Annotated in this window: 51 protein-coding genes (1 of these 51 running past the window's edge); 23 read left to right on the plus strand and 28 right to left on the minus strand. The window is 67.5% G+C overall.

What is annotated here, in order from left to right; all coding sequences use genetic code 11:
• Positions 1 to 123: 123 nt before the first annotated feature.
• On the minus strand, positions 124 to 729 hold the full coding sequence (locus GBZ48_RS24150; protein WP_174473350.1) for a uracil-DNA glycosylase: 606 nt from the start codon (positions 727 to 729) through the stop codon (positions 124 to 126).
• 141 nt (positions 730 to 870) lie between these two features.
• Between GBZ48_RS24150 and GBZ48_RS24155 the strand changes: the two genes are divergently transcribed.
• Positions 871 to 1281 (plus strand): 4a-hydroxytetrahydrobiopterin dehydratase, encoded by a 411-nt coding sequence (locus GBZ48_RS24155; RefSeq protein WP_109050537.1) that lies wholly within the window; start codon positions 871 to 873, stop codon positions 1279 to 1281.
• A gap of 28 nt (positions 1282 to 1309) precedes the next feature.
• On the opposite strand, the gene dgcA is transcribed toward GBZ48_RS24155, so the two are convergent.
• From dgcA to minC, 8 genes are all read right to left on the minus strand, one after another.
• The gene (dgcA, locus tag GBZ48_RS24160) at positions 1310 to 2302 is read right to left on the minus strand and encodes an N-acetyl-D-Glu racemase DgcA (RefSeq protein ID WP_174473351.1); all 993 of its coding nucleotides are present in this window, start codon (positions 2300 to 2302) and stop codon (positions 1310 to 1312) included.
• A 90-nt stretch (positions 2303 to 2392) separates the two neighbouring features.
• Positions 2393 to 3439 (minus strand): methyl-accepting chemotaxis protein, encoded by a 1047-nt coding sequence (locus GBZ48_RS24165; RefSeq protein WP_246307426.1) that lies wholly within the window; start codon positions 3437 to 3439, stop codon positions 2393 to 2395.
• A 377-nt stretch (positions 3440 to 3816) separates the two neighbouring features.
• Entirely contained in the window at positions 3817 to 5172 is a 1356-nt protein-coding gene (locus tag GBZ48_RS24170) for a methyl-accepting chemotaxis protein (RefSeq protein ID WP_174473352.1), read from the minus strand.
• Positions 5147 to 5671, minus strand: coding sequence for a PAS domain-containing protein (locus GBZ48_RS24175; RefSeq protein WP_174473353.1), 525 nt, complete (start codon positions 5669 to 5671; stop codon positions 5147 to 5149). Before GBZ48_RS24175 ends, GBZ48_RS24170 begins: the two co-directional genes overlap by 26 nt.
• A gap of 230 nt (positions 5672 to 5901) precedes the next feature.
• On the minus strand, positions 5902 to 7287 hold the full coding sequence (locus GBZ48_RS24180) for a CRTAC1 family protein (RefSeq protein WP_174473354.1): 1386 nt from the start codon (positions 7285 to 7287) through the stop codon (positions 5902 to 5904).
• Between the two features lie 279 nt (positions 7288 to 7566).
• Positions 7567 to 7938 carry a cell division topological specificity factor MinE gene (gene minE / locus GBZ48_RS24185; RefSeq protein WP_174473355.1) on the minus strand — a complete coding sequence of 124 codons (372 nt, stop codon included), beginning with the start codon at positions 7936 to 7938 and terminating at the stop codon, positions 7567 to 7569.
• Entirely contained in the window at positions 7935 to 8750 is an 816-nt protein-coding gene (gene minD, locus GBZ48_RS24190; RefSeq protein WP_014247062.1) for a septum site-determining protein MinD, read from the minus strand. Before minD ends, minE begins: the two co-directional genes overlap by 4 nt.
• 94 nt (positions 8751 to 8844) lie before the next feature.
• Entirely contained in the window at positions 8845 to 9612 is a 768-nt protein-coding gene (gene minC / locus GBZ48_RS24195) for a septum site-determining protein MinC (protein WP_174473356.1), read from the minus strand.
• Positions 9613 to 10445: 833 nt separating this feature from the next.
• Here minC and GBZ48_RS24200 point away from each other — a divergent pair.
• The 10 genes from GBZ48_RS24200 to GBZ48_RS24245 all read left to right on the plus strand — a co-directional run bounded on the left by GBZ48_RS24200 (position 10446) and on the right by GBZ48_RS24245 (position 20435).
• A complete protein-coding gene (locus GBZ48_RS24200) occupies positions 10446 to 11201 on the plus strand; it encodes a PhoH family protein (RefSeq protein ID WP_109154068.1) in 756 nt (251 codons plus the stop codon).
• Between the two features lie 228 nt (positions 11202 to 11429).
• On the plus strand, positions 11430 to 13640 hold the full coding sequence (locus tag GBZ48_RS24205) for a bacteriohemerythrin (protein ID WP_174473357.1): 2211 nt from the start codon (positions 11430 to 11432) through the stop codon (positions 13638 to 13640).
• A gap of 86 nt (positions 13641 to 13726) precedes the next feature.
• Positions 13727 to 14341, plus strand: coding sequence for an SCO family protein (locus GBZ48_RS24210; protein ID WP_098740364.1), 615 nt, complete (start codon positions 13727 to 13729; stop codon positions 14339 to 14341).
• Positions 14342 to 14594: 253 nt separating this feature from the next.
• Positions 14595 to 14963, plus strand: coding sequence for an AtpZ/AtpI family protein (locus GBZ48_RS24215; RefSeq protein WP_149230592.1), 369 nt, complete (start codon positions 14595 to 14597; stop codon positions 14961 to 14963).
• 12 nt (positions 14964 to 14975) lie between these two features.
• Positions 14976 to 15719 (plus strand): F0F1 ATP synthase subunit A, encoded by a 744-nt coding sequence (locus tag GBZ48_RS24220; protein ID WP_098740366.1) that lies wholly within the window; start codon positions 14976 to 14978, stop codon positions 15717 to 15719.
• A gap of 78 nt (positions 15720 to 15797) precedes the next feature.
• The gene (locus GBZ48_RS24225) at positions 15798 to 16022 is read left to right on the plus strand and encodes an ATP synthase subunit C family protein (RefSeq protein ID WP_012973363.1); all 225 of its coding nucleotides are present in this window, start codon (positions 15798 to 15800) and stop codon (positions 16020 to 16022) included.
• A gap of 94 nt (positions 16023 to 16116) precedes the next feature.
• The gene (locus tag GBZ48_RS24230; protein ID WP_174473358.1) at positions 16117 to 16767 is read left to right on the plus strand and encodes a F0F1 ATP synthase subunit B family protein; all 651 of its coding nucleotides are present in this window, start codon (positions 16117 to 16119) and stop codon (positions 16765 to 16767) included.
• The gene (locus tag GBZ48_RS24235) at positions 16764 to 17243 is read left to right on the plus strand and encodes a F0F1 ATP synthase subunit B family protein (RefSeq protein WP_174473359.1); all 480 of its coding nucleotides are present in this window, start codon (positions 16764 to 16766) and stop codon (positions 17241 to 17243) included. Before GBZ48_RS24230 ends, GBZ48_RS24235 begins: the two co-directional genes overlap by 4 nt.
• 162 nt (positions 17244 to 17405) lie before the next feature.
• Positions 17406 to 18206 carry a DODA-type extradiol aromatic ring-opening family dioxygenase gene (locus GBZ48_RS24240; RefSeq protein ID WP_174473360.1) on the plus strand — a complete coding sequence of 267 codons (801 nt, stop codon included), beginning with the start codon at positions 17406 to 17408 and terminating at the stop codon, positions 18204 to 18206.
• A 225-nt stretch (positions 18207 to 18431) separates the two neighbouring features.
• The gene (locus GBZ48_RS24245) at positions 18432 to 20435 is read left to right on the plus strand and encodes a sensor histidine kinase (protein ID WP_246307427.1); all 2004 of its coding nucleotides are present in this window, start codon (positions 18432 to 18434) and stop codon (positions 20433 to 20435) included.
• A gap of 24 nt (positions 20436 to 20459) precedes the next feature.
• On the opposite strand, the gene GBZ48_RS24250 is transcribed toward GBZ48_RS24245, so the two are convergent.
• From GBZ48_RS24250 to fdhD, 11 genes are all read right to left on the minus strand, one after another.
• The gene (locus tag GBZ48_RS24250; RefSeq protein ID WP_174473362.1) at positions 20460 to 21149 is read right to left on the minus strand and encodes a class II aldolase/adducin family protein; all 690 of its coding nucleotides are present in this window, start codon (positions 21147 to 21149) and stop codon (positions 20460 to 20462) included.
• Positions 21150 to 21249: 100 nt separating this feature from the next.
• Positions 21250 to 22293, minus strand: coding sequence for a formate dehydrogenase subunit gamma (locus tag GBZ48_RS24255; protein ID WP_246307428.1), 1044 nt, complete (start codon positions 22291 to 22293; stop codon positions 21250 to 21252).
• A gap of 25 nt (positions 22294 to 22318) precedes the next feature.
• Entirely contained in the window at positions 22319 to 22507 is a 189-nt protein-coding gene (locus GBZ48_RS24260) for a hypothetical protein (protein WP_174473364.1), read from the minus strand.
• A gap of 2 nt (positions 22508 to 22509) precedes the next feature.
• Positions 22510 to 23187 carry a formate dehydrogenase FDH3 subunit beta gene (gene fdh3B, locus GBZ48_RS24265; RefSeq protein ID WP_174473365.1) on the minus strand — a complete coding sequence of 226 codons (678 nt, stop codon included), beginning with the start codon at positions 23185 to 23187 and terminating at the stop codon, positions 22510 to 22512.
• Positions 23188 to 23205: 18 nt separating this feature from the next.
• Complete coding sequence (locus GBZ48_RS24270; RefSeq protein ID WP_174473366.1) at positions 23206 to 26106, minus strand: formate dehydrogenase subunit alpha; 2901 nt, start codon at positions 26104 to 26106, stop codon at positions 23206 to 23208.
• 13 nt (positions 26107 to 26119) lie between these two features.
• On the minus strand, positions 26120 to 26371 hold the full coding sequence (locus GBZ48_RS36435; RefSeq protein ID WP_246307429.1) for a formate dehydrogenase: 252 nt from the start codon (positions 26369 to 26371) through the stop codon (positions 26120 to 26122).
• Positions 26372 to 26387: 16 nt separating this feature from the next.
• On the minus strand, positions 26388 to 27014 hold the full coding sequence (locus GBZ48_RS24280; RefSeq protein ID WP_174473367.1) for a molecular chaperone TorD family protein: 627 nt from the start codon (positions 27012 to 27014) through the stop codon (positions 26388 to 26390).
• A 399-nt stretch (positions 27015 to 27413) separates the two neighbouring features.
• Entirely contained in the window at positions 27414 to 27947 is a 534-nt protein-coding gene (locus tag GBZ48_RS24285) for a DUF3306 domain-containing protein (protein WP_174473368.1), read from the minus strand.
• Positions 27944 to 28462 (minus strand): DUF3305 domain-containing protein, encoded by a 519-nt coding sequence (locus GBZ48_RS24290; protein WP_174473369.1) that lies wholly within the window; start codon positions 28460 to 28462, stop codon positions 27944 to 27946. Before GBZ48_RS24290 ends, GBZ48_RS24285 begins: the two co-directional genes overlap by 4 nt.
• On the minus strand, positions 28459 to 29106 hold the full coding sequence (mobA, locus tag GBZ48_RS24295) for a molybdenum cofactor guanylyltransferase MobA (RefSeq protein WP_174473370.1): 648 nt from the start codon (positions 29104 to 29106) through the stop codon (positions 28459 to 28461). The genes GBZ48_RS24290 and mobA overlap by 4 nt, the downstream gene beginning before the upstream one ends.
• The gene (gene fdhD / locus GBZ48_RS24300; RefSeq protein ID WP_109050513.1) at positions 29096 to 29977 is read right to left on the minus strand and encodes a formate dehydrogenase accessory sulfurtransferase FdhD; all 882 of its coding nucleotides are present in this window, start codon (positions 29975 to 29977) and stop codon (positions 29096 to 29098) included. Before fdhD ends, mobA begins: the two co-directional genes overlap by 11 nt.
• 86 nt (positions 29978 to 30063) lie before the next feature.
• On the opposite strand from fdhD, the gene GBZ48_RS24305 reads away from it, so the two are divergent.
• The 5 genes from GBZ48_RS24305 (at position 30064) to GBZ48_RS24325 (ending at position 36306) form a co-directional block, all read left to right on the plus strand.
• Entirely contained in the window at positions 30064 to 30765 is a 702-nt protein-coding gene (locus GBZ48_RS24305; RefSeq protein ID WP_174473371.1) for an ABC transporter permease, read from the plus strand.
• Between the two features lie 126 nt (positions 30766 to 30891).
• On the plus strand, positions 30892 to 31743 hold the full coding sequence (locus GBZ48_RS24310; protein WP_174473372.1) for an ABC transporter substrate-binding protein: 852 nt from the start codon (positions 30892 to 30894) through the stop codon (positions 31741 to 31743).
• Between the two features lie 172 nt (positions 31744 to 31915).
• A complete protein-coding gene (locus GBZ48_RS24315; protein ID WP_174473373.1) occupies positions 31916 to 33970 on the plus strand; it encodes a 4Fe-4S dicluster domain-containing protein in 2055 nt (684 codons plus the stop codon).
• Positions 33971 to 34103: 133 nt separating this feature from the next.
• On the plus strand, positions 34104 to 35144 hold the full coding sequence (gene moaA, locus GBZ48_RS24320) for a GTP 3',8-cyclase MoaA (RefSeq protein WP_174473374.1): 1041 nt from the start codon (positions 34104 to 34106) through the stop codon (positions 35142 to 35144).
• A 49-nt stretch (positions 35145 to 35193) separates the two neighbouring features.
• Positions 35194 to 36306 (plus strand): CaiB/BaiF CoA transferase family protein, encoded by a 1113-nt coding sequence (locus tag GBZ48_RS24325; protein WP_174473375.1) that lies wholly within the window; start codon positions 35194 to 35196, stop codon positions 36304 to 36306.
• Between the two features lie 3 nt (positions 36307 to 36309).
• On the opposite strand, the gene GBZ48_RS24330 is transcribed toward GBZ48_RS24325, so the two are convergent.
• Entirely contained in the window at positions 36310 to 37473 is a 1164-nt protein-coding gene (locus tag GBZ48_RS24330) for a GNAT family N-acetyltransferase (RefSeq protein WP_174473376.1), read from the minus strand.
• Between the two features lie 95 nt (positions 37474 to 37568).
• Entirely contained in the window at positions 37569 to 38036 is a 468-nt protein-coding gene (locus GBZ48_RS24335) for a RidA family protein (protein ID WP_098740384.1), read from the minus strand.
• Positions 38037 to 38403: 367 nt separating this feature from the next.
• Between GBZ48_RS24335 and GBZ48_RS24340 the strand changes: the two genes are divergently transcribed.
• Positions 38404 to 40266, plus strand: coding sequence for a flagellin N-terminal helical domain-containing protein (locus tag GBZ48_RS24340; RefSeq protein ID WP_174473377.1), 1863 nt, complete (start codon positions 38404 to 38406; stop codon positions 40264 to 40266).
• A gap of 90 nt (positions 40267 to 40356) precedes the next feature.
• Here the strand turns inward: GBZ48_RS24340 and GBZ48_RS24345 are convergent, their stop codons facing one another.
• Positions 40357 to 41739, minus strand: a complete 1383-nt coding sequence (locus GBZ48_RS24345) for a S10 family peptidase (protein ID WP_343049647.1) — start codon at positions 41737 to 41739, stop codon at positions 40357 to 40359.
• A gap of 493 nt (positions 41740 to 42232) precedes the next feature.
• On the opposite strand from GBZ48_RS24345, the gene GBZ48_RS24350 reads away from it, so the two are divergent.
• From GBZ48_RS24350 to GBZ48_RS24360, 3 genes are all read left to right on the plus strand, one after another.
• On the plus strand, positions 42233 to 43939 hold the full coding sequence (locus GBZ48_RS24350) for a methyl-accepting chemotaxis protein (RefSeq protein ID WP_174473378.1): 1707 nt from the start codon (positions 42233 to 42235) through the stop codon (positions 43937 to 43939).
• A gap of 130 nt (positions 43940 to 44069) precedes the next feature.
• Entirely contained in the window at positions 44070 to 45746 is a 1677-nt protein-coding gene (locus GBZ48_RS24355) for a methyl-accepting chemotaxis protein (protein ID WP_174473379.1), read from the plus strand.
• A 125-nt stretch (positions 45747 to 45871) separates the two neighbouring features.
• Positions 45872 to 46555 carry an orotate phosphoribosyltransferase gene (locus GBZ48_RS24360; RefSeq protein WP_014247028.1) on the plus strand — a complete coding sequence of 228 codons (684 nt, stop codon included), beginning with the start codon at positions 45872 to 45874 and terminating at the stop codon, positions 46553 to 46555.
• Positions 46556 to 46612: 57 nt separating this feature from the next.
• On the opposite strand, the gene GBZ48_RS24365 is transcribed toward GBZ48_RS24360, so the two are convergent.
• From GBZ48_RS24365 to GBZ48_RS24385, 5 genes are all read right to left on the minus strand, one after another.
• Complete coding sequence (locus GBZ48_RS24365; protein WP_174473380.1) at positions 46613 to 47410, minus strand: galactosyltransferase-related protein; 798 nt, start codon at positions 47408 to 47410, stop codon at positions 46613 to 46615.
• Positions 47407 to 50037, minus strand: a complete 2631-nt coding sequence (locus GBZ48_RS24370; protein ID WP_174473381.1) for a tetratricopeptide repeat protein — start codon at positions 50035 to 50037, stop codon at positions 47407 to 47409. Before GBZ48_RS24370 ends, GBZ48_RS24365 begins: the two co-directional genes overlap by 4 nt.
• A gap of 67 nt (positions 50038 to 50104) precedes the next feature.
• Complete coding sequence (locus tag GBZ48_RS24375; RefSeq protein WP_174473382.1) at positions 50105 to 50827, minus strand: hypothetical protein; 723 nt, start codon at positions 50825 to 50827, stop codon at positions 50105 to 50107.
• 31 nt (positions 50828 to 50858) lie between these two features.
• The gene (locus GBZ48_RS24380) at positions 50859 to 51836 is read right to left on the minus strand and encodes a glycosyltransferase family 10 domain-containing protein (protein WP_174473383.1); all 978 of its coding nucleotides are present in this window, start codon (positions 51834 to 51836) and stop codon (positions 50859 to 50861) included.
• A 251-nt stretch (positions 51837 to 52087) separates the two neighbouring features.
• A complete protein-coding gene (locus GBZ48_RS24385) occupies positions 52088 to 52960 on the minus strand; it encodes a hypothetical protein (protein WP_174473384.1) in 873 nt (290 codons plus the stop codon).
• A 244-nt stretch (positions 52961 to 53204) separates the two neighbouring features.
• Here GBZ48_RS24385 and GBZ48_RS24390 point away from each other — a divergent pair, with 244 nt between their 5' ends.
• The 3 genes from GBZ48_RS24390 to lspA form a co-directional block, all read left to right on the plus strand.
• Positions 53205 to 53894, plus strand: a complete 690-nt coding sequence (locus tag GBZ48_RS24390) for a calcium-binding protein (RefSeq protein WP_209798357.1) — start codon at positions 53205 to 53207, stop codon at positions 53892 to 53894.
• Between the two features lie 303 nt (positions 53895 to 54197).
• On the plus strand, positions 54198 to 57041 hold the full coding sequence (gene ileS, locus GBZ48_RS24395; protein ID WP_174473386.1) for an isoleucine--tRNA ligase: 2844 nt from the start codon (positions 54198 to 54200) through the stop codon (positions 57039 to 57041).
• A gap of 148 nt (positions 57042 to 57189) precedes the next feature.
• Positions 57190 to 57671: the 5' portion of a signal peptidase II gene (gene lspA / locus GBZ48_RS24400; RefSeq protein WP_109452580.1), read on the plus strand. The gene runs 22 nt beyond the window's last position; only the first 482 of its 504 coding nucleotides appear in the window; it begins with the start codon at positions 57190 to 57192; its stop codon lies off the right edge, out of view.

The following is a 57671-nucleotide window of genomic DNA, read 5'->3' on the forward strand; positions in this document are numbered from 1 at the left end:
GTTCAAGCCGCCCAAACTGCTCCACCGTCAACCAGAACTGACCGTCGCTCATCGCAAAGCCCCTTTCCAGGGCGTTGAATCACAACGGCTCACTGACGGAAAGGCTCTTTATGGGTCCGTACCCTAACGATTGAGACGCGACACGGCCAGCCGCAGGTCGGCCAGGAAGGTCGGCTGCTCAACCAGCTGGCCGCGCAGCAGGTAGCTGGGGTGGAAGGTCGGCACCACCTCCACCCCGTCCAGCAGACGGCAGGGCAGCACCTTGCCGCGCAGCTGCAGGATGCCGTTCTCCCCGGTCAGCGCCCAGGTGGGCGTCCGGCCGAGCGCCACGATCACCGACGGGCGGTAGTCGGCCAGGGTGGCGCGCAGATGCTCGATCTCGCCGGCGAAGTCGGCCAGCAGCCGGTCCGAGGTGCCGAAGGCGCCCCAGCTCTCGTCGATCTCCCGCCCCTCCTTGCGGGCGCGGGCGCGCGAGGAGAAGAAGTGCCCCACCTTGTTGCCGGGCGGCTGGTAACGGAAGACGTTGGCGACCAGACATTCCGCCCGTTCGATGCCGACGGCGGCCAGCGATTCGTCCAGCAGCTTGCCGCTGCGCCCGACGAAGGGGGTGCCCTGCCGCGCCTCCTCCGCCCCCGGCGCCTCGCCGACGATGGCAAGCCGCGGCCCGTCGACCGGCTTGGTCGGATACTGGTAGTCGGCGAAGGGCATGTCGGTGCGCAGGTCTGTCATCGGATCCGTTCCAAAAGTGCATCGCGAGAACTCAAGGCAGGGCACCGGACTTGCCGAAGCACCGCCCGGAACCCAAGCTTCTAGCCGGTACGCTTCTAGCGCAGACCACCAGCCATGGCCACCAACAGGGGAGAGACCGGGATGACACCACAGGCGCCGACGACGCAGGAACTGGCGGCCAAGACCTGCGAACCCTGCCGCGGCGGGATTCCACCGATGGACCGCGCGATGGCCGAGTCCTATCTGGTGCAGGTGCCGGGCTGGGTCCTGAAGGAGGGTCCCGACCGCATCGAGCGCGACTTCAGGTTCCCCGATTTCGTCCAGGCCCAGGCCTTCGCCAATCAGGTGGGCAACCTGTGCGAGGCGGAAGGCCACCATGCGGAGATCCATTACGGCTGGGGCCACTGCTCCGTCGCCTTCTGGACCCACAAGATCAAGGGCTTGCACGAGAACGACTTCGTCATGGCGGCGAAGGTCAACGGGCTGGCCGACGCGCCCTATGTGCCGGCATCGGTGGGAACCCCGCCGCCGCCCTATGTGCAGGGCGCGTGAGAAGCACAGGTGGGGGCAAGGCCTTGCCCTACCCCCACAGCTCCGCCGACGGCGGCTGCACCACCGCGCCGTCATAGACCAGACCCGGCTCGCGGTCGCGGGCGAGCAGCAGCGGGCCGTCGAGGTCGACATAGCGCGCGCCCTGCCCCACCAGCATGGCCGGCGCCATCGCCAGCGACGTCGCCACCATGCAGCCGACCATCACCTCGAAGCCCATGGCGTGGGCGGCAGCGCTCATCGCCAGCGCCTCGGTCAGGCCGCCGGTCTTGTCCAACTTGACGTTCACCACCCGATACAGCCCGCGCAGCCGCTCCAGCGAGTCCAGCCCGTGGCAGGATTCGTCGGCGCCGAGCGGCACCGGGCAATCGACCCCGCGCAACGCCTCGTCCTGGCCGGCGGGCAGCGGCTGCTCGATCATCTCGACGCCCAGCCCGGCGAGCACCGGGGCGAAGCGGTGCAGCTGGTCCAGTGTCCAACCCTCGTTGGCATCGACCACCAGCCGGGCGGCGGGAGCGGCGGCGCGGACGGCGGCGACACGGTCGAGGTCGCCGTCTCCCGTCAGCTTCATCTTCAGCAGGGGATGACGCGGCGCCCGTTCCCGCGCTGCGGCGGCCATCGCGGCGGGCTCGTCGACGCTCAGCGTGTAGCAGGTGACGAGCGGCCCCGGCGCCCCAGCCAACCCGGCGAGCGTCCAGGCCGGCACGCCGCTGCGCTTGGCCTCCAGGTCCCACAGCGCGCAGTCCAGCGCGTTGCGGGCGGCACCCGGCGGCATCAGCCGGCACAGCGCCACGCGGTCGAGCCCGCCGGCGACGGCATCGGCCATCCCCTCCAGCGCGGCGGCGACCCCGTCGACGCTTTCGCCATAGCGGGCGTAGGGCACGCATTCACCGCGGCCGCGGTGGGGACCGTCGGTCACCTCCGCCACCACCACCGCGGCTTCGGTCTTGGCCCCGCGCGAGATGCGGAAGGCGCCGCGGATGGGAAAACTCTCGCGACGGACGGTCAGCTGTTGGGCGGACATGCTCTGCAACCCCGAAACGGAACAGGGCCGGGAGTGTATCCCGGCCCCGGTCCTCAAGGCGACAGGCTTGCAGCGAAAGGTTTGGAGACGTCAGCGTTCCTGAACGATGACGCCGTACCAGCCCAGCCCCTTGTAGGTCTCGTAACCCGGCGTCAGGGCGTAGCCGACCAGACGGTTCTTGTCGTCGATGTAATGGCCCATGGTGCTGGCGGCGCGGCGGAGCGGCACCGTCTCGGTCAGCATGCCGCGGCCGTCGGAGGACGCGATGACGCGGTGGCGGGCGTCGAGCAGCAGGCACCGCGACTTCTCGCGCTCGCCGGCCTCCAGCCGCACGCCCTCGACCACCGCGGCGGCCTGCGGCTCCCAGTCGAAGAAGATGCCGAGCACGCCGATGGCGTCGCCGTCCGCCTCGCCGTCGCGCCGGATGGCGGTGGCGTAGGTGGCGACGACGCGGTCGTCCAGGCTGCGGTTGCGGGCGACGTCGCCGACGGTGAACTCGCCGCCGTTGCGGGTGGCCAGCGCCTGGCGGAACCACGGCTCGTCCGACACGTTGGCGCCGCGCGCTCCGGGATAGCGGTCGGGCCGGCCGTTGGCGATGACGGTGCCGTTGCGGTCGGCGATCCAGAGGTCGAGATAGACGGTGTAGGATTCCAGGATCACACCCAGCCGGCGCGAGGCATGGCGGCGCGCCTCCTCCGTCGGATCGGCGGCGCAATCGACCACCGCGCTGTCGGTCGCCCACCAGCGCACATCGCAGGACCGCTCATACAGGTTGCGGTCGATGATCTCGATCATGTTGAGCGACAGGTCGGCCAGCCGCTTGCCGTGCATCTCCTGCACCATGGCGCTGCCGGTGGTGGTCAGATGGTCGACGCGGGCGACGATCTCCGACCGCAGTTCCTTGGTGATGCTGTTGACCTGGGTCGAGATCTCCGACACCTCGTTGGCGACGACGGCGAAACCGCGCCCGGCGTCGCCGGCCCGTGCCGCCTCGATCAGGGCGTTCATGGCCAGCATCTTGGTGCGCCGGGTGATGTCCTCGATCAAGGACACCTTCTTCGACGCAACATCCAGCACGCCACGCGACAGCTCGAACAGATCGGTGCCCGCCATGCTCATCGTCTTGTCCCCCGTCATGACCGTCCCTGCAGTCTCCGAATCAAAAGCCGTGCCAACAGTCACCGGCGCTCCGTAAGCGGGCCACCCTCCCGGATTCCGCGGCACTTGGCCGCAGCCGATGGTCAGTCATCCGGTCTATCAGGGTTAGCTTACGGTTAAGCTGCTGAAACAGCAGGCATACTGGCGTCGGGTTGCTCAACAGGTTGCGAACTTGCCATAGGCGCGGCACTCATATTGCGGAGACGTAACACGAATTCGCTACAAATTCGCAATAAAAATTCTTATCCGCCCCGCCAGACGCCAGATCAATTCCGCATTGCAAAAAACCATCTACATTCTGTGCACATTCGCCGGGCAGTTGATGCGGCACGCGCCCTTGCACCGCACCATCCGCATCAGGCGACGCGGTGCATCTCGTCCAGGAAATGCTGGACTTCCCGGGTCAGGCGGTCCGCCTCCGCAGCCATGCGCCCCGATGCCGCAAACACCTCGTGCGCAGTGCCGCTGGTGCGGCCGGCGGCATCGGTGACGTCGCGGATGTCGTCGGACACCGCGCGGGTGCCGGCTGCGGCCTGCTCCATGTTCACGACGATCTCGCGCACGGCGGAGCCCTGCTGCTCGATCCCGGCACTGATGCCGGCGGCGATCCGGTTGATCGACTGGATGGTGTGACCGATGCCGACGATGGAGGTCACCGCCTCGTCGGTGGAGGACTGGATGGCGGAGATCTGCGCGGCGATGTCGCCGGTGGCCTTGGCGGTCTGATCGGCCAGCCGCTTCACCTCCTGTGCGACCACGGCGAAGCCCTTGCCCGCCTCGCCGGCACGTGCCGCCTCGATGGTGGCGTTCAGGGCCAGCAGGTTGGTCTGGCTGGCGATGTCGTTGATCAGGGTGACGACGTCGCCGACCGTGCGCGCCGCACCGGACAGGGTGCCGACCAGCGCGTTGGAGCGTTCGGCCTCGCCGACCGCGGACTCGGCGACACGGGCGACATCGCCGATCTGGCGGGAGATGTCAGCGATGGAGGCGGACAACTCCTCCGTCGCGGCGGCGACGCTGCCGACATTGCTGCCGGTCTGTGCGGCGGAGGCCGCGACCGACGACGCCTTGCCGGTCGCCTGGGTCGCATCCATCTCCATGGTGCGGGCGGAGACCTCCAGCCGGTGGGCGGTATCGGCAACCTCGCTGCACACGCTCTGGATCTGGCCTTCGAAACGCTGGGTCACGCCGGCGAAGCCGGCAACCTTCTGCGAGATGCTCTCCGTCGCCGCATTGATGGTACGGCTGGCGTGCAGGAAGCCGCCCTGCATGCCGCGCAGCACGATGCGGCGGAAATATTTGTGTTCCGACACCGCATACATCGAGGCGGTCGCCTCGCGCACGAAGGCGTCGGTGCGGTCGATGGCGTCGTTGGTGGCGTGCATCAGCTCGCCCAGCGCCCCGCCCTCGCGGATGCCGATCACCCGCGCCTCGAAATCACCGGCGGCGACGGCACGGTTCACCCGCGTCAGCTGATCGACCACCGCGCAGGTATGGCGCAGGAACAGCAGCGCCCCGCCCAGCGCCGCCAGACCGGCCACCGCCAGACCGGCACGCAGAGCCAGCCCGCCCATCCCCAGCAGATCGGCAGCCAGCAGCGCCACCAGAGCCACGCCAGCCAACACGGCCAGTCCGCCGGCCCGCGTCAGCGACGATGACCAGGAAGAGGACGGCTTGGAGGACGGCTTAAAGGGAGAAGACGAATTCGTCATACCCGATCCCCTTCTCCGCCAGCAGGGCGAGGACGGCGGCGAATCCCGCCTCCATCCCCTGCTTGCGGTCGGCGTGGCTGTTCTCGATGTCCAGAAGCTGGCGGTAGAGCGGGATGACCTTGTCCAGAGCCGCCCGTTCCGGCACCCGGCGGGAGGAATGGTAGCCGGTCACCCGCCCTTCGGCGTCGAAACTGGGCGTCACATGGGCGAAGACCCAGTAATGGTCGCCGTTGCGGGCACGGTTGACGACATAGGCGAAGATTTCCTTCCCCGCCGCCAGCGTGTCCCACAGCAGCTTGAAGACGCAGCGCGGCATGTCGGGATGGCGGACGATGGAATGGGGCGCGCCCATCAGGTCGGCCTCGTCATAGCCGGCGACCCGTTGGAACACCAAGTTCGCGTAGGTGATCCGGCCCTTCAGGTCGGTTTTGGAAACGATGACTTCATCCGGGTCGAAGAAGCGTTCCACCCCCGTCAGGGGAACGTCGCGTCGTGCCATGTGCCTTCCGGTCTCCCGCTTCCCAAACCCGCACGGTCTCAAGCGCCTGTTTGCAGCAGGTTTCGGCGGCAGGAACGGAATATGTCCGGATCGGCATGCCGCACGATATCCCGCAATACGGGAGCCGCAACGAAATGCACTCTAATGTGACGGAAGGCGACAGGAAAGACCCTACCCATTGCGAGGCCGAAATATTTGGGTGACCATCATCCGAGTGGATGAAATTCCTCTCATTCCGGTGGGTAGGGCACAGTCAGCAAACGGTCGGCCGGCGGGTTGTCCACCGTCACCACGGTGCCGTCGGGCCAGCGCACCTCGACCTGCTCCACCTCATGCAGCGGCCCCAGCCCGAAATGGGCGACCGGTTCGCCCTGGCACAGATAGCCGGACCCGGCGCAGACCGCCCGGCGCTGGCGCCGGCCGCCGGCGGTCAGGATGACGACCGCACCGCGGGCCGGAGCACCGAAGGGGGTCAGCGGCTGGACGCGCAGCCAGCCGTTGTTGGAGGCCGCCGGGCGGTAGATAGACAGCGGCTGCCCGGCTCCGTCGTGGACACCATGGCTGTTGCAATGCGCCAGCACCAGCTCCAGGCGCCCGTCGCCGTCGATGTCGGCCGCCACCGCACCGGTGCCCAGCCCCTTCGGCTCGGCCGCGTCGCCAAGCTCCAGCTCCTGCCATTGGTCGTTGCGCCAGCCGAACAGGCGGTTGGGCTCGCCATGGGCGTGGAAGAACAGCTCCTCATAACCGTCATTGTCGAAATCGGCGGCGACGACGGTGAAGATGCGGCCGGGCATCGACAGGTCGGCCCCGGCCGATTCGACGAAGGCGCCGCCCATGCGCTGGTGGAAATGGCGCTGCGCCCCATCCCAGGTGCCGACGACCAGATCGAACAGCCCGTCGCCGTCGACATCGAGCGCCGTGACCGCACGGCCGGACGGGCGCGAATCGGCAATGCCGCGCTCCTCGGCGATCTCCTCGAAATTGCCGTCGCCCAGGTTGCGGAACAGCTGGTTGGGGCCGCCGTCGTTGACCGTCACCACGTCCATATGGTCGGACACGATGGGCAGAACCGTGACGCCGCGCGCGGCACCGATGGAGTCCAGCCCCGCCTCCTCCGCGCCATCCTCCAGCCGGCCGCGCCGGGTCAGCTCGTAGAGGCGCAAGGGACCGCCGTCGGTCGCCACCAGGAAGCCGTAGCGGCCATGGCCCCAGCGGTCGATCGCCGCCACCGCGCCCGCGGCGGTGTGGTTGGCCGCCCCGGCATTCTCGGCCTGCGCGAACAGGTCGAGCCAATGCTTGCCGAAGCAGGCGAACAGCCGGTCGGCCATGTCCTTGGTTCCGGTGGCGCGGTCGGAATTGACGATGTACAGCTCCTCCCGCCCGTCCCCGTCGATGTCGGCGGCGGCCAGCCCCAGCGCCGGGCCGGCGGGATCGGCGAGCAGCGGGTTGGCGATGTCGACCAGGCGACCGTCGACCCATTTCAGGACGAGGTTGGCGGAACGGTAGCCGGCCACGACCAACTCAAAGGCGCCGTCGCCGTCGATGTCCGTGACCGCAATCCCGTTCGACGGCCGCGGCGGGTTCTCGGCGATCAGCGACGAGCAATCGAGGAACATCGGCACCCTCTTGTCCCGTGGTCGGTCCACCCCGTCGCCCAACAGTCCGTTCAAGGCAGGCCGCTCAGGACAGACCTTTGGAGCCATTGGGCTTTCGTGCGGTGTATCCCTGTTGATACCCCGTCCCCGCCCGGCCGTAAACCCGGACGGAGGATCAGGGACGGCCTATGTCCGATGCCGCACGCCGAATCCGCGGCGGACGGCGGCTGGCCCGGAACGAAAAACCCCTCCGGCGCAGGGACGCCGGAGGGGTTTGAACCGTTCGAACGACGGGTTGGCTCAGATGCGCTTCTTCGCGCCGCCATTGCCGACGGCGCCGCCGGCCGGGCGCTTGGCCGCGCCGACGTCATTGCCGGCCGGCTTCTCCGTCGCCTTGGCCGCCGCGGCGGCCTTGGCCTGCTCGCGCGCCGGCAGCTCGATGTTGACCTCCAGCGTCGAGCAGTCGCCGCCGCGGTCCAGCTTCACCTCGACCTTGTTCTCGTCGATGTTGACGTATTTGGCGATGACCGCCAGCAGTTCCTGCTGGAGCATCGGCAGATAGTCGGGGCCGCTGCGCCCGGCGCGCTCGTGCGCCATGACGATCTGCAGACGCTCCTTGGCCTGGACGGCAGACGCGCGGGGGGTCGCGCGGAAGAAGTTGAAGATGCTCATGCGCTCCTCCGCAGGAGCCGGCTGAACAGGCCCTTCTTCTGGGGGGTGACGAAGCGGTGCTCGATGTCTTCACCCAGGAAGCGGCCGACCGCATCCGAATAGGCCAGACCGGCGTTGGAAACCTCGTCCAGGATCACCGGCATGCCGACGTTGGAGGCGCGCAGCACAGCCTGGCTTTCCGGAATGACGCCGAGCAGCGGGATCGCAAGGATCTCAAGCACGTCGTCGACCTTCAGCATCTCGCCCTTCTCGACGCGCTCCGGGTCGTAGCGGGTCAGCAGCAGCTGCTGCGTCACCGGCTCCAACCCCTGCTCCGCCCGGCGCGAACGTGAGTTCAGCACGCCCAGGATGCGGTCGCTGTCGCGCACCGACGAGACTTCCGGGTTGGTGACAATGATCGCGTGGTCGGCGAAATAGAGCGACATCAGGGCGCCGCGCTCGATGCCGGCCGGGCTGTCGCAGAGGATGTAGTCGAAGTCCTTCGACAGCTCGTTCAGCACCTTCTCCACGCCCTCGCGGGTCAGCGCGTCCTTGTCGCGCGTCTGCGAGGTCGGGAGGATGTAGAGGTTCTCGATCCGCTTGTCCTTGATCAGCGCCTGGTTCAGCTTCGCTTCGCCGTTGATGACGTTGATGAAGTCGAAGACCACCCGGCGTTCGCAACCCATCACCAGGTCCAGGTTGCGCAGGCCAACGTCGAAATCGATGACGACCGTCTTGAAGCCGCGAAGCGCCAGCCCGGTTGCAAAGGCCGCGGACGAGGTCGTCTTGCCGACACCGCCCTTGCCGGAGGTCATGACGATGATCTTGCTCAACGGAGCCTCTCCCATAATCCCAAAGTTGCCGTCACCGATACCGAACACCGTCCGAAGATTGCCGCCTTCGGACAAGATTCCGCCGCTACACTCCTCAGGCGGTCTTCAGCAGGTCCATGCTGAGGACGCCGTCGCGCAGGAAAACCTGCACGGCTTTCTTATAAAAGTCACTGCCGATGTCTTCGCTGACGCGATAATTGCCTGCGACCGAAAGCACCTCGGCCTCCAGGCTGTGGCAGAAGATGCGGGCGTTGGCATCGCCGGAGAAACCGGCCAGCGCCCGGCCGCGCAGCGCGCCATAGACATGGATGTTGCCGTCGGCCAGCAGCTCCGCCCCCGGAGAGACGGAGCTGGTGACGATCAGGTCGGTCTTCTCGGCATAGACCCGCATGCCGGAGCGCACCGGCTCCGTCACCACCACGGTCGGACGGTGGACGACCTCGATCAGCACCTGCGGCGCCGGGATCGGCGTCTGCTGATCCGGCTGCCGCGGATCGGGGGCCTTCACCACCTCTTCCAGCTTGGCGGCGCGGCCCGACGGCATCGGCGTCAGCCCGACGGCCATCGCCGCCTCGCGCACCGGTTGCGGCCCGCCCTGGAAGCCGACCGGCAGCAGATGCAGCGCCTGCACCTGCGCCACGAAGGCGCCCAGATCGAAGACGATGCTCTCCGGCAGATCGTCGAAATCCAGCACGACCGGCGCGTTGTGGAAGAAGTTGGGCGCCTGGCGCACCTTGACGTTCAGCTGGGTGAAGAAATTCGGCGATGTTGGGGCGAAAACCTTCAGCACCATCATGGTGAAGGAGTTGCCACGCAACTGGAACGGCACATCCCGTTCGGCGACCTGACTGGCGCTGCTCACCGTAGCCTTCCCGTTCGTTCCTGCCGCCCCGTGCCGTGCATCGGGTTCACCGCATCCGGGTCACCCGAGTGCCCGGTTCCGCTCCGGAACCGCCGTTGCGCAGTCCCGGCATCGAGCCAGCCAATCAGCGCCTTCTAGCCGTCCACACCGGTCGGATTCAAGAGTTTCCCCGCCGGCATGGGTGACAATCCGAAGCCGTGCCGCCGCCTGCCCTTCGGCAAACACCCGCCGTCTCCGGCCATCGGCGGCCACGACGTCCGGAGACGCCAGGCACGACGACCTGAGATCGCAGCCCGCTCCGGAAAGAGACAGGCCAGGGTTGCAACATGTCTTTCGATTTCCCCCGTGGCCGACCATAGTAATGAAAGCCCGCGGCAGCGGCAAAGCCTTTCGGCCGCCTCAGTCGGAAGGCTAAGCCACCGGCCGGACCGGCTCGGCGGAAAGGGTTACCAAACCCGCTCTGGCGGCTTTCCTGCGGCACCCACACCACATCTGGTATGAATATTTTGCGTCGGCCGCAATTTTGCCTGACGCGCCGCGTTATGACCGGTACAGTCAGATTGCGTGGCTTCCAACGACGACGAGGTTCTCTTGCACCTTGCTTCGCCCACCGAGCACCCTCCCAGTCGGCCCGCAGCCGTATGTCCGGATCGGGCATGTCCGCATCCGGCATGTTGGGATCCGGCACGGCGCCCGGCAGCAGCCCCCGGCGAAGCACTCATCAGCACGCATCCATGCGACCGGTCGAGCCTCCCCCCTGCGGGAGGCTTTTTTGTGTCCAGACGTCTTGCTTGCGTAATCGGCTCCACCCCCACCATTCGAGGAGATGCGACATGGCCAAGCGTTCGAGCAAAGGCATCGCTGCGGCGGGCGACTCCACCGTTCACCCGCTCTTCCCCGGTATGAACGCCCCCGCCGCCTTCGGCTGGGACCCGCTCGGTGGGAGCGAGGATCGCCGCGACCAGAGCTATCTCCGCAAGGTGAAGCCGCAGAACCCGAACCAGAAGCTCCTGATGGACGCCATCAAGACGCACAATCTGGTGGTGGCGCTGGGCCCGGCGGGGACCGGCAAGACCTACATCGCCATCTCGTCGGCGGTGGAGGCCCTGGAGTCGGGCAGCGTCGACCGCATCGTCCTGTCCCGCCCGGCCATCGAGGCGGGGGAGAGCATCGGCTACCTGCCCGGCGACATGCATGAGAAGATGGCACCCTTCCTGCGCCCGCTCTATGACGCGCTGACCGACCGGCTGGGCTCCAAGCGGCTGCGCACCATGATGGCTGACGGCACCATCGAGATCGCCCCGGTCGGCTTCATGCGCGGCCGCACCCTGAACAACGCCTTCGTGGTGATCGACGAGGCGCAGAACTGCACCTATGCCCAGATCAAGATGCTGCTGACCCGGCTGGGCTGGCATTCCACCATGGTTCTGACCGGCGACCCCGACCAGACCGACCTGCTGGACAATCTGTCCGGGCTGGCCGACATCGCCCGCCGGCTGGAGGCGGTGGAAGGCATCGCGGTCGCCCGACTGACCGAAAAGGACATCGTCCGCCATCCGCTGGTCGCCAGCATGCTGACCGTGCTCTGAGCAGAAGCGTTCACCGGCAGGTTGCGCGGGAGGGGCAGTTGCTGCGCTTCCCGCGGGCCGTGACGGTTCCGTTCGCCAGACACACCCTGCTATGGTTGCAATTATGACATTTCGTTGAACCGAACATAGGATATACGAACAATAAGCCTTGACCTTCGGCCGCACCACGGCAAAAGTCCCGAAAAATTTGGGGATATCGCCGTTTCGTTGCCGGAAGGGACCGCAGCCGTGACCGTTGCCTTGTTCGAACGCATCAGCATCAAGGGCAAGATCGCCCTGATCCTGGCCGCAGCCGGCCTTGGACTGGCCCTGGTCGCCGCGGTCAGCCTGATGAGCCTGCGGGCCGAGATGATGGCCGACCGCCAGGACAAGACCCGCAACGTCGTCGAGGTCGCCCACAGCCTGATCGCCCATTTCGAGGCGCAGGAGCGCGCCGGCGCCCTGCCCCGCGTCCAGGCCCAGGCGCAGGCCAAGGCGGCGCTGAAGTCCCTGCGGCACGACGGCGAGGAGTATTTCTTCGTCACCGACCTCGCCCCGCGCATGATCATGCACCCGATCAAGCCGGAGCTGGACGGCACCGACGTGTCGCGCAACGCCGATCCCAACGGCAAGCTGCTGTTCCAGGAGTTCGTGCGGGTGGTGAAGGCCGACGGCGCCGGATTCGTCGATTATCTCTGGCCGAAGCCGGGGTCGGCGCAGCCGGTGGCGAAGCTGTCCTACGTCAAGGGCTTCTCCCCCTGGGGCTGGCTGATCGGCTCCGGCATCTACATCGACGATGTCGACGTTGCGTTCCGCGAGGCCGCGTTGCGGCTGGCCGGAACCGGGCTGCTGATCGGGCTGGCCGCCGTGCTGCTGGCCCTGCTGGTCAGCCGGGCCATCGTCCGGCCGCTGGACGGGCTGGGCCGCGTCATGCAGGATCTGGCCGGCGGCGACAGCGCGGTCGCGGTTCCCGGGCTGGGCCGCGGCGACGAGATCGGCGCCATGGCCCGCACCGTCGAGATCTTCCGCGTCCAGCAGATCGACCTCGCCCGTCATTGGGAAAGGCAGAAGATCGAGCACCGGGTTACCGAGCAGCGCGCCGGTGCCCTGAAACGGCTGACCGACCGCTTCGACGCCACCATCGCCGAGACGATCCGCACCGTCGGCGCCGCCGTCGCCACGCTGGAAACCACCGCCCGCGCCCTGTCCGCCACCGCCGACCGCAACCGGCGCGAGGCGACCTCCGTCGCCAGCGCATCGCAGCAGGCGTCCAGCAGCGTGCAGACCGTCGCCTCGGCGGCGGAGCAGCTGACCGGCTCGATCGCGGTGATCGGCGAGCAGGTGGTGACCTCCTCGACCATCTCCACCCAGGCGGTGGAGGCGTCGCACAAGGCAGGCGAGCGGATCGACGGGCTCGGTCAAGCCGCCCAGAAGATCGGTGAGGTGGCCGACCTGATCGCCGGCATCGCCGGGCAGACCAACCTGCTGGCCCTCAACGCCACCATCGAGGCCGCCCGCGCCGGCGAGATGGGCAAGGGATTCGCCGTGGTGGCGGGCGAGGTGAAGACCCTGGCCAACCAGACCGCCAAGGCGACCGAAGAGATCGCCCGCCACATCGCCGACGTGCAGGAGGCGACGCGCGCCGCGGTGACGGCGATCCGCGAGATCGGCGCCATCGTCGCCCGCAGCGACGAGATCGGCACCTCCATCGCCGCTGCCGTCCAGCAGCAGGGTGCGGCCACCGGCGAGATCGCCCGCAGCGCCGGCGAGGCGGCGGAGGGGACCCGTCAGGTCTCCACCAGCATCGACGCCGTGTCCGACGCCGCCCGCGAGACCGAACGGTCGGCCGACGCCCTGCTCGACGCCGCGGGTGGGCTGTCGCGGCAGGCGCAGGGGCTGCGCGGCATGGTCGATTCCTTCCTGGTCAATGTCGGGGCGATCAACGCCGCCCCGCTCGCCGATCTGCACAACGCGCCGGCCGGCAGAGATTCGGAAGGGTCCACGATTTTCATGCCCTGGACCGATGCCCTGGCGGTGGGCGAGGAGGGCATCGACACCGATCACATGATCCTGATCGCCTTGATGAACGAGGCGGCATCGCTGGCCGGACAGACCGGCCGGAGCGGCGGCGACCGCCGGGCGTCGGCCCAGGCGCTGGGCGATGCCGTTGGTCGGCTGCTCACCTACACCGCCCTGCATTTCGAGCAGGAGGAGCGGCTGATGGACCGGTGCGGCTATCCCGATGCCAGGGCCCACAAGGCGCAGCATGAGGCGCTGCGCGCCCGTGCCGATGAGTTGCGCCGCCGCCTGGACGCCGGCGACTCCGTGGCGGACGAGCTGCTGGCTCTGGTACGCGAATGGCTGTTCGAGCACATCCAGCGCGCCGACAAACGCATCGGCGAACATCTGGCAGCGCAGAGCGGGGCACGGAGCGGGACTGTCGCGGCACGTGCGGCCTGACCGGCACGGAACGCTGCGCGACGATGCCTCACCCTTTGACCTCACCTCTTGACCTGGGCGGCGGGCAGCCCCATTCCTGACGGACCATGAAGACACGTCTCCTGCGCATCGCCGCCGCCTCCGTCCTCGCCATCGCCGTGTCCGCCGGAATCGCCTGGTGGCAGGTGCGCAGCGCCACCACCACGGTGGAAAGCGGCACGAAGTCCGCCGTTCCCATCGGCGGTCCCTTCACCCTGACCGACCATCAGGGCAAGACGGTCACGGACGCGGACTTCCGCGGCAAGTATATGCTGATCTATTTCGGCTATACCTACTGCCCCGACGTCTGCCCGACCGAACTGGGGGTGATGACCCAGGCTCTGGACCAGCTGGGGCCGAAAGCGGAGCAGGTCCGGCCGGTTTTCATCACAATCGACCCGGACCGCGACACTGTGGCGCACATGAAGGACTATGTGGCGCTGTTCCACCCGCGGATGGTCGGGCTGACCGGCACGCCGGAGCAGGTCCGGGACGCCGCGCGCGCCTACCGCGTCTATTATGCCAAGGCGCCGCAAAAGGACGGAAAACCGGACGAGTACCTGATGGATCACTCCAGCTTTATTTACCTGATGGGCCCAGACGGGAAATTCGTCGGGGTGTATCCGGGCGGCACCGGTGCCGACAAGATCGTGCAGGATCTGTCCGGGCGCATCGCGGGCTGATAGGGGGCGGACCGGCCGCGGACCGGGTGAAAAGCAGCGAAAAAACCCTGAAAAGCGGTCATACCACCGGGTTTTTTCGCATGCTGGAGCGGGACAACGCGCCGCAGCGCGGCAAAAACGATGACTTTTCCGCTCTTTTCTATTCTTTTCAATGACTTACACCACAGGTTTTGCGACTTGACAGGGTAACGCCCCGCCCGTATGGTCTCGCCGCTTTCGCATGGCTGCGAGCCAAGCGTGATTGAGAGGCGGAATGAACAACAAATCGCCCCCCGATCCCTTGGATGACCTCGAAGCCCGGTTGCGGAAGGCGCGTGAGGGACAACGCGGCTGGTCGGGCGGACCCGGTAGTAAATACCACCGTCCGCCGCAGGGCGCTCTCGGCACCGCCTGGCGCATCGGGACGGAGTTGGTTGCCGCCATGATCGTCGGCGTCGGCGGCGGGCTTCTGCTCGATCGCTGGCTCGGCACCGCGCCCTGGGGACTGATCGTCATGTTCTTCCTGGGGGCTGCGGCGGGAGTGCTGAACGTCTACCGGGCCGTCACCGGCTTCGGCATCGCCGCCGGCTACCGCCGGCCCCCTGGGGACGACAACGAGCGCCAAGACGGCGACGCACACTGAGCGAGGACGACCTTGGATCCGCTGCACCAGTTCCAAATCAACCCGTTGTTCCAGATCGTGCTCGGCGGCTACGACGTGTCCTTCACGAACTCGGCCTTCTTCATGGTCGTGGCCGTGGCGGCGATCTACGCCCTGCTGGTCATGGGCGTGGCGAACAAGTCGATGGTTCCGGGCCGCCTGCAGTCGCTGGCCGAGATGTTCTACGAGTTCGTCGCGAACCTGGTGCGCGACAACGCCGGCCACGACGCCAAGCCCTATTTCCCGTTCGTGTTCTCGATCTTCATGTTCGTGCTGATCGGCAACATGATCGGCATGATCCCGTACACCTTCACCTTCACCAGCCACATCATCGTGACGTTCGCGCTGGCGGCAACGGTGTTCGTGTTCGTGACCATCCTGGCCCTGCTGAAGCACGGCCTGCACTTCTTCTCGTTCTTCATGCCGCATGGCGCTCCGATCGCGCTCGCCCCGATCCTCATCCCGATCGAGGTGATCTCCTACGTGATGCGCCCCGTCAGCCTCTCGATCCGACTGTTCGCCAACATGATGGCCGGTCACACGATGCTGAAGGTCTTTGCCGGCTTCACGGTCATGATGATCAGCGGTCTCGGCGCGCTGGGCTTCGTCACCGGCCTCATCCCGCTGGCGATCAACGTCGCCCTGACCGGTTTCGAGTTCCTGGTGGCTTTCCTGCAAGCCTACGTCTTTTCGATCCTGACCTGCCTGTACATCCGCGACGCCCTGGAACTGCACTGAGCAGCGCCTGACAGTCGTCGGACCTAAGTCCACCAACAGTTCCAACAAGTTCACCCTTACCTAGAGGAAGAGAGTACTATGGATCCTCAAGCCGCCAAGTTCATCGGTGCCGGTCTTGCCGTTATCGCCCTCGCCGGTGTCGGCCTGGGTATCGGCAACATCTTCTCGACGCTGATCGGCTCGATCGCCCGCAACCCGGCCGTCCAGCCGAAGGTCTTCCCGATCGGCATTCTGGGCTTCGCGCTGACGGAAGCCGTCGCGCTGTTCGCCCTGCTGATCGCCTTCCTGATCCTGTTCGCCTAAGGCCAGAGCGGCTTTCAAAAAAAACAGCTCTGACGCGGCGCCGGGCTTCTTCATCGAAGTTTCGGCGCCGCTCCTTTGCCTAGGGGGACCGATCATGCCGAACCTGTTGGCCAAAGGCCGGCTGGCCCGCTGGTCGGGCGTGGCGGGCGCTTCGCTCGCTACCCTCACCACGATGGCCGGCACCGTCCTGGCGGCCGCGGCGGAGCACGCTCCGAACGCGGCGCACGGCGGCGAGCACGCTTCCGGCGGCCTGCCGCAGCTCAATCCCGCCAATTTCCCGACCCAGATCTTCTGGCTGGCTCTGACCTTCGGCGTTCTCTACTACCTCATGTCCAAGAAGGCGCTCCCGCGCGTGGCCGAGGTTCTGGAAGCGCGTCAGGAGCGCATCTCGCGCGATCTGGCGAAGGCCGCCCAGCTGAAGGAAGAGGCCGAGGCCATCATGGCCCAGGTCGAGAAGTCCCTCGCCGGCGCCCGCGCCGAGGCCCAGGGCGTCATCGCCCAGGCCGCCGCCGGGATCGAGGCGAACAACCAGGCCCGTCAGGCCCAGTTGAACGCCGACATTGCCGAACGCCTGCGCACCGCCGAGTCCTCCATCGCCACGGCGAAGGAACAGGCCCTGGCCAACATCCGCGCCGAGTCGGCCGGCATCGTCCGCGACATCACCGGCCGTCTGGCCGGCGTCGACGTCGATCAGGCCCAGGCGGACGCCGCCGTCGCGGCCGTGCTTGAGGAGCGCCGGGGATGAACGCACCTGAATTTTGGGTCTTCGTCGCCTTCGTCATCTTCATGGCCCTGGTCTGGAAGAAGGCGTCTGCCGCCATCGGTACCGCTTTGGACGGCCGCGCCGAGCGCATCCGCTCCGAACTGGACGAGGCCGAGCGTCTTCACAAGGACGCCCAGGCCCTGCTGAACGGCTACCAGAGCCGTCTGGCCGATGCCAAGAAGGAAGCGGAGGCCGTTCTGGCCCACGCTCGTGAGGAAGCCGCCCGTCTGCAGGCCCAGGCCGGTTCCGACCTGGAAGCGTCGCTGAAGCGTCGCGAGGCCCAGGCCATGGACCGCATCGCCCAGGCGGAAGCCGCGGCGCTGGCCGAGGTCCGCAACCTGACAGTCGACGTCGCCATCGGCGCCAGCCGGCGCGTCCTGGCCGGCGGCCTGCCCCCGGCCCAGGCCGACAAGCTGATCGAGCAGTCGATCGGCGAGCTGCCGAAGCACCTGCACTGATCGGTACGCTTGGCCCAGGTCCCTCGCGACGATTGTTGCGGTTTGGACAACGGACTTTAGAAAACCCCGGCCTTGGCGCCGGGGTTTTTCTTTGGTCGAATGGAACGGTCCCGTCCTTCTCCACCGCCCTCCCCCATCGCCCGGCCGGAGTTCCGTTCACCGATGTCCGACACCGCCCCCTTCCCTTCCGTCTTCGTTTCCCATGGCGCCCCCACGCTGATCCTGGAAACCAGCGCCGGCCGCGATTTCCTCGCCGGGTTGGGTCGCAAGCTCGGCCGGCCGAGCGCCATTCTGGCGGTGTCCGCCCACTGGACCACCCGGGTGCCGGCGGTCAGCGGGGCGACGGCGCCCGAAACGGTTCACGATTTCTACGGATTCCCGGACGAACTCTACCGCATGCGCTACGCCGCTCCCGGCGCTCCGGCGCTGGCCGGCCGGGTGGCGGAGATGACCGGTGCCGTTGTCGATCCGTCGCAGGGGCTCGACCATGGTGCCTGGGTGCCGCTGATGCTGATGTATCCAGAGGCCGACATCCCGGTGGCGCAGCTGTCGGTGATGCCCTACCGCAGCGCCGCCGACCACATCGCGCTCGGTCGCCTGCTGGAGCCGCTGCGGCGCGACGGCGTCCTGATCCTCGCCAGCGGCGGCGCCGTCCATAACCTGCGGGAGTTCCGCTTCGGCGGCAACAGCGCCGCCCCCTGGGCCACCGGCTTCGCCGGCTGGCTGGACAGGACGCTGGAGGCCGGCGACGCCGATGCCGTTGGCAATTGGCTGGACGCCAGCCCGGACGCCCGCCGCGCCCACCCGACCGACGAGCATTTCCTGCCGCTGCCGGTGGCGCTGGGGGCCGCCGGTCCGCGGCCGAAGACCGAACGCCTGCATGCCGGCTTCGAACATGGCAGCCTGGGCATGCACGCCTACGCCTTCACCAGCGCGCAAACCGACGCCCAAGCTGACGCCTAAGCCGACGCAGAGGCCGATGCCGCCTGACCTTTGGCGGTACTCCGTCGCACACTTGTCTGTTTGCCTGGGGGGATAGCCAAGCTACAATCCGCGCGCGCGGCGACCGGCCGCTCAATGGTTGTGGCCGGTCGGATGCGGGAATCGTCAGGCACAGCGCGAGCGGGAGTCGGTGTGAAGCGGAACGGCATTCTGTCCCGGAGCGGCCGCCGGACCCGATTCCGCGACATGACCGTGTCGGCGCGGGTGGGCGCGGGCTTCGGCATCGCCCTTGGGCTGGTCGTCCTGCTGGCCTTGATCGGGCTCGGCTGGTTCTACGCGGTGTCGCGCGACATCGGCGCCTTCTCCGGCCGCGCCGACCTGTCGCAGGTGGCGGCCGACGCCGACGTCAGTCTGCGCGACATGGAAGTCGCCGTGCGCGACCATCTGACCTACGGCGACGACCAGAGCCTCCTCGACGCCTCCTGGCGGCACGACACGCTGCGCGACCGGCTCGACGCGCTGTCCAAGACCGTGGTCGAAACCGCGGATCGCCAGGGCGTCGACAAGGCCCGCACCGCGCTGGAGGATTACTGGGCGGCGGTGCAGAAGCTGATCGCGCTGCGCAGCGACCGCAACGGCCAGATGACCGGCGTTCTGGAACCGCTGGTCGCTGAAACGCGCCGCAAGCTCGACCAGCTCAAGAATGCCGGCGGCGTCGATTCGACCGCACTCGCCAGCGATGCCGCCATCGCCACCCTGCTGATGCAGGAGCATCTGACCCGCTACGTCGACCGCCGCGATCCGCAGGATGCGGAGGCGATGCGCACCCAGCTTGCCGCCGCCCGCGACCGGCTGGCGGAGATGAACCGTTATCTGTGGGTTCCCGGCACCAAGCAGTCGATCGACGAGGTCACCGCCCTGCTGGCGAAGGCGGGCGGCGTTCTGTCCGCCATCGAAGGCTCGGTGGTCGAGGAGGACAATCTGCGCGCCGAGGCGATGGCCGCCAACGCCGCCGGCATCGCCGCCAATCTGGGCGAGATCCGCCGCCGGGCGGAGGCCGGAACCCAGGCGCTGCGCGGCACGCTGACCAGCGGCCTGTCGGGCTACACCAGCGTCGCGCTGTGGATCGGCGGGCTGGTCCTGCTGATTGGGCTCGTGGCGCTGTGGCTTGTCCAGCGCAGCATCGCCGTCCCGGTGAAGACGATGGCGACCGCTGTGACGGCCCTGGCCGCCGGCCGCACCGACCTGACACTGCCGGCGCTGACCGGACAGGACGAGATCGCCACCATGGCCCGCGCTGTGGAAGCCCTGCGCGGCACCGCCGAGGACACCGAACGCGAGCGCCGCGAGGCGGAGGTCGAGCACACCCGCCTGCTGCGCGAGAAGGCGATGGCCGACGCCGCCAGCCGGGCCAAGAGCGATTTCCTCGTCAACATGGGCCATGAACTGCACGGTCCGCTGACCGAGATCGTCAATGCCAGCCAGACGCTGATGACCGACCTGCACCGGCTGGGCGTCGATGAGCTGGCGACCGACGTCGAGCACATCCAGTGGACCGGCGAGCAGTTGACCGGCCTGGTCGACGCCATCCTGGACTATGCCAAGGTCGAGGCCGGGGCGATGGATGTCTGCCTGCAGGATTTCGACGTCAACCGGCTGCTGACCGAGGCGCGTGAGCGGTCGATGCCGGCAGCCGACCTCTACGGTAACGCGCTCGAGCTGTCGGCGCCGTCCGCGCTCGGCCAGATGCATTCGGATTTCACCAAGGTGCGGCAGACGCTGCTGAACCTGCTGGACAACGCCTGCAAATTCACCCAGGACGGCACCGTCACCCTGTCGGCCGAGCGGATGGAGCGCGACGGCGCCCGCTGGTACCGCTTCACCGTCGCCGACACCGGCCGCGGCTTTGCGACCGCACAGACCGGCCGGCTGTTCCAGCCCTTCGTCCAGGGTGCCGGCAACGGGACCGTGGCGACCCGCGGCCAGGGCAAGCCGCGCGGGGCCGGGCTGGGACTGACGCTGGTCGGCCATTACACCGCCATGCTGGGCGGCGACATCGAGGTGGCGAGCGAGCCCGGCCAGGGCACGCGCATCGCCATCGCCCTGCCCGCCGTCTATGAACCGCCGGCCGAAGAACGCCCGCTTCAGGTCGAGGCGGTCGGCAATGCCAAGCCGCTGCTGCGGGTCGCCGCCCTCAAGCCGGCCGGGCATCTGGCCACCACCACCTCGATGACACAGATCGGCCCTTAAAGGCCGAAGGATCGGAGCCGCCGATCAGAAGCGCGGACGCGCCGTGTCCTCGGGCGCGTCGTTGTCGTCGATGGGCTGGCCGTACTTCATCCGCCGCATCTTCTCCGCCACCCGCGTGATCTCGTCGGGCGGCAGGATCACCGGCTCGCCGAACTGCTGGGCGTAGAGATACTGGCGGGCCAGCGTCTCGACCTCGACCGCGAGCGCCAGGGCCCCCGCCACACTGTTCCCCAGCACGATCATGCCGTGATTGGCCAGCAGGCAGACAAGCCGCCCGTCCAGCGCCGTCAGGGCGTGATCCGACAGGTCCTGCGTGCCGAAGGTCGCGTAAGGGGCGCAGCGGATCGAATCGCCGCCGGCCAGCGCCACCATGTAATGGAAGGACGGGATGCCGCGGCCATGCACCGCAAGCGCGGTGGCGAAGGCCGGATGGGCGTGGAGAACGACCGTCACGTCCGGCCGCGCCCGCAGGATGTCGCGATGGATGCGCCATTCCGACGAGGGCCGGCGGTCGCCGAGATAGGTGCCGTCGAAGCCCATCTCGACAATGTCGGCAGGGGTCATCGCCTCATAGGGCATGCTGGTCGGAGTGACCAGGAAGCCGCCGTCGATCCGGTGGGACAGGTTGCCCGACATGCCCTGGTTGATGCCCAGCCGGTTCATGGCGAGGCAGCCGTCGATGACGGCCTGGCGTTCGGAAAGGTTGGTGGTCATGGCGGGCGCGTCCGGAATGGCGGGAGCGCCAAAGGGGCCATGGCATGCGGACAGGGTCAAGGGGAAGCGTGAAGACGGGGGACGCTTCCCCCGCCCTTCCCTACTCCGCCGGCGTGCCGTGGTGATTGCCGTGGCGCACCTTCTCGCCGGTGACTTCCTCGACCCACAGGGAATGGTGCTCGCGCGCCCATTGCAGTTCGACCTGCCCGTCGCCCATGGCGTCGAAAGCACCTTCCATGCCGACGGAGCCGATGTAGATGTGCGCCAGGATGATGGCGATCATGATCACGGCAATCGCCGCATGGGCCAACTGGTAGAGTTGCATCTCCTCCAGCGTGGCGAAGCTGAAGGGGAAGATCAGCTGCACGCCGGTGAAGCCCAGCGCCGCACCGCCGACGACGGTGGACCAGAAGATCACCTTCTGGCCGCCGTTGAACTTGTGCGCCGGCGGATGGACGCCCTTGGCGAACAGGCCGCCCGCCTTCAGGAACCAGGTCAGGTCATGACGCGACGGGATGTTGTGGTGCACCCACATGACGAAGATCAGCGCCACGCCCAGGATGAAGGCGAATCCTAAAAAGTTGTGCGCCAGCTTGCCGTAATGGGTCAGCGCGGCGAAGGGTTCCGGGCCGATCAGCGGCAGCAGCGTGTGCCGGCCGTACAGCACATTCAGGCCCGAAATGGCGAGCACGACGAAGCTGCCGGCGGTCATCCAATGCACGCCGCGCTCGAAGGCGTTGAAGCGCTGGATGGTGCGGCCGGTCTTCTCGCCATCGATGCGGATGCGACCGCGGACCAGGAAGAACAGAGCCAGCAGGGCCAGGATGCCGCCAAGCACCCAGGAGCCGTACTGGCTGAGCGGGCCGTTGCGCACCGCGCGCCACGCCTCGCCCTCCGACTGGATCAGCACGCCGGCCTGTTTGTTCGGGATGGAAACGGTTCCCTGCTCGCCCAGCCGGATGGCGTGCCAGCTGTCGCCGCGGCTCTGGCCCGGGATCTGGGTCGGCACCATCGGCCCGTCGCGGTCGACCGGCTGCTCCGCCGCCGGTCCGCCGATCCGGACGCTGGACTGGGCGGCGGCCGGCAGCGCGAGACCGCCGGCAAGTCCGATCCCGAGCAGCAGAGCGGCGGCAGCCGACTTCATGCGATGACCTTCCATCGGACGCTCCCTATCGCACACCCTGATAGGCGGTGCGCTGTTGCAGCGCCCGCACCTGTTCGGCGCTCAACGGCGTGTCGGCCGCGCCCTGGTAGACGCCCTTGTCCAGATGGACCGGGCGCGGCGTCCCGTCCTCCTGGCAGCCGGCCAGCAGGACGACGGCGCCGAACGCCAGCACAGCGGCCCGGATGACGGCCACCGTCACAGCCCCTGCTTCTGCACGGGCAGACCGCCAGTCGGACTGCCGGTGCCCTGGAACAGCGAACCGCCGGGCTGGCCGCGCTCCTGGCCCGACTTGGTCTGGTAGGCGGCGCTCCACCCCCAGGCGCCGGAGCCGAAGCCGCGGGCGGCGACGCGCTCGCGGTAGATGTCCGACACCTTGTCGGCGTCTCCGGCCAGCAGGGCCTTTGTCGAGCACATCTCGGCGCAGAGCGGCAGCTTGCCCTCGGCCAGACGGTTGCGGCCGTACTTCTTGAACTCGGCTTCCGAATTGTCGGGCTCGGGACCGCCGGAGCAGAAGGTGCACTTGTCCATCTTGCCGCGGGTGCCGAAGTTGCCGGCCTGCGGATATTGCGGTGCGCCGAACGGGCAGGCGTAGAAGCAATAGCCGCAGCCGATGCACAGGTCCTTGTTGTGCAGGACCACGCCTTCGTCGGTCTGGTAGAAGCAGTCGACCGGGCAGACCGCCTTGCAGGGCGCATCGGAGCAATGCATGCAGGCGACCGAGATCGTCCGCTCCCCCGGCTTGCCGTCGTTGATGGTCACGACACGGCGGCGGTTGATGCCCCAGGGGATCTCATGCTCGTTCTTGCAGGCGGTGACGCAGGCGTTGCACTCGATGCAGCGCTCGGCGTCGCACAGGAATTTCATCCGGGCCATGGTTCAAACTCCTGCGCGTCAGGCCGCCTGGATGCGGCAAAGGGTGGTCTTGGTTTCCTGCATCTGGGTCACCGAATCGTAGCCGTAGGTGGTCGCCGTGTTGGCGGCCTCGCCCAGCACGATCGGGTCGGCCCCGGCCGGGTATTTGGAGCGCAGATCCTGGCCCTGATACACGCCGCCGAAATGGAAGGGCATGAAGGCGACGCCGCGGCCGACACGCTCGGTCACCATCGCCTTGACCTTCACCCTGCCCTTCTCGGGGCCTTCGACCCAGACCAGCTGGCCGTCCTTGACGCCGGCATTGTTGGCGTCGAACGGGTTGATCTCGACGAACATGTCCTGCTGCAGCTCGGCCAGCCAGGGGTTGGAGCGTGTCTCGTCGCCGCCGCCCTCATACTCGACCAGACGGCCGGAGGTGAGGATGATCGGATACTCCTTCGACACGTCGCGGTCCTGGATGGACTTGTACAGAGTCGGCACGCGCCAGGACTTGGTGTCCTTGTAGGTCGGATAGCTGGCGACCAGATCGCGGCGCGGGGTGTAGAGCGGCTCGCGGTGGATCGGAACCGGGTCCGGGAAGTTCCAGGCGACGCAGCGGGCCTTGGCGTTGCCCGGCGGGTTCAGCCCGTGCTTGATCGCCACGCGCTGGATGCCGCCGGACAGGTCGGTGGTCCAGGACACCGCGCCGATCTTGTCGCCGCCGATCTTCTGGATGACCGCCAGTTCCTCCGGCGTCAGGTCCGCGTCGAAGCCCAGCTTCTGGAGCATCGCCATGGTGACTTCCGGATAGCCGTCCTTGATCTCCGACCCTTCCGGATAGGAGCCTTCGGCCAGCAGCGTCACGCCGTTGCGCTCGACGCCGAAGCGGGCGCGGAAGGCACCGCCGCCCTGGGCGACCGGCAGCGAGGTGTCGTAGAGGTTGGCGGAGCCCGGATGCTTCATCTCCGGCGTGCCCCAGCACGGCCAGGGCAGGCCGAAGTAATCGCCGTCGCATGGGCCGCCGACGGCGCGCAGCGTCGTCTTGTCGAAGGTGGCCTGATGCTGCATGTGCAGCTTGAGGCGCTCCGGCGACTGGCCGGTATAGCCGACCGACCACATGCCGCGGTTCCACTCGCGGGTGATGTCCTCGATCGACGGCTCGTTGCCGGTGACCTTCACGTTCTTGACCAGATCCTCCGCGAAGCCGAACTTCTTGGCGAAGAGATACATGATCTCGTGGTCGGTCTTCGATTCGAACAGCGGCTCCATGATCTTGTCGCGCCACTGGACCGAGCGGTTGGACGCGGTGGCGGAGCCGGAGGTCTCGAACTGGGTCGCGGCCGGCAGCAGGTAGAAGTTGTCCTTGCGGTCGGGCAGCACCGCTGTCATCGTCGGATAGGGATCGACGACGACCAGCAGCTCCAGCTTCTCCATCGCCTTCTTCATGTCGGGCAGACGGACCTGACTGTTCGGCGCATGGCCCCAGAAGACCATGCCCTTGACCGGGTTCGGCTGGTCCAGGTTCTCCTTGGCTTCCAGCACGCCGTCGAACCAGCGCGACACCGGGATGCCGGTGCTCTCCATCAGCGCCTTGGAGCCGAAGCGCTTCAGGATGCCGTCATAGGGGAGATCCCAGACGCGCGCCCAATGGCGCCACGCGCCCTCGGCCAGGCCGTAATAGCCGGGCAGGCTGTCCGACGTGACGCCGAAATCGGTCGCGCCCTGGACGTTGTCGTGGCCGCGGAAGATGTTGGTGCCGCCGCCCGACACGCCGACATTGCCGAGCGCCAGCTGCAGCACGCAATAGGCGCGGGTGTTGTTGTTGCCGATGTGGTGCTGGGTGCCGCCCATGCACCAGACCAGCGTGCCCGGACGGTTGGAGGCCAGGGTGCGGGCGACGCGGTGCAGCTGCGAGCCGGGAACGCCGGTGACGCGCTCCACCTCTTCCGGCGTCCATTTGGCAACCTCGGCGCGGATGTCGTCGAAGCCGTAGACGCGCTTGGCGATGTAGTCCTTGTCCTCCCAGCCGTTCTGCAGGACGTGCCAGAGGATGCCCCAGACCAGCGCCACGTCGGTGCCGGGACGGAAGCGGATATATTCGTTGGCGTGGGCGGCGGTGCGGGTGAAGCGCGGATCGGCGACGATCAGCGGAGCGGCGTTCTGCTCCTTCGCCTTCAGCACATGCATCATGGCGACGGGGTGCGCCTCGGCGGCGTTGGAGCCGATGAAGAACAGCGCCTTCGACTTCTGGATGTCGTTGTAGCTGTTCGTCATGGCGCCGTAGCCCCAGACGTTCGCCACGCCGGCCACGGTGGTGGAGTGGCAGATGCGCGCCTGATGGTCGACGTTGTTGGTGCCCCACAGCGCCGCGAACTTGCGGAACAGATAGGCCTGCTCGTTGCTGTGCTTGGCAGAACCGAGCCAGAACACCGAATCCGGGCCAGACTGCTCGCGGATCGACAGCAGTTTGGAGCCGACCTCCTCGATGGCCTGGTCCCAGCCGATCCGGGTCCACTTGCCGTCGACCATCTTCATCGGATAGCGCAGGCGGCGCTCGCCATGGGCGTGCTCGCGCACCGAGGCGCCCTTGGCGCAGTGCGAACCGAGGTTGATCGGGCTGTCGAAGCCGGGCTCCTGCCCGATCCAGACGCCGTTCTGCACTTCGGCCACCACGGTGCAGCCGACCGAGCAATGGGTGCAGACCGACTTGACCTGCTTGACCGGAGCCCCGGCGACGGCGGCCGCGGTGGCGGCATCGGCCTTCTTCACCATGCCGAAGGGCATGGCGGAGGCCAGCGCGGCGCCGCCGGCGGCGATGCCGGAGGTGCGCAGGAAGGCGCGGCGGTCGACCGTGACGCCGGTGGCGGTCGCCAGCGTCTGGGTCAGGGTACGGGCGAGGTGGCGGCCGCCGGAGGTGGCCGAGCTTTTCTTGATGAGCATCGGGGCGTTCCTCTTAGAAGCGGCTGACTTCGTAGACCTTCCGGACATGGTCGGTCTCGCGGTAGCCCGTGGAGGTCGTCTCTGCCGGCGCGGCCTCGGCCGTTCCGCTGGTGGCGGTCACGCCGGCCGCAACGGCACCCAGCGCGCCGACGCCGAGGCCGGCGGCGCGGAACAGGTCGCGACGGGCGAGCCCCTTGTCCGTGCCCTGCGTATCCTTGCCCTGTTTGACAGCTTCATCAGTGGCTTTGACCGCGTTCCGCGTCATGGCTTCGCTCCTCACTTCAGGCCGCAAGGTCGAAGGCGCGCGCCTCGACCGCCAGAAAACTCCGTCCGACCGCACCGACCGCCCGATAGAAGCGGGCCGACGGCGAGGTCTCCAAATCCGCAAAGAACCGCCCGGCCCAGGAACCGACGTGGCGGTCGAAAAAGGCCCGCTGCCCGTCGAGACCGACGATGTCGCCATCCTCCGGCGCAAACTCGCCGCCGATCAGGCCGGCCATCATCTCGCACAGGGCGGCGATGTGGTCCTCCGGCTCCGTCACGCCGTCAGCGCGGGCGATGCCCAGCCGCGCCATGGCGACGCGCAGCTCCGCCAACGGCTTCTCGTTCAGGAAACCGGTCAGGTAGAAGGATCCGTAGGGGGTGCGCTCGCTGCCGCCGACGCCGATGAAGAGGGTGGTGAACTCTTCCTCCACCGCCGCCGGGTCACTGTCGCGTGCCGCTTCGGCCAGCCGGTCGAGGGCTGCACCGAACTCGCCGCCCTCCCCCGCGAGATCGCCCAGAGCGGCCAGGAACGCCGCATCGGGCGCCCGCGCGAACAGGCGCGCCAGCAGGGCATAGACCTGCGCACGGAACAGTTCTTCCTCCGCCACCGCGGGGGGGACGATGTGATCGACGGCGCTGGACACGTGCCGCAAACTCCTCCCGGAAACGCAAGACAGGGGCGTCGGCGTCCGCGGTCACGCCGCGCGCCGTTTTTGGAACCGACCCTTGCACCCCTTTTGATGCACCTGCGAAAAGCTGTTGCCTTACAGTGGCTTAGCAATCCGCAGACTGACAATAGAAGGACTGAACCTATCCTTTTGTCAACCAAGGACGCACCCGGAAGTGGGGACAAATGAAACTTTATCGCGGCGCTATGCTCGCGGTAACAGAGCGCCCCTTCGTTTTGAGGGTGTCCAAAACGGCGCGACGATCCGTCGCATTCTGGGAGTGGATTTGCGAGGGCCGAAAGTCCCCTCTCCCGTCCCGGGAGAGGGAAGGGGCCCACCGCAACGCGGCGGGAAGGGTGAGGGGAGTACCAAGGATCAGGTAGGTTCGGGCCTCTTGGACTCCCCCTCACCCTCCCCACTTCGTGGGTCCCCTCCCTCTCCCAGGACGGGAGAGGGCTCTCTACCCTCCGCCACCTCGTCCAGCGTGTCGAGGAAGCCCTTGCCGACGCGGTAGAGGGTCTTCACCGGCACCCCGCCGGTGAACAGGCTGGCATAATCGTCGGCGTAGTCCTTCAGCCCGTCGTCGTTGGCGTAGATCGGGTCCGAAGTCCACAGCTTGCGCAGGGCCTGACGGTGCAAGTCCTCCGGCACCTCGGCGCGCAGGAAGGGGGTGAAGTCGGACTCGCCGGTCAACTCCTCGACCGGTGGCAGGTCCTTCAGCGGATCATCGGCCTCGGCTTCCGGTGAGGCAGCATCGGCCGGGCATTCCTCGACGGCGACTGCGGGAAGCTCCGCAGCCTCCTCGACTGGCGGAACGACGGCCGGCGCCACCTCCACCGGGACTGGCTCCAGCTTGACCGCCGTACGCTTCAGACGCGACCAGCGCGACAGGAAGGCTTCGCCGCTCACCGCCGCCCCTCCTCCTTCTCGAAGTGGCGCTTGCGCTCGCGCTTGTGGAAGGGAACGTCGACATGGTGCTGCTCGACGAAGTCGCGAACCAGCGCGATCACCTCCGCCGGCATCGGCACCGTCTCCACCACATCGGCCCCGATCTGATAGCCCTCCCCTTCATGGGCCGACGCGGTGACCGTGAAGGGCACCAGTTCCTCCCCATCACCGGAGCCCGCACCGGGACGCATCACCACCCACAGCCGCGGCGGGTCCTGCGACAGGTTCAGGCGGTAGCCCTCGGTGTCGGTGCGGAACAGCTCCAGCGTCAGGGTGGCGGCGTGGCTGTGGCTCCAGCCGTCGCCCTCCATCAGCAGGCGGCCGGGCGGCTCGACCGGGCCGGCGCCGGGGATGACCGAGACCGGGCGCCAGCTCCAGTCGGCCCAGGCGGTGACGCCGCGGCGGCGCTCCACCACGATGCCCAACGGTATGGTCTCGATGCGCTCGAGAGCTTGGGTAACGGGCTTGTCCGTCATGACGCATGTCCCGACGCCAGCAGGCGTTCCGCCTCGGCCAGATCCTCCGGCCGGTTGGTGTTGAAGAAGGGATCGACAGGATTGGCCGGATCGAGGGCGAAGTCGGCGACGGCCAGCCGGTAGCGGGCGGTCCAGGCATCGACCTTGCGCATGCCCTCCTCCACCATGGCACGGCGCAGGTCGCCGGCCAGACGGATCGGCCACAGCCCGAAGACCGGATGCTCCTGCCCGCCCGACCGGGCACAGGCGAGGTCGGCGCCCTCATGCTCCAGCGCCGCCACCATGCGGGTGACGAGGTCGCGCGGGATGAAGGGCGCGTCGGTGGCGAAGCTGGCGACCCAGGCGATGCCGGGGGCGGTGCCGCGCATCCACTCCATGCCGGTCAGCACGCCGGCGAGCGGGCCGGCATAGCCCTCCACCACATCGGCGGCGACCGGCAAATGGAGATGGGCGAAACGGCCCGGATCGCCGTTGGCGTTCAACACCAGCGGCCCGACCTGCGGCCGGACGGTGGCGACGATGCGTTCCAGGATACTGCGGTCGCCCAGCGGGCGCAGGCACTTGTCGCCGCCGCCCATCCGGCGCGACAGGCCGCCGGCCAGCAGGACGCCCCCGATATCCGGGTGAATGGAGTTAGTCGTCATCGCGGCTTCCCTTGCGTCCATGCCGGCGATCCTCGTCGTCGGCCCCCGCGGCATCGGTGTCGAAGACCAGACGGTCGGTGCCGGCCAGCGCGATGAAGCGCCTGCCCTTGGCCCGGCCGACCAGCGTCAGGTTGGCCTGCCGCGCCAGCTGCACGCCCCAGGCTGTGAAGCCGGAGCGCGAAACCAGGATCGGAATGCCCATCTGCACCGTCTTGATGACCATCTCAGAGGTCAGGCGGCCGGTGGTGTAGAAAATCTTGTCCGACGCGGAAATGCCGTTCAGGTGCATGTAGCCGGCGACCTTGTCCACCGCATTGTGGCGGCCGACATCCTCCATGTAGACCAGCGGCCTATCCTCCTGGCACAGCACGCTGCCATGGATGGCGCCGGCCTCCAGATAGAGGCTGGGCTGCAGGTTGATCTGCTTCGACAGCGCGTAGATCCACGAGGTGCGCAGCCGCACATCGGCCGGCAGGCTGACGGATTCGAAGGTTTCCATCACATCGCCGAAGGCGGTCCCCTGGGCACAGCCGGAGGTCAGCGTCTTCTTTTTCAGCTTGGCCTCGAAATCGGTCGCGCGCTCGGTGCGGACGACGACGGTATCGGTCTCCTCGTCCACGTCGATGCCGGTGATGCGGTCGTCGCGCCGCAGCATGTTCTGGTTCAGCAGATAGCCGACGGCCAGACAGTCGGGATAGTCGCCGATCGTCATCATGGTGACGATCTCCTGCCCGTTCAGGTACAGGGTCAGCGGCCGTTCCACCGTCACGGCGGTCTCGATCTCGCGGCCGTCCTGGTCCAGGCCGCGGACGCGCTCGGTCAGCTTGGGATTCGCCGGGTCCGGCGCTATGGTGAAGGTCTTCAGGCTCATGGTCGGGCTCATGCGCGCGAGTGTGGGCGAGCGGCGTCCGTCGGACAAGCCCTCGCCGAAGTTATTCGAACAGTGATTTGGACTTCATGCAGGATTTTTCCCAAGCCCTGGCCGTGGCTTTTTCCATGATCCTGTCGATGGACGGCGCGCTGATGCGGATCATCGGCCTGTCGTTGCGGGTCAGCCTGTCCGCCGTCGCCGTTGCCACCCTGATCGGCCTGCCGCTGGGTGCCGCCGTCGCGGCGCTCAGATTTCCCGGCCGCCGGGCTGTCGCCGTCGCGCTGAACACCATGATGGGACTGCCACCGGTGGTGGTCGGGCTGGTGGTCTATCTGCTGCTGTCGCGCTCCGGTCCGTTCGGAGTGCTGGGGCTGCTGTTCACGCCGACGGCGATGATCGTCGCCCAGACGGTGATGATCGTGCCCATCGTCGCGTCGCTCGCCCGCCAGACGGTGGAGGATCTGCTGGTCGAGTATGACGACCTGCTGCGCGTCACCGGAGCGAGTCCCCTGAGGCGTATGACCACCCTGCTGGCGGAGGCGCGCTGGAGCCTCGTCACCACGGTGCTGGCCGGTTTCGGCCGCGCCTCGGCGGAGGTCGGGGCGGTGATGATCGTCGGCGGCAACATCGAGCAGGTCACCCGCGTCATGACCACCGCCATCGCGCTGGAGACCAGCAAGGGCGACCTGCCGATGGCGCTGGGGCTGGGGCTGGTGCTGATGACCCTGTCGCTGGCGGTGAACCTCACGGCATCGCTGCTGAAGGAGACGGCGGCCAGACCGGCCTGAGCCCCTGCCCGGCTGCGACCCCGTTGTGGTCCGGCTGTGGAGTGGAAAAGATCGGGCAGGCCTTTGCACCCACGGCCCGACTGCGCTATGCCAGCCGGGCAACAACGATGTGGGAGGAATTGAAGGATGCTGCGCCGTTCATTCGTGCTGGGCTTTGCCGCCGCCGTGGCCGTGACCGGTCTGGTCCAGGTTGCCGCCCCGTCGGCAGCATCGGCCGCCGACCGCTTCATCACGGTGGCCTCCACCACCTCGACCGAGGATTCGGGCCTGTTCGGCTCGCTCCTGCCGAAATTCACCGCCAAGACCGGCATCGAGGTGCGGGTCGTCGCCAAGGGCACCGGCCAGGCCATCGACCTCGCCAAGCGCGGCGACGCCGACGTGCTGTTCGTCCACCACAAGCCGTCGGAGGACAAGTTCGTCGCCGAAGGCTTTGCCACCGTGCGCAAGCCGGTGATGTACAACGACTTCGTCATCGTCGGCCCGTCCAGCGACCCGGCCGGCGTCAAGGGCAGCAAGGACGTCGCCCAGTCCCTGTCGAAGATCGCCGGGGCCAAGGCGCCCTTCGTGTCGCGCGGCGACGACAGCGGCACGCACAAGGCCGAACTGTCCTTGTGGAAGACCGCCAACCTCGACCCGACCAAGGCGGATGGCGGCTGGTACCGCTCCATCGGCCAGGGCATGGGGCCGACGCTGAACACCGCCGCCGCGATGAACGGCTATGCCCTGACCGACCGCGGCACCTGGCTGAACTTCAAGAACCGCGGCCCGCTGACGGTGCTGGTCGAGGGCGACAAGCGCCTGTTCAACCAGTATGGCGTGATGCTGGTCAACCCGGCCAAGTTCGCCCACGTCAAGGCGGCCGACGGCCAGGCCTTCGTCGACTGGCTGGTCTCCGCCGAGGGGCAGAAGGCCATCGCCGACTACCAGATCAACGGCGAGCAGCTGTTCTTCCCGAACGCCAACGAGCCGGGGGCGTAAGGAGCCGCGGGTTCCTGCGATCCTGCCGTCCGGAAGGGTCGCGGGAACCGTCCAGCCGGTGTTTGTCCGGACCGCCCCTGACAAGATTCCCATTCCCATCACCCTGCATTCCCCCATATGAGTGTCCTCAGGCCAGGGGCGTCAGCCCCAAGCGACAGGAGTTTTGGGGACGATGAAGATCGGCGAACGGACGGTGCTCGTCTGCGATTGTGCGCACAGCATCGCGCTGGACGGGACGGCGCTGGGCAAGGCTTGCGGCGAGGGCGGCACCCCCACCGTGCACACCCAGCTCTGCCGGGCGCAGCTCGACCGTTTCGAGGCGGCGGTCGCCACCGGCCAGCCGCTGCTGGTCGCCTGCACGCAGGAAGCGCCGCTGTTTGCCGAGATCGCGGCGGAAGTGGCACCCGACACCTCCCTGACCTTCACCAACATCCGCGAGCGCGCCGGCTGGTCCGACGAGGGCGCCCAGGCGCTGCCGAAGATCGCGGCGTTGCTGGCCGAGGCCGCCCTGCCGATCCCGCCCACCGGTGCGCTGACCCTGACCTCCCAGGGGACCTGTCTGGTCTATGGCAACGACGAGCGCGCCATCGAGGCAGGCCGCGAACTGACCAAGCGGCTGGACGTCACCGTTCTGCTGACCAGTGCCAGGGACATCCCGCCGCCGCCGGTGATGGATGCGGCGATCTTCCGCGGCCGAATCCGCAGCGCCCGCGGCTGGGTCGGCGCCTTCGAGATCGTGGTGGACGACTATGCCCCGGCCCTGCCCTCCTCCCGCGGCGCTCTGGGCTTCGAGCCGGTGCGGCAGGGAGCGTCGGCCCGCTGCGACCTGATCCTCGACCTGACCGGCGGCACGCCGCTGTTCCCCGACCACAAGCGCCGCGACGGCTATCTGCGGCCCGATCCCAACAGCCCGGCGCAGGTCGCCAAGGCGCTGCTGGACATCGCCGATCTGGTCGGCGAGTTCGAAAAGCCGCGCTTCGTCGACTTCAAGGCCGATCTCTGCGCCCATTCGCGCAGCCGCAAGACCGGCTGCACCCGCTGCCTGGACGTCTGTCCGACCGGGGCGATCACGCCGAACGGCGACCATGTCGCCATCGACCCGCATGTCTGCGCCGGCTGCGGATCCTGTGCCGCGGTCTGCCCGACCGGTGCTGCGACCTACGCCCTGCCGCCGGCCGCCACCGTCTACGAGCGGCTGCGCACACTGCTGTCCACCTATCGCAAGGCCGGCGGCGCCGCACCGGCACTGCTGATCCACGATCCGCGCCATGGCGACGCGCTGGTCGGCATGATGGCGCGGCATGGCCGCGGCCTGCCGGCCCGCGTGCTGCCCTTCGCATTGAACGAGGTGACGCAGGTCGGCTTCGACCTGTTCGCCCTGGCGCTGGCCTATGGCTGCACCCATGTCCGCCTGCTGACCGGACCGGAGAACGACGGCGAGACCGCCGGCCTCGCCTCGCAGATCGGGCTGGCGGAGGCCGCCTTCAGCGGGCTCGGCTACGGCTCCGGCCGGGTGGCGGTGATCGACGCCGCCGATCCCGACGCGGTGGCGGACGAGCTGTGGGCCCTGCCCGCCGACGCGGTCGAGCCGGGGATGTTCCTGCCGATGGGGCCGAAGCGCACGGTCACCATGCTGGCGCTGCGCCATCTGCACAAGGCCGCCCCGGCCCCGGTGGAGGTTCTGCCCTTGCCGCCGGGTGCGCCCTTCGGCCGGGTATCGGTGGCTGTGGAGGGCTGCACCCTGTGCCTGTCCTGCGTCGGCGCCTGCCCGACCGGGGCGCTGCTGGACAATGCCGACAAGCCGATGCTGTCCTTCGCCCAGGACGCCTGCGTCCAGTGCGGCCTGTGCAAGACCACCTGCCCGGAGAAGGTCATCTCCCTGGTGCCGGAGATCGACTTCCGCGACCAGGCCCGCGGCGCCGCGGTGGTGAAGGAGGAGGAGCCCTTCTGCTGCGTGTCCTGCGGCAAGCCCTTCGCCACCAAATCCTCCATCGAGAAGATCGTGACGACGCTGGCGGGCAAGCACTGGATGTTCGCCACGCCGGAGGCCGCCAACCGCATCCGCATGTGCGAGGACTGCCGCGTCCGCGATCAGTTCGAACGCGGCAACGAGCCGTTCGCCCTGGGCCAGCGGCCGGTGCCGCGCACCACCGACGACGATTTGCGCGAACGCGAGGAAGCCGAACGGAACGCACAACCGGCGGCGGTGCGGCAAAAGCTGATGTGACGCCGAGACCCCTTGATCGCCGTCAAAGTCGGCATACCGTGATGTGGAATACACTCCCGTCACCGTTGCACATGGTGCGTGTGACGAACATATACTGTGGTGGCCCGTCAGCGGCCACCCCTGGAGTCCAGCGATGACCAACCCTGTGTCCGAAGCCTTGCAGTCAGCCGCCGTCGCTCCGCTGGTCGACCCGTTCGGCCGCAAGGTGGAGTATCTGCGCGTGTCGGTGACCGACCGCTGCGACCTTCGCTGCGTCTACTGCATGGCCGAGGACATGAGCTTCCTGCCGAAGGCGGAGGTGCTGACGCTGGAGGAGCTGGACCGGCTGTGCAGCGCCTTCGTCAAGCTGGGCACGCGCAAGCTGCGGCTGACCGGCGGCGAGCCGCTGGTGCGGCGCGACGTGATGCGGCTGATCCATTCGCTAGGCCGCCACATCAAGTCGGGCGACCTGGACGAGCTGACGCTGACAACCAACGGCACCATGCTGTTCAAGCATGCCGCCGGGCTTTATGAGGCCGGGGTGCGGCGGATCAACGTCTCGCTGGACACGCTCGATCCGCACAAGTTCCAGGCCATCACCCGCTGGGGCAAGCTGGACAAGATCCTGGGCGGTATCCAGGCGGCGAAGGAAGCCGGGCTGAAGATCAAGATCAACACGGTGGCGCTGAAGGGCGTCAACGACGACGAGATCCACCGCATGGTGGCCTGGTGCGGCGAGCAGGGCTTCGACCTGACCTTCATCGAGGTGATGCCGATGGGTGACATCGGCGAGGGCGCCCGGCTCGACCAGTATTGGCCGCTGACCATGCTGAAGGCCGAGTTGCAGACGCGCTGGACCCTGACCGAGAGCGATCACCGCACCGGCGGCCCCGCCCGCTATGTCCGGGTGGAGGAAACCGGCCAGCGCGTCGGCTTCATCACGCCGCTGACCCATAACTTCTGCGAAAGCTGCAACCGCGTTCGGCTGACCTGCACCGGCACGCTCTACATGTGCCTGGGCCAGGAGGACGCCGCCGACCTGCGCACGCCGCTGCGCGTCAGCGACGAGGACGGCCCGCTGATCGACGCGGTGCGCGAAGCGATCACCCGCAAGCCCAAGGGCCACGACTTCATCATCGACCGCCGTCACCAGGGGCCGGCCGTCGGGCGGCACATGAGCGTCACCGGGGGGTGAGGGACTGAAATCCCACAGGTCCGATCAGCAACCAAGAGCGAGCACCGCCATGCCCCTGCCCTTCCTGACCGGACTGCGCGTCATCGACCTCGGGCAATATCTTCCCGGCCCCTATGCGGCACAGCTTCTCGGCGACCTGGGCGCCACCGTGGTGAAGGTGGAGCCGCCGGCGGGCGATCCGCTGCGCCGGCTCGGCCCTGCCGACAGCGACGGCAGCACCGCCGCCTACAAGCTGCTGAACGCCGGCAAGACCGTCATCCGCATCGACCTGAAATCGGCCGAGGGACGCGCGGCGCTGGAAGGGCTACTGGCGAAGGCCGACGCGCTGATCGAGAGCTACCGGCCGGGCGTGATGGACAAGCTGGGGCTGGGCCGCGGGCGGCTGCGCGAGATCAATCCGCGGCTGGTCCATGCCAGCCTGTCGGGCTGGGGCTATGACGGCCCCTATGCGACGCGGGCCGGGCACGACCTGAACTATATGGCGGTCGGCGGCGGGCTGGATGCCTCCGGACTGCCGGACCGGCCGGTGATCAGCTACCTGCCGGTCGCCGATTTCGCCTCGGCCCAGCAGACGGCTCTGGCGGTGGCGGGCGCGCTGCTGGGGCGGGAGCGGACGGGAGAGGGCTGTTTCCTCGACCTGTCGATCATGGAATCGGTGCTGGGCTGGCAGGGCATGAACCTGACCGCGGCGGCGCGCGGCACCCTGCCGAAGCGCGGCGAGGCTCTGCTGTCGGGCGGGGCCGCCTGCTACCGCATCTACCGCACCGCCGATGGCCGCTTCATCACTTTGTCAGCGTTGGAAGGCAAGTTCTGGCAGGGTTTCTGCGAGGCAGTCGGCCGTCCCGACTGGATCGCCCGGCAGGAGGATGCCCTGCCCCAGACCGCCCTTACGGCGGAGCTGGAGTCCCTGTTCGCCAGCCGGACGCTGGCGGACTGGAAGGCCCTGCTCGATCCGGTCGATTGCTGTTTCGAGGCCGTGCCGGAACTGGCGGAGGTCCACGACCATCCGCACATCGCCGCCCGCGGGCAGGTCCGCGTCTCGGACGGCCCGGAGCCGCTGGTGGAGACGCTGATGGGCCTGCGGGTCGACGGCGCTCCGCCACCTGCCCGCGCGCCGGTGCAGGAGAGCGACGCCGCATCGGTGCTGGCCGGCTGGGAATAGGCCTCAGCCCTCCCTCCGGTAGGGCGACAATTCCTCGTCCAGCGCGTCGATCTCCGCCTCCACCGCCGGACGTTCCTGCTTGAGATAGCGGTCCACCGCGCGGCGGAAGCCGGGGTCCACGATCCAGTGCGCGCTGTAGGTCGGCACCGGCAGGTAGCCGCGCTGGATCTTGTGCTCGCCCTGCGCTCCGGCCTCGACCCGCGCCAATCCGCGTTCGATGGCGAAATCCAGCGCACGGTAATAGCACGCCTCGAAATGCAGGAAGCGGTAGCTCCCGTCGGAGCCCCAGTTGCGGCCGTACAGCGCATCGTCGCCCAGCAGGTTGAGCGCGCCGGCCACCCACTCCCCGCCATCCTCGCACATCACCAGAACGACCCGGTCGGCCATGGACCGGCCCAGCAGGTCGAAGAAACGGCGGTTGAGATAGCCGCCGCCCCATTTGCGGTCGGCGGTGTCCAGATAGAAGCGGTGGAAGGCATCCCAATGCTCCGGCTTCAGGTCGTCGCCGGTCAGGGTGTGCAGCCGCACGCTGCTTTCGGCGACCTCGCGCCGCTCCTTGCGGATCGCCTTGCGCTTGCGGGAGTTCAGCGCCTCCAGGAACTCGTCGAAACTGCCGTAGCCGCGGTTGTGCCAGTGGTACTGCACGCCAAGCCGTTGCAGCCACCCGGCCGTGCCCAGCCGGTCCCAATCGGCCCGCTCCGGGAAGGTGACGTGGGCGGAGGAGACGCCATAGCGCTCCGTCACCTGCTCCAGCGCCGCGACCAGCGCATCGGCGACCGCCTCGGACTGCGGCCCGGGCGCCACCAGCAGCCGCGGACCCGGCACCGGGGTGAAGGGCACCGCCACCTGCAGCTTCGGGTAATAGCTGCCGCCCGCCCGCTCGAAGGCATTGGCCCAGGCATGGTCGAACACATACTCGCCGTAGGAATGGCTTTTCAGATAGGCCGGCACCGCGCCGACCATCCGGCCGGCACCGTCATAGGCGGCGAGATGGCTGGGCTGCCAACCGGACTTGCCGCACGCCGAACCCGAGTCCTCCAGCGCCAGGAGGAAGGCGTGGGAAAGGAACGGGTTGCCGGGACCGGCGCAGGCATCCCAGCCCTGCTGGTCCGCCTCGTCGATCCCGGTCAGAACCTTGACGGTGATGGCATCGTTGCCGTCGGGCATGCATGCGTCTCCTTGAACGATGCCAAGGAGGTAGGCTTCATGCCGCAAGACAGCAAGGCACCGCCGCCGTCCTGACGCCCATCGGGCCGCTGCCGTCAGGCCACCTCGATGATCGCATCGACCTCGACCGCGACGTTGCCGGGGAGCGACGGGGCGCCGACCGCGGCGCGGGCATGCTGGCCGGCCTCGCCGAAGACGTCGCGCATCAACTCGGACGCGCCGTTGATGACCAGCGGATGGTCGTGGAAGTCGGGGCCGGAGTTGACGAAGCCGCCCAGCCGCAGCACGCGGGTGACGCGGTCGAGGTCGCCGCCCAACGCGGCCTTGGCCTGGGCCAGGATGTTCAGCGCGCACAGGCGCGCGGCGTCCTTGCCCTGCTCCACCGTGAAGTCCTGGCCGACCTTGCCGACGAACTTGCGCTCGCCGTTCCAGACCGTCACCTGGCCCGAGATGTAAAGGGTGTTGCCCGAACGGGTGTAGGGCACATAGGCGGCCACCGGGGCGGCGGCCTGCGGCAACTCGATGCCCAGTTCCGCCAGGCGCGCGTCGATCCGACCGGTCATGATGCTTCTCCCTTCCCTGCTTTGGCCCATGAAAGGGCCGTGCGTTCGATGATTGGGACGTGGTTTGGAGCCCGACCATAGCCCTTGCCGGCGGGGCGGTGGGAAGATTCTTGCCGCCCGGCATCCCGGCAGAACCGTCCTTGAGCGGCAAAAGATTCCGGGAAAGTTTTTCGGACGCCCGTCCCGAACCTTTTGGCCCAACCCTGCCCTTTTTGCCGACCTATTTTTATTCCATAGCAAATTCAGTCACTTATGGCACATCGGGGCAGTTGGCACAGCGCTTGAAAGAGTGGTGTCAGGAAAACGCACGTTGCCTCGCCGGTCAAATGACCAGGGGCGGGGACAGCCTCAGAAGGAGACTAGGACCATGGCCGGAAATGTGACCCTGACCGCTTCGATGCGCACCAACCTGCTGCAGCTGCAGAGCACGCAGGCCGGTATCGACAAGAAGCAGAACATCCTGTCGACGGGCAACAAGATCAATTCGGCTCTGGATGGTCCTACCGCTTTCTTCTCGGCCAAGGGCCTGAACCAGCGCGCCGGCGACCTGTCCTCGCTGAAGGACGCGATGGGCCAGTCGATCAGCACCATCCAGGCCGCCGACAAGGGCCTGACCTCGATCGACTCGCTGGTCGACCAGGCCAAGGGCCTGACCACCGCCGCCTACGCGGCGCTGGGCAACGATGCCGCCTCCGTCGCCACCCGCAAGTCGCTCGCCACCCAGTTCAACACGCTGAAGGACCAGATCGACAAGCTGGCTGCCGACAGCGGTTATCAGGGTAAGAACCTGATCAACGGCAACGGCATGAGCATGGACAGCACCAGCGCGTCCCGTGCCGCCGTCAACAGCATGACCGGCGTCGACAACGCCCGCGTCACCAACGTCATCTCGGCCGACACCTACTCGATCCGCGTCAAGGGCGACGGCTCGATCGAGGGCAAGACCGCCGACATTTCCAAGACCGAGAACGCGCACGGCTTCATCGGCCTGAAGCTGTCGGGCACGATGTCCGGCTCGCTGGGCAGCTTCTCCGACGTCCAGATCGAGGTGCGCGGCGCCAACGGCCGTTCCCGCGACTTCATCGTGTCGGACGGCGACGAGAGCCGTACGATCTCCTACTTCGACAACACCCAGACCATCGAAGCGAAGCTGACGACGGCCGCCAAGACCGGTTCGGCCCAGGTGTCGACGGTGAATGTCGGCGGGACGATCGAAGAAGGCGACATCTTCACCATCACGGTGGAAGGCCAGTCCTTCAGCTACACCGCCACGAAGGGCGACGTCGCCATCGGCCAGAACGCTTCGGCCCAGGTGGCCGCCCAGTTGAAGGCCTCGATCAGCACGGCCCTCACCGGTACCGGCCGCCTGGTCGGCAAGGACGTCGCCACCGCAACCGTCACCGCAACCGGCACGATCACCCTCACCGGCAACGCCACGGCCGGCGCGGTGCGCGAAATGACGGTGACGACCAGCGCCACCAACGCGCTGACCAAGAAGATCTCGGAAAGCTTCGCGTCGGGCACCATCGTGTCCTTCACGGTCGACCGCCGCCTGCTGGAAGCGGCCAACAACCAGGGCAACGGCGTCTCGGTCATCGAGAAGAAGGTCGACCTGCAAATCCAGGTCACCAACTCCAACGGCGCCCAGGTCACCCGCGATGCCATGAACGACAAGGGCGACGGCAAGCTGACGGGCGGCGAGCAGTCCTTCAACTTCGACAGCGGCACCGTCCGCATGGAAATCGACGCCAAGACGATCAAGAAGGCGGCTTCGGCCAACTGCTCGGCCAACATCGTCACCAAGCAGATTTCCGACGCCAACACGTCGAACGACATCACGGTCCAGCTGAACGAGCGCAACACGAACGCGATCACGGTGACCGCGGTCAACCTGTCGACCAGCGGCCAGGGCCTGCAGCTGGACGGCGCGCAGAACAGCTGGATGGACCGTTCCGACATCGACAAGGCGGTCGCCGGCCTGGATCACGCCAAGGCGACGATCCGCTCCGCTTCGCAGAACCTGTCGACCAACCTGAACATCATCACGACCCGCGAGAGCTTCACCAAGGAGTTCAGCGACGTGCTGACGGAAGGCGCCAGCAAGCTGACGCTGGCCGACCAGAACGAGGAAGGCGCCAGCCTGCTGATGCTGCAGACCCGCCAGCAGCTGGGCACCATCGCCCTCTCGCTCGCCAACCAGTCGCAGCAGTCGATCCTGCGTCTGTTCTGATCCGCGACAGCGATCCGAAACACGGAAAGGGGCGCCCCCACCAGGGCGCCCCTTTCCGATTCCGGGCTTTCCAACTCCGGCAGGCGCCGGTCACCGCGGGCGCAGGCTTTCCGCGATCAGCGCACGGGCGTCGGCCGCCAGCGCAGCGCGGCCCTGGCCCCGCGTGTACATCATGTGGCCGCCGGGATGCACCGTCACCGCCACCCGGCCGCGTTCGCCCTCCGGCAGTTCCAGCCTCGACGCCACCCAGCGCGAGGCCATGTAGGGCGTGATCAGGTCGGTGCGGCCATGGACGATCAGCACCCGCAGCGCCGGCTGAAGGGTCAGTGCCGTTTGCAGCGCATCCACCGCGCTCGGCACCGACATGCGCGGCCACTCCCAGTTCCGGTTCACCCGGTCGCTGAGCAGCCGGTAGGGCTGCTCCGTCCGCACCGCCAGCGCATCGTGGGCATAGGCGGCGAAGGCGGTGCTATAGGTCGGCACCGTGCCCTTCAGGAAGGGATCGAATGGCACCCGCGGCGCACCCGGATCGGGATCCGGAGCGGTGAAGGTGCCGTCATAGATGCTGAGAATGCGGCCGCGATCGCGCAGCAGCTCACGGGTGAAGACACCCATCGGCACGCGCCCGCGCTGGCGCCGCACCGTCTCCACCGGCAGGCCGGTGATGCGCGCCACCTCGGCGAAGACGTCCCGAGCGTCATCGAGCCGTCCGTAGTCGAGACCGGCCAGCCCGGTGAGATAGGGGCCGAGCGCAAAGCGCTCCGCCGCCTCCGCCGCCTGTTCGGGGGTGCCGGAGGTGCGGCCGAGCGCGGCGGCGGAGGCCGCCATCGACGGTAGCTTCCAGGCCGGGCCGAGGATGCCGTCCTCGTCGATGGCGGCGAAATCGACGACGGGGGAAACCAGGATCAGCCCGTTCACCGCAAGCCCGACCTGATCGATCAGCTCGTCCGCCATCTTCGCGATGCGGAAGCCGCCGTAGCTCTCCCCCGCCAGGAAGGTCGGCGACGACCAGCGGCCATTCCGGGTCAGCCAGAGCCGGACGATCTCGGCCATCGACCGCGCATCGCCGTCCACCGACCAGAAGCGCTTTTCCGTCTCGTCGGGCTTCACCGCGCGGCTGTATCCGGTGCCGACCGGATCGATGAAGACCAGATCGGTGAAGGCCAGCCAGCTGTCGGGATTGTCGACCAGTGGGGCCGGCGGCGGCGGCAGAGCCCCGTCGGGACCGAAGGCGACGACCTTCGGACCGGCGGCGCCCAGATGCATATAGGCCGACGCCGCCCCCGGCCCGCCGTTGAAGACGAAGGTGACCGGGCGCGGACCGGCGGCCGGCGTCTTGGAATCGGCGGTGTAGGTCACCGTGAAGATGCGCGCCGCCAGTTCCTCCTTGGCGCCGTCGCGCAGCGGCAGGAACTCCGCCGTCGCGGTATAGGCCAACGCGCCGTCCGGCAGCGGCAGGCTGTGGCTGGTCACGCTGCGCTGCGAATCGACCCCCCGGAGGTCATCCGCTTTGGAATCGTCGGCCTTTGCGGTTTCGGATTTGGCCCCTTCTGACTTGGTCCCTTCTGACTTGGTCCCTTCTGACTTGGCAGCCGCCGATCCGGCGCGCTCAGACCGGTCCTGCCGGGCGCCCCCATCCGCATCGGCGGCGGACGCTGGCGCCAGCGGCGCAAGCAGCAGGACCGGGAGCAAGGCTGTCGCCAGCAGACGTGACAGGCTGCGGCTGCGGCGGGACGTGGACAGGGGCTGCATCGGCAAATCCAAGGCGGTTTTCCGGATCGGTCTCCGGCCCTCGCATATTGCGGCGGTGCCTTCGATCCGCAACCCGCACATCGTCCCGCAGGGTTGCGCGGGCTGCCTTGCCGGACCGACGGAAAAGCGCATCTTCAGTAACCCAAAAAGTAACACCTTTGGGATAAAGTCCGCTTATTGCCCATGCGGGCTAACTTCGACGGGATGCGCCGACATGTTTCCTCCACGGCATGCCACGATCCGCACACGTTTGTTTCTCGGCTTCGGCGTGGTTCTTGTCCTTCTGATCAGCCTGACCGTCATCGGAGTCCGCGAGGTGCGGAAGATCGACGCCGACCTCACCCGGATCAACGAGGTCAACAGCGTCAAGCAGCGCTATGCGATCAACTTCCGCGGCAGCGTCCACGACCGGGCCATCGCCCTGCGCGACGTGGTGTTGACCACCGACCCGGCGACCCTGTCGCTGGTGCTGGCCGACATCGACCGGCTGGCCGCCTATTACGAGGAGTCCGCCAAGCCGCTCGACGCCATGTTCGCCGGCATGGCCGACATCGAGCCTGAGGAACGGCAGCTGCTGGCCGGCATTAAGGAGATCGAGGCGAAGAGCCTGCCGGCGATCAAGACGGTCATCGCCGCCCGCAAGGCGAACGACATGGCCGCCGCGCAAAAGGGGCTGATGCAGGACGCTCGTCCGGCCTTCACCGAATGGCTGAAGCGCATCAACGCCTTCATCGACCTGCAGGAGCACAAGAACCAGACCATCGCCGCGCGTGCGCGCGACGTCGCCAAGGGCTTCCAGACGCTGATGCTGTCGCTGTGCGGCGCCGCCCTGCTGATGGCCGGCGCCTTCGGCCTGTGGACGGTGGCCGCCCTGCGCCCGCTGCGCCGCCTGACCAACGCCATGCTGACGCTGGCGCGCGGCGATCTGACCGTCACCGTCCCGGCCTCGGACTCCAAGGACGAGATCGGGCAGATCACCGGTGCGGTCGAGGTGTTCAAGGCCAACGCGGTGGAGGCCGACGCCTTCCGCCGCCGTCAGGCCGAGGCCGAGCATGCCGCCGAGGAACGCAAGCGGGCCGAGATGGCCGCGCTGGCCGACCGGTTCGAGAACGAGGTGAAGGGCGTGGTCGACAGCGTCGCCTCCTCCTCCACCGAGGTGCGGGCACTGGCGAAGTCGCTGGCGACCACCGCCGACCATACCGAGACCCAGGCGACCACCGTCGCCGCCGCGTCGGAGCAGGCATCGGTCAACGTCCAGACCGTGGCAGCCGCCGCGGAGGAACTGGCCGCCTCCATCTCGGAGATCGGCCGCCAGATCGGCGAAAGCAGCCGCAAGGCCAAGCAGGCCGCCGATCAGGCCGATGGTACCAACCGCATCGTCGACGGCCTGTCGTCCAAGGCCAACCAGATCGGCGACGTGGTGAACCTCATCAACTCCATCGCCGGGCAGACCAACCTGCTGGCGCTGAACGCCACCATCGAGGCGGCACGGGCGGGAGAGGCGGGCAAGGGCTTCGCCGTCGTCGCCAGCGAGGTGAAGAGCCTCGCCAACCAGACCGCCAAGGCGACCGGCGACATTTCGCAGCAGATCGCCGAGATCCAGACGGCCACCGCCGACGCGGTGGGGGCGATCCAGAGCATCGCCGCCACCATCGGCGAGGTGAACGTCATCGTCGGCACCATCGCCCAGGCGGTCGACGGACAGAACGCCGCCACCATGGAGATCGCCCGCAACGTCCAGCAGGCGGCAGCCGGCACCAACGAGGTCTCGTCCTCGATCGGCGGCGTGCTCCAGGCGGCCTCCGAAACCGGCAGCGGCGCATCGCGCCTGCTCTCCTCGTCCGGGGAACTGTCGAAGCAGGCGGAGCTGCTGCACACCCAGGTGGACCGTTTCCTGGGCAGCGTGCGCGGCAAGGTCTGACGAAATGCGCGAACGGCCGGGCGTTCGCGCAACATCCCGAAAATTCCTATAGGAATCAGCATATAAAATTGCCTATCCTGCACGGATGATGCGTCAATCCCATTTCGCGCACCAATGAAGGGTTGTGCAGATGTCCGTCCTGACCCTGTCCCGGAAAATGTCCCTGCTGCCTTTGTCCTTCGCTCTGGCCTTGCTGGTCGTGGGGAGCGTCGCGGTCTCGGCGCTCTCCTCCGTCGATGGTGCAAACCGTCAGGTTCTGATCACGGGGGAAGCCCTGTCGAATCATCAGGCGGGCGACATGATGCACGACGCCCTGCGTGCCGACGTGCTTGCCGCTCTTCTGACCGGCCCGGACGGAGCGGAAGCGGAGCGGGACGAGGTCCGAAAGGATCTCAAGGAACATGCCGACACGTTTCGCGAGGCGTTGAACGCCAACCGGCACCTCGTCCTGAGTCCCGCAATCGTCAGGGGGCTGGATGAACTGCTGCCCGAGATGGAGGAATACATCCGGGCGGCGGAGGGGCTGATCGAGGTGGCCCTGCGCGACAGGGCAAAGGCGAAGGACGGACTTGCCGGCTTTCTGGAGCGTTTCCATAGGCTGGAGGAGCGCAACGAAGCCCTGTCCACCCTGATCCGGGCGGAAAACCAGGCGAGCGACGGCAATTCGGCCACCATCACGACCTACGCCTATGTGCTGATCGGCGTGGTGACCGCACTGGCCATCGGCGGATCGGCCCTGATGGCGCTGGTGATCGGCCGCTCGATCATCCGGCCGCTCGACCGCGCCGCGGACGGAATCGCCGAGATCGGGCGCGGACGACGCAATATTGCATTGAAGTATCCGGTGGATGATGCCATCGGCCGGGTGACCGCGGCCGTTATGCTGATGCAGAGCCAGGCGAGCGATCTCGACCGCCGCCGGGCCGAGGAGGAGACGCGGCGGGACGAGGAGCAGCGCAAACTTGCCGCCCTGAACGACGCCACGGAACGCTTCACCCATCAGACCGAGATCATCCTGAGCGGGCTGGGCACCACCAGCGAACAGCTTCAATCCACCGCCGGCACGATGTCCGAGGACGCAGGCCGGGCGGCGGACGAGGTCGGTCATGTGCGCGGACATGCGGACACCGCGAGCCGCATCGTGGGCGACGCCGCCGCCGGCGCCGATGGGTTGGGAGCCCTCATCGACGAGGTGGGCCGCCACAGCGGGAAGGCCGCGCGGATGACCGCCGACGCCGTCCAGCGGACCGACGAAGCCGCGAGCCGCATCCGCGAACTGGCCGAGGCGTCGCGACGCATCGGGGAGGTTGTCGGCCTGATCAATTCGATTGCCAGCCAGACCAACCTGCTGGCGCTGAACGCCACCATCGAGGCGGCGCGTGCCGGAGAGGCCGGCAAGGGCTTCGCCGTGGTCGCCAGCGAGGTCAAGAGCCTGGCGGGCCAGACCGCGCGTGCTACCGATGACATCCAAAGCCAGATCGCCGGCATCCAGACCATCGTGGACGAAGCGGTCCATGCCATGGATGGGGTTTCCCGGACGGTGGATGCGGCCCGGGACAGCGGGGCGGCCATCGCGGATGCGGTGTCGCGGCAATCGGACGCGGCGGAGGGGATCCTGCGGGCGATGAAGGACGGGTCAGGCGCGGTGACGGCGATGTCCGGCATGCTGGGCGGCGTCCACGACGTCATTGTGCGGACCGACCGCACCGCCGGCGAACTGGCCGGGGCCGCGGCCAAGCTGCGCCGGGAGATGCAGCAGCTGCGGGCGGATGTCGACAGCTACACCCGCACCGTGCGGACAGCCTGACGGCGGACGCCCGCCTGCTACCGGAATGAGCGAGGATGGGTGGTCGGGAATTGCGAATCGCGCCCTCCCCCGCTACACAATGGGCATCCGCGCGATGCCATCCCGTTTTCCGGAGCCCTTCTTCCATGTCGACCCTGCCCGATCAGGCCACCATCGCCGCCACCGCGGCCAAGATCCTGCTGGAGATCAAGGCGCTGCACTTCAACGCCGAGACGCCCTTCATCTTCACCTCGGGTTGGGCCAGCCCGGTCTACACCGACTGCCGCCGCATCGTCTCCTTCCCGCGCGCCCGCAAGGCGCTGATGGATTTCGCCGTCGCCACCATCGAGCGCGAGATCGGCTATGAGGCCATCGACGCGGTGGCGGGCGGCGAGACCGCCGGCATCCCCTTCGCCGCCTGGATCGCCGACCGGCTGGAACTGCCGATGCAGTATGTGCGCAAGAAGCCGAAGGGCTTCGGCCGCAACGCCCAGATCGAGGGTCTGCTGACCGAGGGCCAGCGCGTCCTGCTAGTCGAGGATCTGGCGACCGACGGCAAGAGCAAGGAGAACTTCGTCACCGCGCTGCGCAACGGCGGCGCCCAGGTGACCGACACCTTCGTGATCTTCCACTACGGCATCTTCCCGCAGTCGAAGGTCAATATGGACGCCATCGGTGTGCGCCTGCACGCGCTGTGCACCTGGTGGGACGTGCTGAAGGTCGCCCGCGACAACCGCTATTTCGACGAGAACACCCTGTCGGAAGTCGAGAAGTTCCTGAACGACCCGGTCGGCTGGTCGTCGGCCCACGGCGGCAAGTCGAGCATGTGACGATATCGGGGGGGGGGCGGTGGAGCCGCCGCCCCCCCCGCGGATGTCAGGCGGATGTCAGGCGTGGGTGCCGTCCGCCGCCGCCTGTTCCGGCGTTGGGACATGGGCGAAGCGGACCCGGACGACCTCCCAACGGTCCTGCGCACCCTCGACGCACCCATCGCACGGCCTGCGGTCCAGCACCTCGAAGGACAGCGAGGACAAGCCGTCGCCGGCCGGGATCTTGCCGGAAGACCAAAGCCCCTGAAGCACGCGGCGGTTCACCAGGGAAATGGGGGATGGCGCCGCGTCCGGCGTGAAGCCGTCGTTGACATGGTCGAGCGGCTGGAAACGCCCCTTGCGCCGGCCGGTGGGGATGCGGCGCGCCCGAATGCGCAGTGAAAAGTCGAAATCCTCGTATCCCCAGCCCCAAAAGAGGTTGGAATAGCCGTCGATCTGCCGCATCGCCGCGTTCGGCATCAACAACGCGCCGCCCATCGTGCTTTCGAGGTTGGTCGTCACCGTGCGGTCCGAGCGTCCCGGCGCCACCGGGCGCTGCTCCGCCCCGTACCATAGGATCGGGGTGGGACAGTCGGCCCAGGAGTAATCGGCATCGACCGGCAGATAATCGATGTCGTGCAGGCAGACATAGTCGCTCCGCCCTTCGCCCAGCAGGAAGCCGGCATTCTTCAGCGCCCCACGGTTGAAGGGAAGCCCGGCCTCCTGTTCCAGGAAGGTGACGCGATAATCGATCGGCTGCGCCAGACGGTCGAAATACGCGCTCACCCAGGGAACGAACTGCCGGAGATGGTCTTCGCGATCCCGGTAGGGGACGACGATGTGCAGCCGCGCTGCTGTGCTCTCGCCGGTGGTCATGCGTTCTCCCCTCTTCCCTCCATGGCGGATGCCGGACCGCCGGCGTCCTCGGCCGTGACGGCGATCGGGCGCGGCGCCCCGCCGGCCCGGTGAATGTCCCACATCGCCCGGTAGGCCGCCTCCAGATGCCGGGTGAAGCGCGGCGTGTCGAACAGCGGGCAGACCGGCCGGTTGAGTGCCAGCCGCTGCCGCAGGTCGCGGAGCCGTCCGGGCGACCGGGCGAGCGCCACCGCCTTCGCCTCGTAGGCCTCCTGCCCGTCGACGATCAGTTCGGGCAATCCGCCCGCCCGCAGCAGGCTGGCCGCCACGCGCCCGGCGAAGGTCGTCCCGCGCCGGGTCAGCACCGGCAGGCCCGCCCACAGCGCGTCGCTGGCCGTCGTGTGGGCGTTGTAGGGAAGCGTGTCGAGGAACAAGTCGGCCAGCCGGTGCCGCGCCAGATGCTCCGCGTGCGGCAGGGGTTGGGCGAAGACGAGCCGGCGGGGATCGAGACCGCGGGCCTCGCCCTCGCGGCGCAGGTTGACCGCCACCTGGGGATCGCCAGCATAGAGCCACAGCACGCTGCCCGGCACCGCCGCCAGGATGCGCGCCCAGCCGTCGAACAAGGCGGGCGTCAGCTTGTAGGCGCTGTTGAAGCAACAGAAGACGAAACCGTCCTCGGGCAACCTGCAGTCCCTGCGTGTCGGCGTGGCCTCGGCGATGGCGCGCCGGCGGTCGTTGGGCTGATAGCAATCCGGCAGCCGCACCACCCGCTCGCTGAAGAATCCGTCCTCGCCCGGCGCGATCACCGTGGGATCGGCGACGATGTAGTCGACATAGCCCGCCCCCAGCGTTCCGGGATAGCCCAGCCAATTGACCTGCACCGGGGCGGGACGGGCCGCCAGGATCGAGGTGCGCGAGAAGGAGGTGAAGCCGGTCAGATCGACCAGGATGTCGATGCCGTCCGCCGCGATTGTCCGCGCCGCATCGGCGTCGGTGTGGCGGCGCAGGTCGACGAAGCGCTCGATCCCGCGTTGGAACCGCTGGCGCAGCGCGCTGCCGTCGTCGAAGCCGGTCGAATAGGCGGTAACGGCGAAGCGGGACCGATCATGGGTTTCCAGCGCATCGACCATCAGGTGGCCCATGGCATGCTCACGGAAATCCGACGACAGATAGCCGACCCGCAACCGCCCATCGTCTGCGGCCGCCACCGGCCGGGTGACGGTCCCGGCGCCGCGGGCCTTCGCCGCTGCCCAGCGGGCTGCGGCGAATTGCTGGTCGGCGAGGGTCGAGGCGCAGGACAGGACATCGAAGGGCGACACCCCCTCCGCCCCGGCGCGCACCTGCCGGAGAAGCTCCGCCTCCAGCCCGTCCAGATCGCGCCAGTCGCACAGAAGCCTCTGCTGATGCACGAGTTGGCCGAGGGCTGCGGCATGGCCGGGAACCAGCCGGAGGACCCGCCGGCAGGCGTCCACCGACTGCGTGCTCCAGCCGGCCATCGCGGCGGCCATCGCCAGATCGGCCTGGGCACCCGGCTCGCCGGGGGCCAGCGCCACCGCCTTGCGCAGAACGGCCACCGCGGCATCGGGGCGGACGCCCTCGGCCAGCACACTGCCCAGCCGCCGCCAGGCCTCGCCGTTCGCCGGGTGCCTGGCAAGCAGGGCCCGCAGGACCGCCAGCGCCCCGTCCGCTTCGCGCAGCCCCGACAGAGCCTGGGCCAGATTGATCTCGGCCACCGGAAAGTCCGGTTGCAGTTCCAGCGCCGCACGGTATTCGGCCACCGCTTCGCGCCAGCGTCCGAGTTCCTGCAAGGCGCTGGCGAGATTGTTGCGCGCCGCCGGGTTCAAAGGCTCCAGCCGAGCCGCGGCCGACGTGGCGCGCCATGCCTCCTCCAGGCGCCGCGCAGCACCGGCGGCATTGCCCAGGGCCAGCCAGTTGCGGGCACTCCCCGGATCGAGCGCGACCGCAAGACGGCCGGCGGCGAGCGCCTCCGCCGGGCGACCGCCGGCATCGAACAGACCGCTCAGATTGTGCCAGCAGTCGGCATCCTGCGGCGCAAGGCCGAGCGCCTTGCGGAAGGCGGCTTCCGCCTCGGCCCCCTGTCCGATGGCATGGAGGGCCACGCCCAGCTTGGACCAGGACGGCGCGTCGGCGGGATCGATCCGCGCCGCCTCGCGATGAGCGGCGGCGGCCTCCGCGAACCGGCCGAGGTCCTGAAGGGCGACGCCGAGGTTGTTGTGGACCTCTCCCAGATGGGAAAAGGTCGCCAGCACCTTGCGGTAATGGGGCTCGGCATCCTGCGGGCGCCCCTGCCGGTGCAGGGCCATCGCCAGACCGTAATGGGCGTCGGCCGATGCGGGGGCAACCCGCAGAGCGGCGCCATAGACCGTCGCCGCCGCATCCCAGCGGGCCATGCCGGCCATCGCCGCTCCGAAATCGAGATAGACCTCCAGGTCCTTGGCGATGGCCAGCGACTTCTGGAACAGGACCACCGCGTCGCCCGGGTTGCCCAGCCGCAACTCCACCACCCCCAGCCGGTGCAGGGCCGCCGGATTCTGCGGCTCGGCCCGCAGGGCGTCGAGGTAGCGGGCCCTGGCCTCCTCCAGCCTGCCGGCGTTTTCCGCCGCCACGGCACGGGCAAAACTGGTCATGCGCTGCTGCCGATCGCCGCTGGCGGTTGAAGGGAATGTACCGGGCTTCTCTCTGCCACAACCGGCCCTAGTCGCGCCAGCGCGTGTGTTCCATGATGCGGGGAATCCCGGCCGGACGGCTCCCGTCCCCCCATTGCGAGATGTCGGGAATGGTTGTCACGCGATGGCGGCGGCCGAGCAGGCTGAGGATGCTCTGGTCGTGGCGATGGTCGCGGAACTCCGGATAGTTCGGCAGGCCGCATTCGTTGGGCGCGTCGGTGATCAGCCGGGCATCCTGGGAAAGCCGCAGCCATTGCGCGACGAAGTCCATGGTTTCAGGCCCGCGTTCGCACAGGATGAAGCTGCCCATGATCTGCGGCGCCTCGACGACATCGGGCCGGTCCAGCCCCATGTAATGGAAACAGTCGCGCTTGGTCCAGACGCCGTTGCGGTGAGACTCTTCCAGCGTGAACAGCAGGATCGGCAGATCGCGCCGCTGCCGGCAAATCTCGATCAGCGGATCGACGCTGTGGACGAAATGGGCGCCGCTGTCGCTGTAGAACAGGATGTCGCCGTCCTTCAGAGTCTCGCGCAGCAGCCGGTCGATGAAGTAAGGCTTCCACAGCCAATAGCCGGCCCCGCGCGGCTGGTCCAGCACATGCCGGTTCCGCGATGCGAAAGCGGCATCGATGCGCTGGCGCCCCATCATTGCGACACCGTCGAAGCCGCCGGTCTCCATGCCGGTCTTGCCATTGTATTTCTGCGCCGTCGTGAAGGCACCGTCGGCATAATTCAACAACACCCGCCTCATCGCTCCACCTCCCCCACAGTCAAAGCCACAGTCAAAGACGGCTTTCGATCCATTCCGCCAGACGGTAGGCATCGAAGTGGAAATCCTCCGTGCCGAGGAAGGGCGGCGTGCTGCGATAGCGGCGGTAGGCGCCGTAATCGTCGTCGACGGCCAGGATGGCGTCGATGGCCTCCTCGTCGGAGGAGTATCGCGACACGTCGATGAAGCTGCCGGCCGCGACATCGCGCAGGACGCCGGGATCGCCCCAATAGAGCGGCACCGCACCGGCCTGGAAAACGTCCAGGATCTTCTCAGTCAGATAGCCGGGATGGCTTGCGTTTTCGAAGGCGAAGGCAAAGCGGTAGCGGGAGAACACCCGGATTTTCGGCAGCCAGCCCATCTTCACCACGCTGCCGGTGTTGTTCAGCAGCCAGCCCACCGACTCAACATGGCGCCGGGCGCTGAGCATGTGGAAGAAGTCGTTGCGGCGGGCGCAGTTGGGGTTCTTGTAGAGGAAGGCGCAGAATTTCCGCTCTGCGGCCTCCTCCCGCGACGGCGGCACGGGCGGCAGGACGGAATGGCAGAAATACGGCGCCGCCCCTTCGCGCAGATGGTCGTAGGCATGCATGACGTAGAGCGGAAGGCGGAAATGCCGGGGGTCGTCGATGCGGTCGAAAGACACCGACATATCGACACTGTCGAGCGGCGGCCGCACATTCTCACCGGTGAAGAACATGGACCGGGCCGTCCGCGCTTCCCGGTGACGGGTGCCGAACACGGAGATGATGGCAAGGTCGCTGTCGTTCTCGACCACCGACACCTCGAAGCGGGCGGACAGGATGTCCACGAAGAGGTTCGCGGACGGATCGAACTCCGGCCAGAAATCGAAGAAGGCAACCTTCAGGTGCGGCTTCGCCCCGCGCCGGCCACCGTCCGGTCCCTGCAGAAGGAAGCGGTCCAGAACCGCTGGATCCCTGTTGGGGGTGTCGAGGAACTCCGACAGGAAGACGCTGGTCCGCTGGTCGATCATGCCCGCCGATGCCCTTGCGCGTGCCGCATGCCCGGAACCGCCGTTCAGGTACTTCCCTGCCCCTTCGTCCGCGGCGCGAACACCCTAAGATTTACCACCACCCCGTGACCAGCGGTATTTTCGGACCCTGCCGTGCACCGGCGGGACATGGGCCGTCCTAATGGGCCGTCCTGGACCGCACCGCACACGCCGCCAATATTCCGCACCTCGCTTGTGGATATGGTCAGGCATTGCCTGGCTGACTGCCGCCGTCAGCCAGGCAGGTAGCGCCCAATCGTCTTCAGAATGCCGATCGCCGAAGTCTTGACCCGGTCGTCCATACCGAAGGAACGGACCGACGCCGCAACCGTGGCATTGCCATCTTCGGAACCGTCGGTGATCGCGAACAGGCTCCCCCCATCCTGCGCGCCCAGATTGGTCAGGTTGGAGAGCGCTCCATTCCTGATGGCTTTCATCGTTCCGGCCGTAGCCGGGTTCCCGTCCTTCAGGGCTACAAGGGAAAGTTTTCCATCGGGAACCTTCGCTCCGCGATCGAACGCAAGGTCCATGCGTTTCCCGAAGTCGGGATCGCCGACCGCAGTGACGCTCATGCCGAAGAGCCCGGTTCGCGATTGGGCGTCCACCTCCGTATCGTCCTTCAACAGGCCGCTCTGTTTCAGAATGTCAGGGATCGCCGGCTTCTGGAGGCCGTTCTCCTTGGCGAGATTATCCAGCATGGTATTCCCGGCTCCGCTGGTCGTGATGCTGACATTCTCACCCAGCCCGAACGTGCTCCGCGCCAGCGCGCTGAGCTTTTCCATGTAACGGCTGCTTTCTTCGGCGTGGCGCTGCATCGCCGGAACGATCTTGTCCATGTCCTTGACGGCGGCAGCGACACCGGAATTGGCGGCGGGCCCTGCTGCGAAAGCTTCCGCGCTGAGATCGACGCGCAAGGCACGGCTCGCCTGCTCGGAGAGGAACACCGTATCGACGGGGCCGGCGGCACGACCGCCATCGCTCCCATCGGTGTTGATTCCGGTTGAAGGCTTGGTTGCGGGAGAGGTCGGGGCAGCACCGTTCGCCGATCGGGAGATCAGCGCACTATTGACATCGTATCCCCCTTTTCCTGCTTTCAAGACATCCATTTATCCGCCCCCCTGAAAATTCCTCGGATCATTTATTCATAAAATATAATGCGAGTCAATTTCAACAAACAGCACCTCATCACCGCGATAAAGTCAAAAATCATCATTAATGCGCCACAATCCATCCCTTAGAATTCTAATCATTAGAAACATCAGTGATTTATGTATGTTGACTCTCTTTGCCAGATACAGAAATTTTACCTGTCAGCGTCAATGCGCCGGCCAATACATACTGGAGAATGACATGGCGTTTCAAACTCAATTGACCGAAAACAATGACTCCGTCCAAGTGCCGACATCCGGGGCTTATGTTGGCGACTGGAGAGTGTTCGCGCTCGGCGGCAATGATACGGTGATCGGATACACCGGAAACGACACGTTCTACGGCGGCTATGGCAATGATCGATTGAATGGCCTTCAAGGCAACGATGTCCTCTATGGTCAGGAAGACAACGACTGGCTCTGGGGAGATGACGGGAACGACTATCTGGATGGCGGCCCCGGAACGGACCAGCTTTTCGGCGGCAACGGAACCGACACGCTCCTGGGTGGCGGCGCTGCCGCCGGCATGTTCAACGCCGATCTTCTGCAAGGCGGTGCCGGCAATGATGTCTATTACCATGACTTCGCCACCGCCGGCGTCACAGTCATTGACGATGCCAGCGGAAATGAAGTGAACAACGGAGACGTTCTTTGGGCGGTTAACCTGCCGAGCAATCTCAAGATAAGCTTCGGCGCCGATCATTCGACCCTGTACCTCTACCAGGACGGGCAATGGAACGGCAGTGGGATCGACAATGGCATCGTCATCAAGAACGCCTTGAGGAACGACGGAACCGAATATGTCGGTACGATTGAGAACGCCTATTTCAACGGTTCCCAATACTCCAACTGGCTTCCGCTCGTTCACAGCGCCTGGAGCGCAGCGGTCTAAAAATCGGGCCACACCAGTTCAGCACCGACAGGTCGCCAAAAGAATGACCTCCGTCCTTCGGGCCTGACGATCGCCATGCCCGTGAGGATCGAAATCGCGGCGCGGCAGCAATGCCGCGCCGCATCCTTGACCGCACCGCGCACGCCGCTAATATCGCGCGCGATGACCGGCTTTCCGTGGATCCTTGCGCGAGACGCGCGAATTACCGGCCCGGCTCTCTGAGGAGGGCCGGGATCGAGACCTTATGTGTGTCGGGAGGCGGAAATCGCCGCCCGATCGTGACGCCTTCCCCAGGGATCCGATATGACCCGCGATTACAAATCGACCGTCTTCCTGCCCCGCACCGACTTCCCCATGCGCGGCGGCCTGCCGACCAAGGAGCCCGAGCTGCTGAAGCGCTGGGCCGAGATGGACCTGTTCGGCAAGCTGCGCGCCGGCGCCAAGGGCCGCAAGAAGTTCGTGCTGCATGACGGCCCGCCCTACGCCAACGGCAACATCCACATCGGCCATGCCGTCAACAAGATCCTGAAGGACGTCATCGTCCGCTTCCGCCAGATGCAGGGCTTCGACGCCGACTATGTCCCCGGCTGGGACTGCCACGGCCTGCCCATCGAGTGGAAGATCGAGGAGAAGTACCGCAAGGCCGGCAAGAACAAGGATGACGTGCCGCTCATCCAGTTCCGCGCCGAATGCCGCCAGTTCGCCGAGGAGTGGGTCGGCATCCAGGCCGCCGAGTTCCGCCGTCTGGGCGTGGAGGGCGACTGGAAGCAGCCCTACGCCACCATGACCTTCCCGGCCGAGGCGCAGATCGTCCGCGAGATCCACAAGTTCGCGGTCAACGGCGGCCTCTACAAGGGCTTCAAGCCGGTGATGTGGTCGGTGGTCGAGAAGACCGCGCTGGCCGACGCCGAGGTGGAATACCACGACCACACCTCCACCACAGTCTTCGCCCGCTTCCCCGTCTGGGGGTCGTCGGCGCCGGAGGTGGACGAGGCCAGCATCGTCATCTGGACGACCACCCCCTGGACCCTGCCGGGCAACCGCGCCATCGCCTATGGCGACGAGATCGAATACGCGACCTTCAAGGTCACGGCGGTCGCCGAGGGCAGCAAGGCGGTGGTCGGCGAGCGCCTCGTGCTCGCCACCGCGCTGGCCGAGAGTGTGCTGAAGGAGACCGGCATCACCGAGTGGAAGCAACTGCACCGTTTCCCCGGCTCGCGGCTCGCCGGCACCTATTGCCGCCATCCGCTGAACGGCAAGGGCTACGACTTCAAGGTGCCGCTGCTGGCCGGCGACTTCGTGACGACCGATGCCGGTTCGGGCTTCGTCCACATCGCCCCCGGCCATGGCGAGGACGACTTCCGCCTGGGCCAGGCCAACGGCATCGAGGTGCCGCAGACGGTGGGCGAGGACGGGCGCTATTACGCCCACGTCCCGCTGTTCGCCGGGCTGGCCGTCTACACCGACCAGGGCAAGACCGGCCCCGCCAACAAAGCGGTGCTGGAGGCGTTCGAGGAGTGCGGATCGCTGCTGGCCAGCAACCGCATCAAGCACAGCTATCCGCACAGCTGGCGCTCCAAGGCGCCGCTGATCTTCCGCACCACGCCGCAGTGGTTCATCTCGATGGAGACGAACGACCTGCGCAAGGTGGCCTTGCAGGCGATCTCCGACACCCGCTGGGTCCCGTCGCAGGGCGAGAACCGCATCCGTTCGATGATCGAGAGCCGTCCGGACTGGTGCATCAGCCGCCAGCGCGCCTGGGGCGTGCCGATCGCGCTGTTCGTCCGCAAGTCGACCGGCGAGATCCTGCGCGACGAGGCGGTGTTCGCCCGCATCGCCGACATCTTCCAGCAGGAGGGTGCCGACGCCTGGTTCGCCCGCGACCCGCAGGATTTCCTCGGCAACAGCTACTCCGCCGAGGATTTCGAGCAGGTCAAGGACATCGTCGACGTCTGGTTCGAGTCGGGCTCCTCGCACGCCTTCGTGCTGGAGCAGCGGCTGGAGGAGCTGGCCTGGCCGGCCGACCTCTATCTGGAAGGCTCCGACCAGCATCGCGGCTGGTTCCATTCCTCGCTGCTGGAAAGCTGCGGCACCCGCGGCCGGGCGCCCTACAACGCGGTGCTGACCCACGGCTTCGTGCTGGACGAGCAGGGCCGCAAGATGTCCAAGTCGCTGGGCAATGTGGTGGCCCCGCAGGAGGTCTGCGACCAGTATGGCGCCGACATCCTGCGCCTGTGGATCATCAACTCCGACTATTCGGAGGATCTCCGCATCGGCAAGGAGATCATCAAGACCCAGGCCGACCTCTACCGCCGCCTGCGCAACACGCTGCGCTACCTGCTGGGCGCGCTCGCCGACTACACCCCGGCCGAGCGGATCGACGCCGCCGAGATGCCGGAGCTGGAGCGCTGGGTCCTGCACCGCCTGTCGGAGCTGGACACGCTGGTCCGCGAGAAGGTCGAGGCTTACGACTTCCACGCCCTGTTCGTGGCCCTGCACAACTTCTGTGCGGTGGAGCTGTCGGCCTTCTACTTCGACGTCCGCAAGGACAGCCTCTATTGCGATCCGGTCGATTCGGTGCGCCGCCGGTCGGTGCGGACGGTGATGGAGCATCTGTTCTCCAACCTGACCGCCTGGCTGGCTCCGATCCTCTGCTTCACCGCGGAGGAGGCGTGGCTCGCCCGGCCGGAAGGCCTGACGGACGGTGCGGGCTGGACCGACGAGAGCGTGCATCTGCGCGGCTTCCCGGAGGTGCCGGCGGAGTGGCGCAACGACGCGCTGGCATCCAAGTGGGAGGCGGTGCGCACCGTCCGCCGCGTGGTCACCGGCGCCCTGGAGCTGGAGCGCGCCAACAAGACCATCGGCTCGTCCCTCCAGGCCGATCCGACGGTCTTCGTCGACTCCGCGACCAAGGCCCTGCTGGCCGATGTCGATTTCCAGGACGTCTGCATCACCTCGGCCATCGAGGTGACGGACGCCGCGGCGCCGGAGGGGGCCTTCACCCTGGCCGACGTCCCCGGCATCGCCGTCGCCCCGGCTTTGGCCGAAGGCGAGAAATGCGAGCGCTGCTGGAAGGTTCTGGAGGAGGTCGGCACGGTCCACGACCATCCGACGCTCTGCATCCGCTGCTCCGACGCGGTGGCATGAGGCAAGTCGTCACAATCGCGGCTCTATCCCCTCTCCCCCCCGGGGAGAGGGTTAGGGTGAGGGGGATCCGCCTGCCGGATGCTCCTCGCCGCGCATCCTCCTCACCCCGACCCTCTCCCCGGGGGGGAGAGGGAGGATGTGTGGGCACATGAACGCCTTCGTCGCCAACCAATCCCGGTCCTACTGGCTGTTCGGGCTGATCGTCGCCGTACTGGTGGTGGTCCTCGACCAGGGCAGCAAGTGGTGGATCCTCGAGCAGGTCATGCAGCCGGTGCCGCATGTTATCGAGGTGACCCCCTTCTTCAACCTCGTGCTGGTGTGGAACTACGGCGTCAGCTTCGGCACCTTCGCCAGTGGCGGGGCGCTGATGCCCTACATCCTGAGCGCCATCGCGGCGGTGATCGCCGTCTGCCTGGTCTTCTGGCTGCGGCAGGCGGAACGCCGTCTGATCGCCCTGGCGCTGGGCTTCATCATCGGCGGGGCGGTCGGCAACGTGGCCGACCGGATGCTGCACGGGGCGGTGGTCGATTTCCTCGATTTCCATGTCGGCGGCTGGCATTTCTGGGCCTTCAACGTGGCCGACAGCGGAATCAGCGTCGGCGTCGTGCTGCTGCTGATCGACGGACTGTT

This window comes from Azospirillum melinis (assembly GCF_013340935.1).
GTDB classification, from domain to species: domain Bacteria; phylum Pseudomonadota; class Alphaproteobacteria; order Azospirillales; family Azospirillaceae; genus Azospirillum; species Azospirillum melinis.

Coding starts and splice junctions, on each gene's coding strand:
- GBZ48_RS24310 (WP_174473372.1), top strand. CDS start 30,892: ATGCTGCGCCGTTCATTCGTGCTGGGCTTTGCCGCCGCCGTGGCCGTG.
- GBZ48_RS24170 (WP_174473352.1), bottom strand. CDS start 5,172: ATGACGAATTCGTCTTCTCCCTTTAAGCCGTCCTCCAAGCCGTCCTCT.
- GBZ48_RS24360 (WP_014247028.1), top strand. CDS start 45,872: ATGTCGACCCTGCCCGATCAGGCCACCATCGCCGCCACCGCGGCCAAG.
- GBZ48_RS24225 (WP_012973363.1), top strand. CDS start 15,798: ATGGATCCTCAAGCCGCCAAGTTCATCGGTGCCGGTCTTGCCGTTATC.
- ileS (WP_174473386.1), top strand. CDS start 54,198: ATGACCCGCGATTACAAATCGACCGTCTTCCTGCCCCGCACCGACTTC.
- GBZ48_RS24330 (WP_174473376.1), bottom strand. CDS start 37,473: ATGCCCGACGGCAACGATGCCATCACCGTCAAGGTTCTGACCGGGATC.
- GBZ48_RS24315 (WP_174473373.1), top strand. CDS start 31,916: ATGAAGATCGGCGAACGGACGGTGCTCGTCTGCGATTGTGCGCACAGC.
- GBZ48_RS24355 (WP_174473379.1), top strand. CDS start 44,070: ATGTCCGTCCTGACCCTGTCCCGGAAAATGTCCCTGCTGCCTTTGTCC.
- fdh3B (WP_174473365.1), bottom strand. CDS start 23,187: ATGGCCCGGATGAAATTCCTGTGCGACGCCGAGCGCTGCATCGAGTGC.
- GBZ48_RS24215 (WP_149230592.1), top strand. CDS start 14,595: ATGAACAACAAATCGCCCCCCGATCCCTTGGATGACCTCGAAGCCCGG.
- GBZ48_RS24235 (WP_174473359.1), top strand. CDS start 16,764: ATGAACGCACCTGAATTTTGGGTCTTCGTCGCCTTCGTCATCTTCATG.
- GBZ48_RS24230 (WP_174473358.1), top strand. CDS start 16,117: ATGCCGAACCTGTTGGCCAAAGGCCGGCTGGCCCGCTGGTCGGGCGTG.
- dgcA (WP_174473351.1), bottom strand. CDS start 2,302: ATGTCCGCCCAACAGCTGACCGTCCGTCGCGAGAGTTTTCCCATCCGC.
- GBZ48_RS24150 (WP_174473350.1), bottom strand. CDS start 729: ATGACAGACCTGCGCACCGACATGCCCTTCGCCGACTACCAGTATCCG.
- GBZ48_RS24165 (WP_246307426.1), bottom strand. CDS start 3,439: ATGACGGGGGACAAGACGATGAGCATGGCGGGCACCGATCTGTTCGAG.
- GBZ48_RS24270 (WP_174473366.1), bottom strand. CDS start 26,106: ATGCTCATCAAGAAAAGCTCGGCCACCTCCGGCGGCCGCCACCTCGCC.
- GBZ48_RS24255 (WP_246307428.1), bottom strand. CDS start 22,293: ATGAAGTCGGCTGCCGCCGCTCTGCTGCTCGGGATCGGACTTGCCGGC.
- GBZ48_RS24290 (WP_174473369.1), bottom strand. CDS start 28,462: ATGACGGACAAGCCCGTTACCCAAGCTCTCGAGCGCATCGAGACCATA.
- GBZ48_RS36435 (WP_246307429.1), bottom strand. CDS start 26,371: ATGACGCGGAACGCGGTCAAAGCCACTGATGAAGCTGTCAAACAGGGC.
- GBZ48_RS24245 (WP_246307427.1), top strand. CDS start 18,432: ATGACCGTGTCGGCGCGGGTGGGCGCGGGCTTCGGCATCGCCCTTGGG.
- GBZ48_RS24175 (WP_174473353.1), bottom strand. CDS start 5,671: ATGGCACGACGCGACGTTCCCCTGACGGGGGTGGAACGCTTCTTCGAC.
- GBZ48_RS24350 (WP_174473378.1), top strand. CDS start 42,233: ATGTTTCCTCCACGGCATGCCACGATCCGCACACGTTTGTTTCTCGGC.
- GBZ48_RS24365 (WP_174473380.1), bottom strand. CDS start 47,410: ATGACCACCGGCGAGAGCACAGCAGCGCGGCTGCACATCGTCGTCCCC.
- GBZ48_RS24180 (WP_174473354.1), bottom strand. CDS start 7,287: ATGTTCCTCGATTGCTCGTCGCTGATCGCCGAGAACCCGCCGCGGCCG.
- GBZ48_RS24200 (WP_109154068.1), top strand. CDS start 10,446: ATGGCCAAGCGTTCGAGCAAAGGCATCGCTGCGGCGGGCGACTCCACC.
- GBZ48_RS24380 (WP_174473383.1), bottom strand. CDS start 51,836: ATGATCGACCAGCGGACCAGCGTCTTCCTGTCGGAGTTCCTCGACACC.
- fdhD (WP_109050513.1), bottom strand. CDS start 29,977: ATGAGCCTGAAGACCTTCACCATAGCGCCGGACCCGGCGAATCCCAAG.
- minE (WP_174473355.1), bottom strand. CDS start 7,938: ATGAGCATCTTCAACTTCTTCCGCGCGACCCCCCGCGCGTCTGCCGTC.
- GBZ48_RS24390 (WP_209798357.1), top strand. CDS start 53,205: ATGGCGTTTCAAACTCAATTGACCGAAAACAATGACTCCGTCCAAGTG.
- GBZ48_RS24385 (WP_174473384.1), bottom strand. CDS start 52,960: ATGGATGTCTTGAAAGCAGGAAAAGGGGGATACGATGTCAATAGTGCG.
- GBZ48_RS24250 (WP_174473362.1), bottom strand. CDS start 21,149: ATGACCACCAACCTTTCCGAACGCCAGGCCGTCATCGACGGCTGCCTC.
- moaA (WP_174473374.1), top strand. CDS start 34,104: ATGACCAACCCTGTGTCCGAAGCCTTGCAGTCAGCCGCCGTCGCTCCG.
- GBZ48_RS24240 (WP_174473360.1), top strand. CDS start 17,406: ATGTCCGACACCGCCCCCTTCCCTTCCGTCTTCGTTTCCCATGGCGCC.
- GBZ48_RS24335 (WP_098740384.1), bottom strand. CDS start 38,036: ATGACCGGTCGGATCGACGCGCGCCTGGCGGAACTGGGCATCGAGTTG.
- GBZ48_RS24325 (WP_174473375.1), top strand. CDS start 35,194: ATGCCCCTGCCCTTCCTGACCGGACTGCGCGTCATCGACCTCGGGCAA.
- mobA (WP_174473370.1), bottom strand. CDS start 29,106: ATGACGACTAACTCCATTCACCCGGATATCGGGGGCGTCCTGCTGGCC.
- GBZ48_RS24155 (WP_109050537.1), top strand. CDS start 871: ATGACACCACAGGCGCCGACGACGCAGGAACTGGCGGCCAAGACCTGC.
- GBZ48_RS24305 (WP_174473371.1), top strand. CDS start 30,064: ATGCAGGATTTTTCCCAAGCCCTGGCCGTGGCTTTTTCCATGATCCTG.
- GBZ48_RS24340 (WP_174473377.1), top strand. CDS start 38,404: ATGGCCGGAAATGTGACCCTGACCGCTTCGATGCGCACCAACCTGCTG.
- GBZ48_RS24210 (WP_098740364.1), top strand. CDS start 13,727: ATGAAGACACGTCTCCTGCGCATCGCCGCCGCCTCCGTCCTCGCCATC.
- GBZ48_RS24370 (WP_174473381.1), bottom strand. CDS start 50,037: ATGACCAGTTTTGCCCGTGCCGTGGCGGCGGAAAACGCCGGCAGGCTG.
- GBZ48_RS24375 (WP_174473382.1), bottom strand. CDS start 50,827: ATGAGGCGGGTGTTGTTGAATTATGCCGACGGTGCCTTCACGACGGCG.